Annotated in this window: 62 protein-coding genes and 1 pseudogene (2 of these 63 only partly in view); 22 read left to right on the top strand and 41 right to left on the bottom strand. The window is 54.2% G+C overall.

Annotated elements, in window-relative coordinates:
* The 4 genes from H7C19_RS23550 to H7C19_RS23565 all read right to left on the bottom strand — a co-directional run.
* Window positions 1-155 carry the start of a DUF1048 domain-containing protein gene (locus tag H7C19_RS23550; RefSeq protein WP_185671525.1) on the bottom strand. 193 nt of this gene lie to the left of the window's left edge, so only the first 155 of its 348 coding nucleotides appear in the window; the start codon lies at window positions 153-155; its stop codon lies off the left edge, out of view.
* Window positions 152-460, bottom strand: a complete 309-nt coding sequence (locus H7C19_RS23555; RefSeq protein WP_281384942.1) for a PadR family transcriptional regulator — start codon at window positions 458-460, stop codon at window positions 152-154. The genes H7C19_RS23550 and H7C19_RS23555 overlap by 4 nt, the downstream gene beginning before the upstream one ends.
* A gap of 255 nt (window positions 461-715) precedes the next feature.
* Window positions 716-1,123: a GNAT family N-acetyltransferase gene (locus H7C19_RS23560; RefSeq protein ID WP_221469436.1), complete on the bottom strand. Its 408-nt coding sequence runs from the start codon at window positions 1,121-1,123 to the stop codon at window positions 716-718.
* A gap of 172 nt (window positions 1,124-1,295) precedes the next feature.
* On the bottom strand, window positions 1,296-1,766 hold the full coding sequence (locus tag H7C19_RS23565) for a winged helix-turn-helix transcriptional regulator (RefSeq protein ID WP_185671528.1): 471 nt from the start codon (window positions 1,764-1,766) through the stop codon (window positions 1,296-1,298).
* A gap of 97 nt (window positions 1,767-1,863) precedes the next feature.
* On the opposite strand from H7C19_RS23565, the gene H7C19_RS23570 reads away from it, so the two are divergent.
* The 3 genes from H7C19_RS23570 (at window position 1,864) to H7C19_RS23580 (ending at window position 4,719) form a co-directional block, all read left to right on the top strand.
* Window positions 1,864-2,718: an NmrA family NAD(P)-binding protein gene (locus tag H7C19_RS23570; RefSeq protein WP_185671529.1), complete on the top strand. Its 855-nt coding sequence runs from the start codon at window positions 1,864-1,866 to the stop codon at window positions 2,716-2,718.
* Window positions 2,719-2,730: 12 nt separating this feature from the next.
* Window positions 2,731-3,315, top strand: a complete 585-nt coding sequence (locus H7C19_RS23575) for a dihydrofolate reductase family protein (protein ID WP_185671530.1) — start codon at window positions 2,731-2,733, stop codon at window positions 3,313-3,315.
* A gap of 231 nt (window positions 3,316-3,546) precedes the next feature.
* Entirely contained in the window at window positions 3,547-4,719 is a 1,173-nt protein-coding gene (locus H7C19_RS23580) for an MFS transporter (protein WP_185671531.1), read from the top strand.
* 20 nt (window positions 4,720-4,739) lie between these two features.
* Here H7C19_RS23580 and H7C19_RS23585 read toward each other — a convergent pair whose 3' ends face one another.
* Both H7C19_RS23585 and H7C19_RS23590 read right to left on the bottom strand, forming a co-directional pair.
* Window positions 4,740-5,072, bottom strand: a complete 333-nt coding sequence (locus H7C19_RS23585; RefSeq protein WP_185671532.1) for a winged helix-turn-helix transcriptional regulator — start codon at window positions 5,070-5,072, stop codon at window positions 4,740-4,742.
* 120 nt (window positions 5,073-5,192) lie between these two features.
* Entirely contained in the window at window positions 5,193-5,774 is a 582-nt protein-coding gene (locus H7C19_RS23590; RefSeq protein WP_185671533.1) for a TetR/AcrR family transcriptional regulator, read from the bottom strand.
* A 371-nt stretch (window positions 5,775-6,145) separates the two neighbouring features.
* Here H7C19_RS23590 and H7C19_RS23595 point away from each other — a divergent pair, with 371 nt between their 5' ends.
* The 5 genes from H7C19_RS23595 to H7C19_RS23615 all read left to right on the top strand — a co-directional run bounded on the left by H7C19_RS23595 (window position 6,146) and on the right by H7C19_RS23615 (window position 9,886).
* Window positions 6,146-6,841, top strand: coding sequence for a response regulator transcription factor (locus H7C19_RS23595; RefSeq protein ID WP_185671534.1), 696 nt, complete (start codon window positions 6,146-6,148; stop codon window positions 6,839-6,841).
* Between the two features lie 84 nt (window positions 6,842-6,925).
* Window positions 6,926-7,849, top strand: coding sequence for an ABC transporter ATP-binding protein (locus H7C19_RS23600; protein ID WP_185671535.1), 924 nt, complete (start codon window positions 6,926-6,928; stop codon window positions 7,847-7,849).
* A complete protein-coding gene (locus H7C19_RS23605) occupies window positions 7,842-8,609 on the top strand; it encodes an ABC transporter permease (RefSeq protein ID WP_185671536.1) in 768 nt (255 codons plus the stop codon). Before H7C19_RS23600 ends, H7C19_RS23605 begins: the two co-directional genes overlap by 8 nt.
* Window positions 8,610-8,630: 21 nt before the next feature.
* Window positions 8,631-9,530: a sensor histidine kinase gene (locus H7C19_RS23610; protein WP_313731991.1), complete on the top strand. Its 900-nt coding sequence runs from the start codon at window positions 8,631-8,633 to the stop codon at window positions 9,528-9,530.
* Window positions 9,531-9,586: 56 nt separating this feature from the next.
* A complete protein-coding gene (locus tag H7C19_RS23615) occupies window positions 9,587-9,886 on the top strand; it encodes a phosphatase PAP2 family protein (protein WP_313731992.1) in 300 nt (99 codons plus the stop codon).
* Window positions 9,887-9,940: 54 nt separating this feature from the next.
* On the opposite strand, the gene H7C19_RS35890 is transcribed toward H7C19_RS23615, so the two are convergent.
* The 3 genes from H7C19_RS35890 to H7C19_RS23630 all read right to left on the bottom strand — a co-directional run bounded on the left by H7C19_RS35890 (window position 9,941) and on the right by H7C19_RS23630 (window position 11,603).
* Window positions 9,941-10,216, bottom strand: coding sequence for a hypothetical protein (locus H7C19_RS35890; protein WP_446681762.1), 276 nt, complete (start codon window positions 10,214-10,216; stop codon window positions 9,941-9,943).
* Window positions 10,217-10,396: 180 nt separating this feature from the next.
* Window positions 10,397-10,978, bottom strand: a complete 582-nt coding sequence (locus H7C19_RS23625; protein WP_185671538.1) for a DNA-3-methyladenine glycosylase family protein — start codon at window positions 10,976-10,978, stop codon at window positions 10,397-10,399.
* 67 nt (window positions 10,979-11,045) lie between these two features.
* Window positions 11,046-11,603: a TetR/AcrR family transcriptional regulator gene (locus H7C19_RS23630; protein WP_313731993.1), complete on the bottom strand. Its 558-nt coding sequence runs from the start codon at window positions 11,601-11,603 to the stop codon at window positions 11,046-11,048.
* Between the two features lie 285 nt (window positions 11,604-11,888).
* Between H7C19_RS23630 and H7C19_RS23635 the strand changes: the two genes are divergently transcribed.
* Together H7C19_RS23635 and H7C19_RS23640 are read left to right on the top strand one after the other, a co-directional pair.
* Window positions 11,889-12,362, top strand: coding sequence for a DinB family protein (locus tag H7C19_RS23635; protein ID WP_165921128.1), 474 nt, complete (start codon window positions 11,889-11,891; stop codon window positions 12,360-12,362).
* Window positions 12,363-12,665: 303 nt separating this feature from the next.
* Window positions 12,666-13,226: an alpha/beta hydrolase gene (locus tag H7C19_RS23640; RefSeq protein ID WP_246469706.1), complete on the top strand. Its 561-nt coding sequence runs from the start codon at window positions 12,666-12,668 to the stop codon at window positions 13,224-13,226.
* A 167-nt stretch (window positions 13,227-13,393) separates the two neighbouring features.
* Here the strand turns inward: H7C19_RS23640 and H7C19_RS23645 are convergent, their stop codons facing one another.
* From H7C19_RS23645 to H7C19_RS23685, 9 genes are all read right to left on the bottom strand, one after another.
* Window positions 13,394-13,699, bottom strand: coding sequence for a hypothetical protein (locus H7C19_RS23645; protein WP_185671539.1), 306 nt, complete (start codon window positions 13,697-13,699; stop codon window positions 13,394-13,396).
* A gap of 651 nt (window positions 13,700-14,350) precedes the next feature.
* A complete protein-coding gene (locus H7C19_RS23650; RefSeq protein ID WP_185671540.1) occupies window positions 14,351-16,372 on the bottom strand; it encodes an AAA family ATPase in 2,022 nt (673 codons plus the stop codon).
* A gap of 419 nt (window positions 16,373-16,791) precedes the next feature.
* A complete protein-coding gene (locus tag H7C19_RS23655; protein WP_185671541.1) occupies window positions 16,792-17,391 on the bottom strand; it encodes a GTPase in 600 nt (199 codons plus the stop codon).
* A gap of 1 nt (window position 17,392) precedes the next feature.
* Window positions 17,393-18,436, bottom strand: a complete 1,044-nt coding sequence (locus H7C19_RS23660; protein ID WP_185671542.1) for a GTPase domain-containing protein — start codon at window positions 18,434-18,436, stop codon at window positions 17,393-17,395.
* A 74-nt stretch (window positions 18,437-18,510) separates the two neighbouring features.
* On the bottom strand, window positions 18,511-19,317 hold the full coding sequence (gene speD, locus H7C19_RS23665) for an adenosylmethionine decarboxylase (protein WP_185671543.1): 807 nt from the start codon (window positions 19,315-19,317) through the stop codon (window positions 18,511-18,513).
* A gap of 154 nt (window positions 19,318-19,471) precedes the next feature.
* Complete coding sequence (locus tag H7C19_RS23670) at window positions 19,472-20,470, bottom strand: globin-coupled sensor protein (protein WP_185671544.1); 999 nt, start codon at window positions 20,468-20,470, stop codon at window positions 19,472-19,474.
* A gap of 266 nt (window positions 20,471-20,736) precedes the next feature.
* On the bottom strand, window positions 20,737-21,021 hold the full coding sequence (locus tag H7C19_RS23675; RefSeq protein ID WP_185671545.1) for a late competence development ComFB family protein: 285 nt from the start codon (window positions 21,019-21,021) through the stop codon (window positions 20,737-20,739).
* 80 nt (window positions 21,022-21,101) lie between these two features.
* Entirely contained in the window at window positions 21,102-21,602 is a 501-nt protein-coding gene (locus tag H7C19_RS23680; RefSeq protein ID WP_185671546.1) for a GNAT family N-acetyltransferase, read from the bottom strand.
* A gap of 4 nt (window positions 21,603-21,606) precedes the next feature.
* Window positions 21,607-22,134 (bottom strand): hypothetical protein, encoded by a 528-nt coding sequence (locus H7C19_RS23685; protein ID WP_185671547.1) that lies wholly within the window; start codon window positions 22,132-22,134, stop codon window positions 21,607-21,609.
* Between the two features lie 86 nt (window positions 22,135-22,220).
* Here H7C19_RS23685 and H7C19_RS23690 point away from each other — a divergent pair, with 86 nt between their 5' ends.
* Window positions 22,221-22,502 carry a hypothetical protein gene (locus tag H7C19_RS23690; protein WP_185671548.1) on the top strand — a complete coding sequence of 94 codons (282 nt, stop codon included), beginning with the start codon at window positions 22,221-22,223 and terminating at the stop codon, window positions 22,500-22,502.
* A gap of 295 nt (window positions 22,503-22,797) precedes the next feature.
* Entirely contained in the window at window positions 22,798-24,132 is a 1,335-nt protein-coding gene (locus tag H7C19_RS23695; RefSeq protein WP_185671549.1) for an FAD-dependent oxidoreductase, read from the top strand.
* Window positions 24,133-24,506: 374 nt separating this feature from the next.
* Here the strand turns inward: H7C19_RS23695 and H7C19_RS23700 are convergent, their stop codons facing one another.
* Complete coding sequence (locus H7C19_RS23700) at window positions 24,507-24,725, bottom strand: hypothetical protein (protein WP_185671550.1); 219 nt, start codon at window positions 24,723-24,725, stop codon at window positions 24,507-24,509.
* 185 nt (window positions 24,726-24,910) lie between these two features.
* A complete protein-coding gene (locus H7C19_RS23705; protein WP_185671551.1) occupies window positions 24,911-25,228 on the bottom strand; it encodes a hypothetical protein in 318 nt (105 codons plus the stop codon).
* Window positions 25,229-25,334: 106 nt separating this feature from the next.
* Between H7C19_RS23705 and H7C19_RS23710 the strand changes: the two genes are divergently transcribed.
* The gene (locus tag H7C19_RS23710; protein WP_185671552.1) at window positions 25,335-25,715 is read left to right on the top strand and encodes a BlaI/MecI/CopY family transcriptional regulator; all 381 of its coding nucleotides are present in this window, start codon (window positions 25,335-25,337) and stop codon (window positions 25,713-25,715) included.
* 3 nt (window positions 25,716-25,718) lie between these two features.
* Window positions 25,719-27,485, top strand: coding sequence for a M56 family metallopeptidase (locus H7C19_RS23715; protein ID WP_185671553.1), 1,767 nt, complete (start codon window positions 25,719-25,721; stop codon window positions 27,483-27,485).
* Between the two features lie 109 nt (window positions 27,486-27,594).
* On the opposite strand, the pseudogene H7C19_RS23720 reads toward H7C19_RS23715, so the two are convergent.
* A pseudogene (locus tag H7C19_RS23720) lies at window positions 27,595-28,218 on the bottom strand (flavodoxin family protein); the annotation flags it as partial.
* Between the two features lie 33 nt (window positions 28,219-28,251).
* On the opposite strand from H7C19_RS23720, the gene H7C19_RS34960 reads away from it, so the two are divergent.
* Window positions 28,252-28,584 carry a hypothetical protein gene (locus tag H7C19_RS34960; protein ID WP_246469707.1) on the top strand — a complete coding sequence of 111 codons (333 nt, stop codon included), beginning with the start codon at window positions 28,252-28,254 and terminating at the stop codon, window positions 28,582-28,584.
* 26 nt (window positions 28,585-28,610) lie between these two features.
* Window positions 28,611-29,042: an Lrp/AsnC family transcriptional regulator gene (locus H7C19_RS23725; protein WP_185671555.1), complete on the top strand. Its 432-nt coding sequence runs from the start codon at window positions 28,611-28,613 to the stop codon at window positions 29,040-29,042.
* 17 nt (window positions 29,043-29,059) lie between these two features.
* Here the strand turns inward: H7C19_RS23725 and H7C19_RS23730 are convergent, their stop codons facing one another.
* Together H7C19_RS23730 and H7C19_RS23735 are read right to left on the bottom strand one after the other, a co-directional pair.
* Window positions 29,060-31,309, bottom strand: coding sequence for a cohesin domain-containing protein (locus H7C19_RS23730; protein WP_185671556.1), 2,250 nt, complete (start codon window positions 31,307-31,309; stop codon window positions 29,060-29,062).
* A 114-nt stretch (window positions 31,310-31,423) separates the two neighbouring features.
* On the bottom strand, window positions 31,424-31,909 hold the full coding sequence (locus tag H7C19_RS23735; RefSeq protein WP_313731994.1) for a DinB family protein: 486 nt from the start codon (window positions 31,907-31,909) through the stop codon (window positions 31,424-31,426).
* A gap of 124 nt (window positions 31,910-32,033) precedes the next feature.
* Here H7C19_RS23735 and H7C19_RS23740 point away from each other — a divergent pair, with 124 nt between their 5' ends.
* From H7C19_RS23740 to H7C19_RS23755, 4 genes are all read left to right on the top strand, one after another.
* Complete coding sequence (locus tag H7C19_RS23740; protein WP_185671558.1) at window positions 32,034-32,984, top strand: helix-turn-helix transcriptional regulator; 951 nt, start codon at window positions 32,034-32,036, stop codon at window positions 32,982-32,984.
* Between the two features lie 125 nt (window positions 32,985-33,109).
* Entirely contained in the window at window positions 33,110-33,805 is a 696-nt protein-coding gene (locus H7C19_RS23745) for a response regulator transcription factor (RefSeq protein WP_185671559.1), read from the top strand.
* Between the two features lie 244 nt (window positions 33,806-34,049).
* The gene (locus tag H7C19_RS23750; RefSeq protein WP_221469438.1) at window positions 34,050-34,922 is read left to right on the top strand and encodes a sensor histidine kinase; all 873 of its coding nucleotides are present in this window, start codon (window positions 34,050-34,052) and stop codon (window positions 34,920-34,922) included.
* 62 nt (window positions 34,923-34,984) lie between these two features.
* Window positions 34,985-36,562 carry a DUF1349 domain-containing protein gene (locus H7C19_RS23755; RefSeq protein ID WP_185671561.1) on the top strand — a complete coding sequence of 526 codons (1,578 nt, stop codon included), beginning with the start codon at window positions 34,985-34,987 and terminating at the stop codon, window positions 36,560-36,562.
* 359 nt (window positions 36,563-36,921) lie between these two features.
* Here H7C19_RS23755 and H7C19_RS23760 read toward each other — a convergent pair whose 3' ends face one another.
* Both H7C19_RS23760 and H7C19_RS23765 read right to left on the bottom strand, forming a co-directional pair.
* Complete coding sequence (locus H7C19_RS23760; RefSeq protein WP_185671562.1) at window positions 36,922-37,539, bottom strand: NADPH-dependent F420 reductase; 618 nt, start codon at window positions 37,537-37,539, stop codon at window positions 36,922-36,924.
* Window positions 37,540-37,597: 58 nt separating this feature from the next.
* Entirely contained in the window at window positions 37,598-37,993 is a 396-nt protein-coding gene (locus tag H7C19_RS23765) for a MerR family transcriptional regulator (RefSeq protein WP_185671563.1), read from the bottom strand.
* A gap of 319 nt (window positions 37,994-38,312) precedes the next feature.
* Here H7C19_RS23765 and H7C19_RS23770 point away from each other — a divergent pair, with 319 nt between their 5' ends.
* Complete coding sequence (locus H7C19_RS23770; protein WP_185671564.1) at window positions 38,313-40,070, top strand: RNA polymerase sigma factor; 1,758 nt, start codon at window positions 38,313-38,315, stop codon at window positions 40,068-40,070.
* A 434-nt stretch (window positions 40,071-40,504) separates the two neighbouring features.
* Here H7C19_RS23770 and H7C19_RS23775 read toward each other — a convergent pair whose 3' ends face one another.
* The 7 genes from H7C19_RS23775 to H7C19_RS23805 form a co-directional block, all read right to left on the bottom strand.
* Entirely contained in the window at window positions 40,505-40,879 is a 375-nt protein-coding gene (locus H7C19_RS23775; RefSeq protein ID WP_221469439.1) for a hypothetical protein, read from the bottom strand.
* Window positions 40,880-41,087: 208 nt separating this feature from the next.
* Entirely contained in the window at window positions 41,088-41,537 is a 450-nt protein-coding gene (locus H7C19_RS23780; RefSeq protein ID WP_185671565.1) for a GyrI-like domain-containing protein, read from the bottom strand.
* Between the two features lie 344 nt (window positions 41,538-41,881).
* Window positions 41,882-43,762, bottom strand: a complete 1,881-nt coding sequence (gene htpG / locus H7C19_RS23785; RefSeq protein WP_185671566.1) for a molecular chaperone HtpG — start codon at window positions 43,760-43,762, stop codon at window positions 41,882-41,884.
* 222 nt (window positions 43,763-43,984) lie between these two features.
* The gene (locus H7C19_RS23790) at window positions 43,985-44,845 is read right to left on the bottom strand and encodes a DUF8832 domain-containing protein (protein WP_185671567.1); all 861 of its coding nucleotides are present in this window, start codon (window positions 44,843-44,845) and stop codon (window positions 43,985-43,987) included.
* Between the two features lie 37 nt (window positions 44,846-44,882).
* Window positions 44,883-45,083, bottom strand: coding sequence for a cation transporter (locus H7C19_RS23795; protein ID WP_185671568.1), 201 nt, complete (start codon window positions 45,081-45,083; stop codon window positions 44,883-44,885).
* 156 nt (window positions 45,084-45,239) lie between these two features.
* On the bottom strand, window positions 45,240-45,572 hold the full coding sequence (locus tag H7C19_RS23800; protein ID WP_185671569.1) for a metal-sensitive transcriptional regulator: 333 nt from the start codon (window positions 45,570-45,572) through the stop codon (window positions 45,240-45,242).
* 83 nt (window positions 45,573-45,655) lie between these two features.
* Complete coding sequence (locus H7C19_RS23805; protein ID WP_185671570.1) at window positions 45,656-46,279, bottom strand: NAD(P)-dependent oxidoreductase; 624 nt, start codon at window positions 46,277-46,279, stop codon at window positions 45,656-45,658.
* Between the two features lie 170 nt (window positions 46,280-46,449).
* Here H7C19_RS23805 and H7C19_RS23810 point away from each other — a divergent pair, with 170 nt between their 5' ends.
* Window positions 46,450-47,604: an acyl-CoA dehydrogenase family protein gene (locus tag H7C19_RS23810; protein ID WP_185671571.1), complete on the top strand. Its 1,155-nt coding sequence runs from the start codon at window positions 46,450-46,452 to the stop codon at window positions 47,602-47,604.
* Here the strand turns inward: H7C19_RS23810 and H7C19_RS23815 are convergent, their stop codons facing one another.
* From H7C19_RS23815 to H7C19_RS23855, 9 genes are all read right to left on the bottom strand, one after another.
* Window positions 47,605-48,318 (bottom strand): PIG-L family deacetylase, encoded by a 714-nt coding sequence (locus tag H7C19_RS23815; RefSeq protein ID WP_185671572.1) that lies wholly within the window; start codon window positions 48,316-48,318, stop codon window positions 47,605-47,607.
* Window positions 48,315-48,626, bottom strand: coding sequence for a DUF1806 family protein (locus H7C19_RS23820; RefSeq protein WP_185671573.1), 312 nt, complete (start codon window positions 48,624-48,626; stop codon window positions 48,315-48,317). The genes H7C19_RS23815 and H7C19_RS23820 overlap by 4 nt, the downstream gene beginning before the upstream one ends.
* 80 nt (window positions 48,627-48,706) lie before the next feature.
* Window positions 48,707-49,249, bottom strand: a complete 543-nt coding sequence (locus H7C19_RS23825; RefSeq protein WP_185671574.1) for a histidine phosphatase family protein — start codon at window positions 49,247-49,249, stop codon at window positions 48,707-48,709.
* A 31-nt stretch (window positions 49,250-49,280) separates the two neighbouring features.
* Window positions 49,281-49,676, bottom strand: a complete 396-nt coding sequence (locus H7C19_RS23830; RefSeq protein WP_185671575.1) for a VOC family protein — start codon at window positions 49,674-49,676, stop codon at window positions 49,281-49,283.
* A 160-nt stretch (window positions 49,677-49,836) separates the two neighbouring features.
* Window positions 49,837-50,496 carry a bacillithiol biosynthesis deacetylase BshB2 gene (bshB2, locus tag H7C19_RS23835; protein ID WP_185671576.1) on the bottom strand — a complete coding sequence of 220 codons (660 nt, stop codon included), beginning with the start codon at window positions 50,494-50,496 and terminating at the stop codon, window positions 49,837-49,839.
* A 23-nt stretch (window positions 50,497-50,519) separates the two neighbouring features.
* Entirely contained in the window at window positions 50,520-50,864 is a 345-nt protein-coding gene (locus H7C19_RS23840) for a YojF family protein (RefSeq protein WP_185671687.1), read from the bottom strand.
* Between the two features lie 302 nt (window positions 50,865-51,166).
* Entirely contained in the window at window positions 51,167-52,441 is a 1,275-nt protein-coding gene (locus H7C19_RS23845; protein ID WP_185671577.1) for a Gfo/Idh/MocA family protein, read from the bottom strand.
* Between the two features lie 122 nt (window positions 52,442-52,563).
* Window positions 52,564-54,228: a response regulator gene (locus tag H7C19_RS23850; protein ID WP_185671578.1), complete on the bottom strand. Its 1,665-nt coding sequence runs from the start codon at window positions 54,226-54,228 to the stop codon at window positions 52,564-52,566.
* A 12-nt stretch (window positions 54,229-54,240) separates the two neighbouring features.
* Window positions 54,241-55,950, bottom strand: partial view of a sensor histidine kinase gene (locus tag H7C19_RS23855; protein ID WP_185671579.1) — the 3' portion only. 45 nt of this gene lie beyond the right edge of the window; 1,710 of the gene's 1,755 nt are visible here — the last part of the coding sequence; its start codon lies off the right edge, out of view; it ends in the stop codon at window positions 54,241-54,243.

The following is a 55,950-nucleotide window of genomic DNA, read 5'->3' on the forward strand; positions in this document are numbered from 1 at the left end:
AGGTTGCGACCGGAGAAATTGGAGTGAGGCCAAAGATTGGCATTAATTTTTTCCCATGCCGCTTGATAATCGGCCGGCAGCTTTTTGGCTCGCGATTCAAAAGCTTTCAATTCTTTCGTCATGTCACTGCCGGTGATTTTTTCCCAAAAGTTCATTGTTTTCTCTCCTTTAACTCGTTCATTTTTGATGAAACGAACTCCCACTTTTCCCAGAATCTCCGCAGCTCCTCGCGCCCCGCGTCGTTGATCGCGAAAAACTTTCGCGGCGGTCCCATGTCGGAGGGCTTCTTGGTGATATCCACCAACTTGTTTTTCTCGAGCCGGATCAGGATGGTGTACACCGTTCCCTCCACAACATCCGTGAAGCCGAGGGCGTTCAGCCGCCGCGTGATTTCGTAGCCGTAGGTTTCTTGGCGGCTTATAATATCAAGGACACAGCCCTCAAGAACCCCTTTGAGCATTTCCGTTAGGTTTTCCAGCACAATCGCCCCTCGCTATTCTGTATGACAGGTATGCAGTATTACTTACTACTGCTATAAAGTATCACGCAGTAGTTGGTTTGTCAATAGCATTTGCTCTGACCTAGCATCGCAGCATCAACCTTCAGCTCGATTCTTCGCTTTACCACTATTTGCGATACGTTTCGCCGAGTTGTCTGTAATGGCAAGTTTTTGGGCCATCCTTTGCGGGGATGGCCCTTACTTGATTGCAGTATGTTACGTCGGGTGCATAAAAATGGTCTCCATTACTCCCCAAGGCGCTTCTTTCTCATCTATCTTCACGAAACCATATTTTTCGTACAGATTAACATGGTCACTGACAAGGTATACTTTATCAAAACCCAGTTCCTTGGCGTATGCCAAGGCCGATAAAATCAACTTTTCGCTTATTCGATTGCCTCTATACTGCTCTCCCACAAACATGAACCCGATATAAGGCGTATAGGAAATATCAGGTATACAGTCGGTTTTTGCTAAAGTGCAATAACCAGTAATGTGATTACCATCAAGTGCTGCAAATACTCTTTCCCAGTCTGAAAAAAAGCGTTTTCTCATTTGTTTCGCTAAAGCGGCTCCTGCTTTCCATGAACAACTCTCTGCATACTCAGCAACGTCTTGCCACAACTTATCGCTATCAATAAGCGATTCTATTTGCATAGATACTCCCTATCTTAAAGGCAGCCATTTAGTTCAGGATTTATACTTTAAAAAATGAGGGTAATCCATCTGCTGAAGATAGTACCTTTTTCACTATACGATCATCTCATCAGTGGTAAAAGGTGCTGGTGTAACGTTTCTACATCCAGCCCTTCGCAGAAATTTTGTCAACAACACTGTCAGGGCCATTGAAAACTGAACCCCCATTGAGTACCGTTGTGCGAATGAGTGGAATAATCTCCTCTCGATGAGCTCGCACGGCTTCCAGCCATTTCAGAGGAGAGGTTGTATCCCCACTTTTAGAACCCCACTCAGCCATATCGAGGAGAATTGGGATGACATCAAGCCCATCTGTGGTCAACTCATACATATCTTTTCGTCTATCTGTAGGATGATCTCGCTTTTTCAGTAATCCCTTTTGCTGTAATTGCATTAATCGAGTGGCAAGAATATTCCGAGCAATCCCTTCGCCTGACTCTAGAAATTCACCATATGTCTTCTTACCAGAATAAATAATGTCTCGGATAATGAGCAGTGACCAAGCGTCCCCAATCATTTCCAACGAAAAATTAATAGGACATTGAGACCGTCTCTCTTGAACTTGCTTCATATTAAGCCTCCTTGACTTGCTACTCATCCAATATTATACTCTTTTCAGTTGCATTTTGAAACTAAAATCTCAAGTGAATCGAAAGGAATGGAATACCATGAAAATTTACACCGTAATAGGAGCGACGAGCGATGTTGGGAAAATAGTGGCTCAGCAGCTTGAGGACATGGGACATACTGTAAGAAAAGTATCACGTTCTCTTGGTATTTCGATTGATGATGATGATGAGCTTCTCAAAGCCGTTTCCGGTACAGACGGTGTTTACGTCATGATCCCGATTGACATGCAAGCTCCTGACCTTCACAAGCGTGAAAACGAAATCGGAGAGAAGTTGGCCAAAGCCATTCAAACTGCAGATGTTAAACGAGTGGTATTACTGAGTTCCTTAATTGGTCTTGTCGATCCTGACAGTGTGAAAACCAGCGCTTGGGGTGCATACATGATGGAAGAGCATTTAAACAAACTTGACATTAAGGAGTTCATATCTTTTCGCTGCGCCTTTTTTATGGAAAATTTCCTTAAAGGGCTTGGCTTTCGCGAACAAGCGGAAAATGGCTCTTTTGTAACCGCATTTCGGGCTGATGTTGCTATGCCAATGATCTCCTGCAGGGATATCGCAGATAAGGTGGTAGAGGCACTTACCGCTGATACTTTTCCTGAGGTTCACGTTCGTGAATTGCAGGGTGCGCGTGATTATACGATGACCGAAGCTACCCAAATCCTTGCTGCAGCTCTTGGAAAACCAGAGGTTAGATATAAACAAGTTCCCATTGAGGAAGCGTACAAGGCCATGATTACTGCTGGCGTTTCCTCAAGTTTTGCGGATGCTGTCATGGAAACCGCGAGCAGCTTCAACAAAGGGAATTCCATGACCTTGGAAATAAGATCACCCGAGAATACGACTAAAACCACATTGGAACAATGGGCAAAGGAACAATTTGAAGAAAGGTAAGGAGGGAAAGCAATGAGAAAACTTCTTTTACAAATGCAGATGTCAATTGATGGATACGTTGTCGACATGGATGGTAGTATGGACTGGATGGTATGGAGTTATGGTAACGATTGGGCTTGGGATACCAAACTAAGACAATATCACACTAATCTCATGGCATCTATCGATTGCGTTCTGCTCAGTAGGAAAATGGCAGTCCAAGGATTTAACGATCATTGGGCTACGCTGGCTCAAAGATCAGACAATCCCCAATCTCACTTTGCAAAGAGTCTAACAAATGCTCATAAAGTTGTTTTTACAAAAACACTTACTAGGTCGATATGGAATAATAATACACTTGCAAAAGGCGAACTCGTCGACGAGATACTTGCGCTCAAGCAGGTACCTGGTAAAAATATCATTGCGTTCGGCGGTGCGGGTTTTGCATCATCGCTCATCAAATCTGGTCTCGTCGATGAGTTTCATCTTATCGTCAACCCAGTTGTCTTAGGTGAGGGCTTGTCACCATTCAAGGAAATAAACAGCTCTTTGAACCTTAATCTTGTCGAGGCAATTCCTTATTCCCGAGGTATCGTCGTGTTAAAGTACTCAAAGTGAAAAAAAAGCAAATATGTACTCAAGATTCCTCTCCTGATATCTTCAGAGGGGAATTTTTCTTATTCCACCTTTTCGAGGCATTGGGTAAAGGCAGTAGGTACATCAAAGTGTACTATAACAATAATAATTGCCTACTTCACGATGATTAGCCGGGATCTTATCCTAAGTTTAGACCGGCATCGCGCGCTGCTTGGCATCGTTTCTTATTTTCGGCAACATTGGGAGGGTAACATGAACAATAGATTGATTTATGCATTGGCCTTCGGCGGCTTTCTTCTGGGAACGGTGGAATCCATCGTCGCCGGCATTATCGAGATGATCTCCGACGATCTCCACGTATCGCTCTCTTCGGTGGGATGGCTGGTTACTTCCTTCGCACTCGGTTTCGGCATCGGCAGCCCTATTCTCATCGCTCTTATGGCAAAACTGGACCGTAAGAGAGCGATGCTTATCGCGCTGGCGCTATTTGCTGCAGGCAACATTCTAGTCTTCCCTGTCCACAACTTTCCGCTGCTGCTAGCGCTCCGTCTATTTACCGGCTGCGGCGCCGGCGCCTTCATCGCCATCGCCTTTGCCGTTGCGATGAAATTGGTTGATGCAGACAAAGGGGCGAGCGCCATTGGCATTATTGCGACGGGGATCACTTCTTCGCTTGTCATCGGCATTCCTATAGGCACGCTGTTAAGCAAAGCGGCGGGTTGGCGATTCCTGTTTCTGGCAGTCGGATTGCTCGCTCTCATTCTCGGGTTGATCCTTGCGAGGTACATGCCGAGAATCGTCGGGTCACAGAAAGTTCCGCTTACCCGGCAATTCGGGGTGCTGAAAAATAAGGCGGTCATAACAGCCGTGCTGGTGTCGTTCTTCCTGGTATTCGATTACGGAATGCTGCTGACCTATCTGACGCCGTTTATCCAATCAGCCAGCCGTATGTCGACAGAGACCATCAGCCTTATTCTGCTGGTGGCCGGACTGTTCTCGATGGCCAGTTCCAGGCTGAGCGGGTTTTTCTCGGACAAGTGGGGGAGCAAATTGACCATCTACACTGGTCTTCTGGTGCAGGTAGCTATCCTCGTCGTATCGCCAGTGCTGGGACACTCCCTGTTCGGGATGATTGCGGTCGTTCTAATCTGGATGGCCTCCCTTTGGAGTACCACTCCGGCATTGCAATTCTATCTGGTTTCCTTGTCCCCCCAAGCACCGGATATCGCCCAAAGTGTCAATCTGTCCTTCTTTCAATTCGGCCTGATGCTAGGCCCGTTGCTAGGGGGAGTGATTATCCGCTCGTCATCGGCGTCGAACCTGGGCTGGTCTTCCGGGATTGTGGCGCTCATTGCTCTGGTATTCGCCTTCCTATCCTTCAAGGCCAGTGATAAGGTCGGCAGCAAAACGTATACAACGACGTAGTTCTGGTGGGACTGACTTGTTCAGCTTAGCTTTCCCCACTCGGCCATCAATTCAATGATCGGAATGAGCGACCGCCCTCTGGAAGTTAACGAGTACTCGACGCGTGGAGGCACTTCGGGATAGACAAAACGGAGGATCAGGGCATGATCCTCCATTTCCCGAAGCTGCTTGGTTAGCGATCCTTGGGAAATGTCGTTCAAGAAAGACTTGATCTCACTGAACCTTCGCGTCTCCCGGTTCAGAAACCACAGGATCGCCAGCTTCCAGCGGCCGGTCAGCACGTTCTGCGTCACAATCAGAGGCCACACTTCCTCTTGCTTCTTCGGAAAGAGGCACTCACACATTTTGGCCATTACACTCACCCCTTTGGACGCTCATAACATGCATGACAGCACAAGCGTCTTGTTTGCAAATTATTGAATGGTTTTTTGTCAGTCATCAAAGTTAAGCCAGCTCGCGGCTCGCATTTCTAATCAATTTCGATGCGATTCGATCAGGGTAATCGCAGCTTGAACAATATCGGCCGGTGGTGCATCGGGACCGATCAGTCGCGCGGTCATGCAGAATCCTTCCATGAGCACGAAAAGCTGTCGTGACAGAGCTTCGGGTGATCGCAGATTCGCTTGCCTGCACATGTCCTCCAACCGCAGCACGACGGATTGCTTGTGACGGCTTGCAGCTTGGTTGACCATGTGGTCGGGAAAAGGATATTCCACCGCGACGGCTTGATAGAGACAGAAACTCGACTGCGGCGACTTCGAATGCTGGCTCGTGATTGCTTGGAGAAGCGCAAGCATCTGTTGCTCCGGTTTGGCCGCTCCTTGGATCGTCTTCTCGAACCATGTCCAATACATCTCACTGGAACGCTCCAGAATCGCAACGATCAAATGATCTTTGGACGAAAAGTGCTTGTACAACGTCATCTTCGTAACTCCGGATTCGGCGGCAATTCGGTCGACGCCGATTGCATGGAAACCATTCGCGAAGAACAACTGGCTCGCGGTCACCATCAATTGCTCCCGAGCGACAGACTTCCGGTCATTTGCAACGCTCATTTCACTTCACCTCTATAGTTGAAAGTATACAGATCGGTATGTATACTGTCAATGAAAACCAATAGTATATAGACTTGTATGTATACGATTTGCGCCTAAGTTGACGACCCTTCTGAACGTTACTTATGATATGGTTTTCCGTATCACTTAAACGGCGAAAATTTATGGGATCCGACTCGGAGCCCTTTATGATTGGTGTATATTAATCAATATTTGCAAGTCGGGAGTCGCCGGATGGTTCCACTTCGGGCTTTAGAAGAAAATTAAGAATTACTTCAGAATAACTTTCCTATCATCATAAGAAATTTTTTTATAGTATAAACTAGACGACATTGCTACCTAAACCCATATCGGCCCCCAGAGGTGAGCAAATGGAAAAGCCCGTCCACATTATGGTCGTGGAAGACGATGATGACATCAACCGCTTGTTATGCAGCGTCTTGCGCAAGAGCGGCTATGTCCCTCAGCCCGCTTATTCCGGGACGGAGGCCCTCCTCTATTTGGAAAAGCAGAAGTGGAACATGATTTTGCTCGATTTAATGCTCCCCGGGTTATCGGGTGAAGAGCTGCTTAACCGGATAGGCAAATATGGATCTATCCCGGTTCTGATCCTGTCGGCCAAAGAGGAACGGCAGACCAAAATCGACATGCTGCGGACAGGCGCGGACGATTATATCACGAAGCCTTTCGACATCGAGGAAGTGTCTGCACGCATCGATTCCCATTTGCGAAGATACAGGCGTGTCCCCACTCCCGCGGAGAATCAGCTGCTCAAGCATAAAAACGCAATCCTGGACCTCGATGCGAAGAAGGTAACGGTCGGCGGATCGCCGCTTTCTTTGACAGCAAGAGAATACGACATATTAGCGCTGCTGATGACGTCACCGAAAAAGCTTTTTACAAAAGCGAACGTGTTCGAGAGCGTATGGGACGAGGCGTTTATCGGCGGCGAAGAGAACACGATCAATGTTCATGTGAGTAATCTGCGAAGCAAGCTGTCCAAAGCCGATCCCGGCGAGGAGTACATCGAAACGATCTGGGGCATGGGATACCGTCTGAAAGCTTAAGTTTTTCTTACGAATTGCCTTCACCTTCTCTTAAGTTCCCGCCTTTACACTGAAGCCGTTCCAAGAGAGGAGGCTTTTGCAAAGATGATCGATTATGTTCTTCGAACCAGCCAGCTTACCAAGCAATACAAGGATCAATACGCATTGGATAAAGTCGACCTTGCCATTCCCAAAGGCTCCATTTACGGTTTTATCGGCCAAAATGGCGCAGGCAAATCGACGCTCATGCGCATTGTGTCCGGACTCTCCTTTCCGACCTCCGGCTCGATCGAGCTGTTCGGAAAAAACGCCGAAAAAGAAATCGTTCAATCCAGGAAGCGAATGGGAGCAATCATCGAAAGCCCGGCGCTATTCCCGCACATGACGGCCTATGAAAACATGGAAGTACACCGGCTCCAAAAAGGAGTTCCGGGAAAAGCGAACATAGGAAAAATCCTCGAATTGGTCGGGCTTCGGGAAACAGGCAGGAAGAAGGCGGGAAATTTCTCCATGGGCATGAAACAGCGTCTCGGCCTCGCCATCGCCCTGCTGGGAGATCCGGAATTTCTCATTCTTGACGAGCCTACGAACGGATTGGATCCGATGGGCGTTGTGGAAATGAGGGAATTGTTAAAGAGAATCAACCGTGAAACCGGGCTGACCATCCTCATCTCCAGCCACATTCTAAGCGAGCTTCATCAGTTGGCCACCCATTACGGGATCATTCATCGCGGAAAGCTTCTGGAGCAGTTGACAGTGAAAGAGTTAAACGAGAGGTGTCAGCATTATCTGCACATCAAGGTGAACGATCCCGACCGGGCCGCGGCGGTGATCGAACGAAAGCTGGACACAACCGAGTTCGAAGTGATGTCAGGCGGCGTCATCCGATTATTCAGGTATTTGGAGCATCCGGGCAAAGTCTCTTCCGAGCTGGCTGCCGCAGGTCTTGAAATCGAACAGTTCATGCCGATGGGCGAAGATTTGGAAAGCTATTTCGCGGGCCGAATCGGAGGTGCGGGGCATGAATAACTTGATTTTGTCGGAATGGTACAAGTTGCGTAAGAACAGATCGTTCCGCAGCTTATGTCTGCTTCTGATCGTTGCGGCGGTTGCCTACCCGCTGTTTCAGTATTACGTACCGCCAAGGAATGGACCCAAGATCACATTTACCGGGATCGAGTTGTTTGTTGATGCCGTCGGCATTAATGTGTATTTCCTCAAAATCACCCTTGGCGTTCTGGCCGGTTTCTTCATCTCAAGCGAATATTCCTCCGGCGCGATGAAGAGGACCGCATCAGCCGGAAGCAGCCGAATGCGGATTTATGGCGCGAAGCTGGCGGTGTACTCGTTCGGCGCCGTCATTATTGCCTTGTTGTTTCCCGTCATCAGTGTCATCGTCGGAAGTTCACTGACCGGATTCGGCCAGTTGACCGATGTCAACGCTACCGAATATTTGTTCCGGACGCTCGGTTTTACCGTCTTGTTCGCGGCCGCCTTTGCTTCGATCGCCGCTTTATTGGCAATCGCGATGAGGGACAGCGGCAAATCGATCGGGATTTCGCTCGTATTTTTCTTATTCGTCGATCTGATTACCAAACTGGCAACCCCCTACTTTCCCATAATAAAGACCATTTACGACTATTCGGTGTTCAACCTGTTCATGACGTCGATCCAATATAGGCTGGATAGCAACGACGATCTTCTTTTATCCCTCACCGTCCCGGTCCTGACATTCGCAGCTTTTGCGCTTCTGGGCATGTATGCGTTTCGCAGGAAAGAAATCAAATGACAAAAGGCGGGTGGGAAGCACGTGTTCATCGTGACGATCGTTTCGATCGGATTGGCGGCCGCTCTTTTCATCCGCCTTTTCTGCATGAAGCGGGAAATACGCAGAATCGCCTCTCAACTGCGGCAGTATAACAACTTCGAAACGGAAAAGAAAATCGATTTGTCGTTTATCGAGAAGGACATCGAAGCGCTGGCCGTTGAAATCAACCGGCAATCGGATTTGATCGTGCAGGCGAACGCCGAGAAAAGACGAACGGAAGACGAGCTGAGACAAGCGGTCGCCAACATCTCGCATGACTTGCGCACGCCGCTAACATCCGTTTTCGGTTATATACAGCTGCTGGAATCTGGCGGATTAACCCCGCAGGAACAGAGAGAATCTATCGCGGTCATCAAAAACCGGATCAAACGGCTGCAGGCGCTGCTGAACGACTTTTTCGAGTTGTCCGTCATCGAATCCGTCGATTACCGCATGAGGCTGGAACGCCTCGACATGAGCCGCTTGCTCCCGGAAATCCTGATCGGTTACTACGACCGGTTTAACGAACGGCAGCTGAGTCCGAACATTCAAATTGTGGAGGAGGAAACGATCATTATCGCGGACGAACGGGCCGTCAGAAGAGTCGTGGAGAATCTGATTCTCAATTCGATCCGGCATGCAAAAGGCGACACGGTCATCCGGCTCGAGAAGCGCGGCATCGCAACCATTTTGACCATCTGCAACGAAGCCCGGCACTTGGCAGGCATCAATCTCGATTTGCTGTTCAACCGGTTTTACATGGCGGATCAGACCAGAGCGGGGATTGGCAGCGGTCTCGGTTTGTCGATAGCCAGAAGCCTCATGCTGAGAATGAACGGAAAACTTACGGCCGAGCTGATCGACGATCACTTGCACATGAAGTGCGAGTGGAAGTCCGGATAATCCTACAGCAGCATGCGTTTCTTCAACCTGTAACAAACAAGAGAGGTGCGTAGTTCGTGCGGCATGAACAGAAACTCCTTATTTTGACGGCCGGCTACGGAGTCGGTCATACGAAAGTCGCTCAAGCTAGGTTTTCGCGCATATATTTGGGACTTCATTATCCGTCGGACTGTATCGCCGGAGGCTTGATCGGTACATGCAGCGCTCTGTTCATTGTTGTCTTGACGTGGTGTTTGACGGGGAAGCATGTACAAGCAGCGGGGGATCTGTTTCACCATAAAGGGCTCATGCTTTTGTGGCTTGGATTTGTATCGTTCGTTGTATTTATGATCATGCGATTTTCTAACACGAAATAAAACCGCCGTATGCAGGAGTACGATGCCTCCCTGACGCAGTGTTTTTAGATTTGGTTACAAAATGCCTTCCTTCAACGCGCGGTAAATGATCTGGTGGTCGAACAGGCTGTTCGACCAAGCGAACGAGCTGCGCTTAAATGGAAATCGAAAGTATCGTCGCTCGAACGGAAGCCCGACCAGATCATTCCCGTCATATCGACTGGCATACCCGCCTCGTCGCGCAAGAGCGTATCGGACGGCACTCAGGTCGATGGGTACTTTCGGAAGCTTGAAGCCGAATTGGCCGACGACGAGGAAGACTCTTTTTGCCTCGACCCACAGGTCGATCATCTTGCTGGAAGCGGACTGAAGCCCGTATGCCTCAATCCTTCAATACCCAACACCATAATGAATTTTTCGCCGTCACTTATGGTACGGTTCAGCTTAACGGGTCTATCGGCGAAATATACGAAAGGAGCTGTCGCGGCGCAAGATTGCCAATGTTTTATATCTGACTTCGGTTTCTGATCATTAATCGTTCGTAAACGATTCCGTTTGAACCAAACCGATATTGACTGCCTCCCAGAGGTATAGGGATACGATAGTAGAATAAGGCTTCCATTCGACATGTTTACGTTTCAATTGAGATTTGCTGTCGTTCTCTTCGGATGAATAAAGCCATTCCGCAGCACGGTTAAGTCCACTGTCCCCAAAAGACAAGACATCCTGTCTTCCTAAATAGAAAATGAGAAACATCTTTGCGGTCCACCGACCAATACCCTTTATTGAGACCAATAAACGAATGACTTCCTCGTCGTCCATGTTTTGAAACGCATGAAAATCGAGAGAGCCTTCTTTCACACATTCGGCGGTGTTCCGGATATAGGCGAGCTTGTTCTTAGATAATCCCGCAGAACGCAGACTCTCCTCCGTTGCGGCTAGGATGGTATCTGGCGTTATCGTCCCGCATATCTGTTCAACTCTGCGGAAGATTGTCTCTGCGGCTTTGACCGAAAGCTGTTGGCCGATTAACGATCTTGCCAGATAGTTGAATCCATCCTGCTGATTTGGTATGCAGATGTTTCCGATCCGATTTATCAGCTTGTCCAGCAAAGGATCGTTGCTGCATAATTCACGTACACAATGGCTGTATGGGTTAATATCGAAGAGATATCGCAATTTAATCATCCTTTCTTGTTACAGTCCAACTGAACAAGTGGGAATCAACGAGCGTATGAGCCGCTCTTGAGAATATATCGGGGTTAAAATCGGACTTTTTCATGTAAGAAAGCATAATAGCCCCATTACATAACATACGTAATAATTCTGCCATTTCAAATGGACGAGCAGCACCAGCCTCTTCTGCTAATCTTGCGATGCGGTTCCAGTTTTCTTCCGTACCTTTGACCGCCCTTATATGATTCTGATGGGAGGAGTCCGGAAATTCGACTGTTGTATTTACAAAGGGACAACCACGATATCCGGGTGTTTTCATCTTCTCTACAAATCGATCAATGAGAGCATGCAACTGCATTGCGCTTGAATTCGGATGTTGAAGCTGCACTTCCTCCAAATCTTTCGCATTCAGATCTTCGTGATATTCCAAATAAGCCGCAACCAAATCGTCTTTAGATGCAAAATTCCGATAGAAGCTCGATTTGACAACGCCCGATTCCAGTATAATACGGTCAATTCCGACGGCTCGGATACCCTCTCTGTAAAACAAATCCGATGCCACTTGAAGAATTCGATTTTTCGCTGTCGCTCTTGGCATGAAATCACCCGTCAATTAATTAATTGAATAATGAACAAATTTGATATTAAAAGGTACAGAACAGTACCTTTTAATAATAGCCACTACACTGAGAATTGTCAATTTTTACGAGGAATATACGGCGATTATGAATTTGACAAGATTTTCAAATAGCTGTATGATCATCGAAAAGGTACAGATCAGTACCGTTTATATTCCGGTGCATTACACAGTCTGTCTTTTTTAAATTTATAAATGGAGGGAATTCAAATGACGACAACAGAGAAACTAGTAAGTACATGGGATGCCTGCTTTGACAAGGAAAGCGGCTGGTTTCCCCCGCTTGAACGCGCACTGCAAGGGTTAACAGCTGTACAGGCATGCTGGAGAATGGATGGGAAAGAGATGAATACGATCAAGGAATTGGTCAACCACATCTTATTCTACAAGTCACAGTTGCTGTCTAGCCTGACAGGTTCGACAGACGCTCCATCAACAGACACAAGTTTTGATGCGGGCACCCGTGTGATTAGAGAGGAAGAGTGGCAGGAAACAGTTGAAAAATTGAAACATATTCACACAAGCATTCGTGAGAAGCTTTCAGCATTGAGCGATCAAGATTTGCTGAGCGAATTAGATGGGGTCACGATTGACCAATCGGTATCGAATCTTGTTCTCCACGACATCTACCATACCGGTCAAATCATCTTCATCCGCAGAATGCAAGGTTCATGGTCAGTTTGACCTTCATCGAATCATGAAACAAATTAGCAGCGTCCAACTTAAACTTTTCTTAAAGTTCGAATCGGCGCTGCTTTTTTTCGATTTACATCGAATTATCCCATAAGCAATCTGAACCTACTTCCTACGGGGGGCATGATCGATATGCAAGAGAATCTGCAAGAAAAGACCGGCTTTGTATTCATTAATGGAGCAGGCTTGGAATGCCGAATTTGAAGTAGTGTCGTAGAGGGACTTGAACATCCTTGTTTACTTGCTGAGTTTCCTCTGAGGCAAAGTTCGGTTGAATCGAGGAGTCGGCTTTCGTTGGAGGATTATGTAACTCACATCAAAAAACAAATAAGTGAATGGGGGTCTCGGAGGTTCGTTATCGTGGCGCATTCACTTGGAGGAGTTCTTGCTCTCAAGCTTGCATCCGAACTGAGCGAAAGCTTAGCAGGCTGTATCGCCGTAGGAGCTGCAATTCCAAAGAATGGCGGTTCATTTTTATCCATCATGCCGTTTCCCAAAAGGATCCTCTTGTCTGCTATTCTACGAACAATGAGTACGAAACCGCCGAAATCCGCCATCCGCGCGGGGTTATGCAACGATATCTCACCGGACCAAGCCACAGAGATCGTTCAAGGATTCATTCCTGAGGCCGTACGCGTCTATACGGATCGAGCCAACGTGCTAATACCGGATATACCCAAGCTATATGTGAAGCTGACCATGGATAAAGAGATCAGTCCGTCCTTACAAAATCAAATGATCTTAAACTTTACCCCGCAATCGGTACGAACGCTGGACACTGGACATTTACCGATGATTAGCGATCCGGACGGGTTGATGGTTATCTTAGAAGAGTTCATGGAGAATATGAGGTAATTATGGATATTTCCAAGCCTTTCGCGAGAGAGCAAAATGAAAAAAATCTTCAACTTCCCGCCTTAAAACTGCTTGTGATACGGTTCCCCGCGCTATCTGTGACGGCAAGTTTTTGAAATAAAACAAGGGTACTCATTAGAGTGCCCCCTGGCTAAAACCCACTGTTTTCAACTTTGTTGACCGATCGCTTCGAGACCGATAAACGTAGGAATTGCGACGCGAATTTTTATGATGAAATATCGTCGAAATTCTGCACCTTGCGATAGACCGAACAGTCGTGGAAGGGGGACCTCACCCTTGCCCCGGTCATATTGCACTTCCAACGTTCGTCCCTGTCCCGCCGCCTCTTCTAGCATTTGCAGATAGGTTTGGTGCACACCGTCCGGTCGCGGATAAATGACCGATAAGGCTACGCTATGTCGATTAAGCTGATCCAGTTGCTTCTCGTTCGCGTATCGCTTCATCTTGTCCATAGCCCGGGTTAAATCATCTGAATAGGGGTACCCGGCCTCCTTAGCAAATATCGAGGCACGGATCAACGCCCTCTGTTCCTCGATATCGAAGAAAAGCGGGGAATCAGTAAAACGGATTAGGATGCTATAGCCGCCGTTTGGGCCCGAATCCGCAATGATCGGTACCCTGCTGGCGCACAGAGAATCGATAACATGTTATCCGATTTCGTCATAGTCTAAGCCTTCTCTCCACGAAGCGTACGATTCTATTCTGAACTGATATTGAGTATAATCCTATTTCCTGACAAAAACAGTCAGTTATTCTAATCTGTCTTGAGTAGCGACTTGTCTGCGAAATAATCAGAAGCGATTTTCGCCGTCACTTATGATACGGTTCACCGTATCACAAATAGAGCGAAATCAAGGCACTCGGCGCCTTTTGAACAACTACTTATTCTAAACAAAAGCAATATGATTCTTAACTATTATTTATCCGAGTCTGAAAGAAATTCACATAGTTCCCGTTACTTGATCGATAAAATCTTGCTAATTACCGCTCCGCCATCCACTTATTAGTTCAACTTCTAATACACTCTTCTATTCTTCGAAAGGATAAAAAGAGGGCGATTGTAGTGATTTTTATTGATCACTACAATCGCCTTGTTTAGTGCTTTAAACAGTCTGCTCAATATAATCAAATATTCTCATTATCTGAGCCTCAAGTTTATGGTCCACATATCCCTTTTCGGCGCAGATTTTTGAATACTCTTTTGCAACCAAATACTTTACATCATGTGCCGATAAGAACTCTTCAATGTCGGTCTTCTTATCATAAAAGTCCATATGGTTAGGCTTAATAACTGAATGGTACGCTGAAAGGGTAGACACCGAACAATTTTCATTGAAAGTAAACTGATTAAATAACGTACGAATCTGTTCAGTACCCTTAGTATTAATTACCGCTGTTATAGCTTGGTAATAAGTTTCCGGATCTAAACAATCTTCCATTACGGTTCTACTATAGTATTCTTGCCGAGCTGGATCTATCAATTTAACTTCCTTATTGTCAGCGCTAACTTGAAGTCTTCTTAATTGGACAATGTTGTCCTTGTCCCCGCCAACAAAGTTCAATCTTAAATTATCGGTATCAATAAGACATAATACTCTTCCTGTGTTATTTAGTGGATTAAACTCTTTCTTATCAGAAGAGATCGGATTTGACAATAGGTTATATATCTTAACAACGTTTCCAATACCGCCAACAGGTAAAATCCTAAACTTATCTTTTTGAGTTAAAATACTCTCAAGATAAAGTTTATCATCACTACCCTCACAGATTATCCAATTCCCCTGATTGAACGACTTCATAGAACTTAAGATACTCGACGCTAGATCAAACATACTTTTTAATTCAACATCATTTGGGAATCTTTTTCTCTCTTCGAGATAATTGAAGAAATTAAACTGTGTAATCGAAATGTTCCCATCATCCTCTTGAATATGTTGCAGATATCCTTTATTTATTGTTGGAAGTGCACCATACCAATGAGTGGTGATTATTACTTGATTCCCATTTATTCCAGATAACTTCTCCAACCTTTGAAATTGCGAATAACAATTAGAAATACTCATCGAAACTTCCGGCTCGTCTATCGCTAAAATAATATTTCGGTCTCTACTTCCTTGATTTGATAAGAAGGCATAAGCAATATCAATAAGTGCCCTTCTCTGCTCACCGGAACTAAGTTGGGTTATCTCTTTATTGTTGTATTTTAATGATTTCTTTAAAAAGTACGCTTCTAGGATCTTTTCCCTAATGTCAGAGGTCTTAAGATTCTTTTTAATAAATAAATCTGCTCCATAATTGTAATCTTTATCAATCTGCTGAATGGAGATATTTATTCCTCTCATAAACTCGTTTAAGTGATCATTCAGAAATGTAATAAAGCTTCTTTCCTTGCTATTAATATTAAATTTATCAGTTAGAGCGGTATCAATTTCTTCTAAAACGTCCTTGTTCATAAGGGTTTGCATTTGCTTTGCTTCTATTTTTAGTATTTCATCTACACTCTGTTCCACTGGCAAGTATACATAAGAATAAAATTCAACAATTAACTTTCTTATCTTGTCGAATTTCTTAAACAATTCTCTCTCTTCGGTGGTCTCGCCATCTCTTAATTTCTTTTTGATATCATCATTGAACGCACTAAAGTAAGTGTCTTTGGAAGTAAACTGAACTCCAAACATAAGAAAGAAAAATTCGTCTCTTGAATATTTGGTCAATAGTTCATCTCGGAGATTAATAAATTGGGATATATGGGGCCATTTATGAACTAAAGTATTAAAATCAGAAGAAACATTCCAAAAATAGGAGCTTAATTTTTCAACGGTTTCTAATAGCTCCGTATTTTCTTTAAGTTCCTCAGTGTCATAGTAGTTACTATTTTGGATTCGATCTAAGAATTTATCTTTTCTAATTAAAAAAATAGGAGCGATATAAACCTCATCTTTAGTTGCACCTCTAGTGAGGTTCCAGGGCCTGCTGTTAAAAAATGTGTCAAGGGCTTCTAATATTGCACTCTTCCCTACTCCATTGTTCCCAATATAAACTGAATACTTTTCTTCAATTGTCTTACTAATTGGAATGAAAATAGATTTGTCATACGACTTGTAACCCTTTAGCAAAGCTCCCAACAACATGTTATCTCCTGCTCTCATGGATAGTGAACAATTCGACAAACACAAATAATTGGATTAGTACAATTTTCCTATTACTCTATCATTAATCATGTATAGTAGTAAACAAATCCCTCAAAATTTTCGCCCTACTTGTGATACGGTTCACCGCGAATAATCTTAAACTATCCTCCCGTTAGGTGTTTATCCTACCCGTTAGGAATGTCGTTGGCTATTTACAGCTTTTCCATCAAAGAAAAAATGGCGTGTCAAATTGAATGTCAATTTGAACGCCGTTTGTTATGCCATATACAGCTTTTTGCTTCAAAACGGAACCTGTTGGCCGCAGAGCCAAGGCTTTTCCGTTTTGCCATCGATCCCTTCGTAGTCGGCACTACGCTATTCGTCGTCCTTGAACGCCGTCGCAAGTCTGGTCGCTACGCGATGCCGACGAACCGCTTCACCTGCTCCAACCCGAACCGCTCCCGGTTGCTGAACAGGACGGCCTGCCCATCGAACCGGCGGGACAGCTCTGCGCCGACCTCCGACCGCTCCGCCTCGTCCAAGCTCTCGGCGAAGCCGCGCGCGACGAGCGTCCTGGAGGCGAGGGCTTGCTGCTTCAAGGCCTGCCAGAGCCGATCGTCGGCCTCGTGAATCTTGCCTCCCAACACGAGCACCAGCCGATCGAACGCCTCGAACGGGAATGCCTGCAAAAACGCGTCGACCGGATGCGCGAGCGTGTCGTACCCCGGCGCGTCGACGAAGGCGTATTCCCGGCAGCGCAGGATGAGGGGCGCATCCGGCCTCCGGCTCCAATCCGCCGCATCCGTCCGTGGGCCGATGACGGGCCTCGGCTCGCAGCCACGGTCCGTGAGGAGGTCGAGCAGCGTCGACTTCCCCGCGCCCGGTTGGCCGAGCAGGGCGACCTTCCGACAACCGCGGAAGGAGAAAGACATCAGTTCCGCCCGCAGCCGCGCGAAGTTCGCCGTCAGTATCGCATCCGCGCGTTTCTCCGCTCTTTTCGGGTCCTGCCCCACCTTACGGCTGCTCCGCAATGCCCAGCTCGGCGGCCAGGATCCGCTCCGCCAGCTCATGGCAATCGTTCAGATAGGACTTCCCCGCCGCCAGCGTCAAGCCGAAGCCCGCCGCCGCCGCGACCGCCTGGCCGATGAACGGTACGAAGCGCCCGATCTGAACCGAGGCGCCCTTGCCCGCGAACCGCTTGAGCAGCAGCGCGATCCCTTCCTTGGTCGAGTAATCGAGCACCCGCTTGCCCAGCGGCAGCAGCGAAGGAATCAGCTTGTTCACCTTCTCGTCGGTCAATCCGTAGGCGCTCCGGACGTCCGCGAACAGCTTGAACATGATCGAGATGTCGACGCCCACGTTCACGCCGGGGATCGGGTTCAGGCCGTTCGCCGCGGCGAGTCCCGCATACTTGTAGACGGCCTTCTCGCAAGCCGCCCGCTTCGCCTCGAGATGCGCCATGCTGAAGGCTTTGGCCGATCGCGCGTACTTCTCCCGCTTGGCCGGGTCGAGCGCCGCGTAGATGGCGTCCACCAACTCCGCCAGTCCCCCGCGCGTCCGGCAGCTCACGAAGTGGACGGGCTCCTCCGAGCCGACCTGCCGGTGCACGTCCGCCGCGATCTCGGCCTCCAGCTCTTCCTGCGTCTTGCCGTCCTCCCACAGATCGTCTCGTTTGTTCCGCACGAACAGGCAGATCCGGCCTTTCTCGCGCAGCTCCTTGAAGAACTTCGAATCCGCCTCGTGGAACTTGCCCGAGAACACGCAGAGGAACAGATCCAGCTCCTCCGGCTTGAACTGCTCCATCCATTGGTTCGGCGGGAACCGCGTCGTGCCGTATCCGGGCAGGTCGACCAGCAGCAGCTCGTCATGGGCGATGACTTGCGCCTCCGTCGTCATATCCGTGGACGCTCCCGTCTTGACGACGGGCTGTCCGACGATCTGATTGATGAGCGACGACTTGCCCGCGCCCGGCTGGCCGAACAGGGCGATCTTCAATTTGTCCCGCTGCTCGTTCTCGATATCTTGACGCAGCTGGGCCGCTTCCTCGCGCAGGCTCATAATCCGTACCCCTTTCCGCTCTACTAGCGGTATACGTATGGGAAGGCCGGGACGATGCAGCGGATGCGCCCGGCTTACCGAATATTTTTCCCGTAGAAGATCTCGTCCATCTCCACCTTCAGCCGATCCGTGATGTCTTCCTGCTCGCGGATGCTCAGCTTGTCCTTCGTATAGCCGAAGAGGTAGTTGTTCAGATCGAACTCCCGCAGCTTGCACTTGGTATGGAAAATGTGCTCCTGGTACACGTTAACGTCGATCATGTCGTAGGCGTCGATGACGGCGTCGGGAATGTAATTCTGGATCGAATTGATGTCGTGATCGATGAATAGCTTGTAGCCGTTGATGTCCCGCGTGAAGCCTCGAACCCGGTAGTCGATCGTCATGATATCGGTATCGAACGAGTGGATGAGATAATTGAGCGCCTTCAGCGGCGAGATCTCCCCGCAGGTCGAGACGTCGATGTCCGCCCGGAACGTGCTGATGCCTTCTTTGGGATGGTACTCCGGGTAAGTGTGCACGGTAATATGGCTCTTGTCGAGCTGGAGGACGACGTTGTCCGGAAAAGGACCCGGCGACTCGTCGTACGACTCCGTCGGCACTTCGACGATCGGCCCCTCCGAGACGAGCAAGGTGACGCTAGCCCCCTGCGGCACGTAATCCTGCTTCGCGGTATTCAAGACGTGCGCGCCGATGATGTCGGCTACCGCATTCAATATTTTGGTCAAGCGGTCCGAGTTGTACTGCTCGTCGATATAAGCGATGTAGGCCTCTCGTTCTTCCTTCGTCTTGGTGAAGCAGATATCGTACATATTAAAGCTCAGAGATTTGGTCAGGTTGTTGAACCCGTGTAGCGTCACGCGCTGTTCCGGCGTCAAGGCCATGAGAATCCCTCCATTCTTCCCTCATATTACCCTACCTCGCCGGGAACGATTCCGAATCGCGGTATGGCGAGTCGGCCCCCAGCGTCAAAAAAAGCCCAACCGCACGTCGGCGGTCAGGCTCGAAAGGAATATAGGGCGGTTAGGCGCCGGGACGTTATTGAATCCGCTCCAGATCGTGCGTGACCGACTCGATCATGTTCACGAACGAGGTCAGCTCCTGCGAGCTGGCCGCCTGCTCGCGCGCCAGTCGCGAGGTTAGCTCCGAATCCTGCATCACTTCGCCGAGCACGGACGAGATCTCGTTCAAGCGGGCTTTGATCACTTTGAGCGAGTCCTTCGAATGCGTCGCCAGCTTGCGAATCTCGTTGGCTACAACGCCGAAGCCGCTGCCGAACTCGCCCGCGTGCGCCGCTTCGATCGCGGCGTTCAGGCCGAGCAGGTGGGACTGGTCCGACACCTCTTGGAGCAGCGTCCCCACGCTCGCGATCTCGCCGATCTTGGCCCGCAGCAGATCGACCTTGTCGTGCGCCTGCTCCTGCAGCTCGGCCGTCTGATTCGCCGTCTCCGAGACCGACTGGCTGCTCCCGCTGAGCTGCACCATCATCGCCGCGAGCTCCTGCACGGCCTTGCTCACCTTGGCCAGCGTCTCTTGGCGCTCTTCGGACAGGCGCTCGATCTTCCGCTTCTCGTCGCGCTCGTAAGCTTCGAGCACCAACTGCGAGTCCAGGTTGAACATCTTGGACAGCGCGAGCACGATGCTCATCCATTCGTCCGGCGCGACGCGCTTGAAGTTCTGGACGGCGATGTCCAGATAACGCATGTATGTACCCAGGTACCAGTTCGTCGTCAGTCCGATGCGGGAGTGCATGCTCCCGACGTGCAGCCGCTTCTCGATAAAGTCCATATCGATCTTGCCTTCGACCATCGTCATGAAGTACCAGCGCTGCGTCTCCTTCAGTCGCTCGATCGTGCTATGCTCCCCGATGATGCGCGAAAGCTCCGGCTGCTCGGTGATATGCGCGTACAGCTGGTCGACGACGATGTCGGTGACCGCTTCGAAGTGCGCGGCCTGCCGCTTCAGGTAGGACAGATCTTCCTCGGTTAGGCCGATGTATTGCAGTTGTTTGAGTCTTGCTTCGTCTACTCGAATCATTTGCGGATCCCCCACGAAGTGATAGATGCTTTCTTCCACTTTACACCAAGAACCGCCTTAAATCGACATCAAAAATAACCGGGACTAAACGGCCTTGCCGTCTACCGGTCGCGGAGAAGCGCTTCGTCGCCATCCAGGGCGGCTTGCGATCGTCTAATTGCAGGGGAGATCGAGTAAGGGGCGGAGGGAGCCGATGATGCGAAATCACAAATAACCTCCCGGCGGCCGGGAGGCTCGAATTCTTTTCGAATAACCGGGAGAGGCGCTTAGTGGTTGGGATTGTCCTCGACCACTTGCAAGGCCCGCGTCAGCTCTTGGATCACATCCGATTGCAGCTGCGTATTCATGAACAACGCCTTGATATAGGCTTCTCCGGCTTGCGTGGACGTATAGTGGGGTTGGAGATGATTCAACGTCAGCACGACGATATCCAGCCTGCACTTCTCGCAATCGCACTTCAGCGTGCGGTTCGTCAGAATGTGCTCCTTGAACGTATTGATGACGATAGGCTCCATGACGTTCAGTACGGATGCCGCGCGGGACAGTTCCATAGAATTCTCCTTCGGGTCGTTGGCGAAATTTACCTCAAGGATAGCATAGACGCTCGCGGGAAGTCAGCAGGTCTAACGGTCTACTCCCTTGGTCCGATCCCGCTCGCGAGCGCCGGTTCGTCTTCGCGAAGAGACATCACCCGCTCGTCTCCCCAGATCTGGCCGGTCCTGCGGAAGCCGAATCGCGCGTACAGCCGTTCTGCCGCCGCGTTGTCGAGATGGACGGTGAGCCGGATCTCCCGGCACGCGGGAGCGCGCTCGCGGATGAACGCGATCATCCGGTCCATCGCGGCCGTCCCGTACCCTCGCCTCTGGTGCGCGGCATCGATAAGGAAGCCGTTGATCCAGTAGCTGTCCGAGGTGCCCGGCTCGAAGGCGTGCATCACGAAGCCGACCATCGTCTCGCCCGCATAGACGGCAAAAGGAAGATACTCCACGCGCTCGCCGTCCGGCTTGATATAGACCTTCGCGAGCGACACGGCCACGCTGGGCACGAACGCCTGCTGGTCCTCGGATCCCTTCAACGCGATCGCTTCCAGCCAGTTGTCCCGGGTAACCGGTCTCAACGCGATATCCGCCATGTGCCTATACCTCCCCGATATCTTCTTGCAGACGCTCAAGCGTCCGCAGCGCATGATCGACCAGGTCGGACAGATCCTCCATCTGGTCCTCGTTAATCTTCCGGTCGAATGGGAGCTCGGCCGCGACGCGGTAGCGGGGACGAGGCTGTCCATAGTCGAAGCTGAGCCTTAGCCTAGGCGACAGCGCCGCTCCCCAGACCTCCTGTACGATGCTCGCGATGCTCGAACATGCCGGCTCGATGTCGTCGGTCTCCAGATGGAAGCTGACGCGCAGCGCGCACGCGGGCGGCTCGCCCGGCATCTCCAGAATCTCCGCCGCGAGATCCCGGAGCGTCGCCTCTAGGCCGATCCGCGCCATGATCGCCGGGCGCTCGGCGAGATGGAACCGGATGGCGAAGGTTCGCGACAGGACGGACATCTCGAGCCGGTCGGTCCGGTCCGCGACGCGTACGCGGCCGTCCAGATTGTCCAAGTCGTAGATCAGATTCTCAAGGGCGACCTTGAGGTTGTCGTATACGGTGGGGTCGAACATGCTTGCAGCTCACCTTTCCTTAGATCGTGCTATCATCATACCGGGTTTGGGGTAAAGAACGCTATAGCGAAAGGAGTGGTTGACCGATGACCGAAAAATACAGCCAGCCCGACAACCTGCCGATGCACGCCCTGAAACCGCCGGACGTAACGCCGCCGAGCACGCCGGAGGTCACGCCGCCCACCTCCCCTGAGATTCAGCCCGTGCAGCCGCGTCCGGAGATCGCGCCGCCGCCTTCGCCCGGGATCCGGCCCGAGCAGCCGCGTCCGGAGATCGTGCCGGACCCGATCCCGGAGATCAAGCCCGAGGAGGTTCCGGAGATCCATCCCGAGATTCCGCCGGAAGCGCCGCCCGGACAGCCGCTTTGATCGGGAAGCCCCTCGCACGGCAGGCCATGCGGCGCCATGTGCCTGCTTTTTGCTGTTTCCGCCGGGGCAGACCGTCTCGAGGCGGCCGTTGTTGACCCTTTTTCCATTCCCTCAAAACATATTGTGATTTTTTTCACGAAATCTATTGCCTTTTCCTTCCCTTCCGCATATGATAAGAGCAACACAAGATTGTGAATTAAATCACAACTTAAACTGCGCGGCCATCTCCGCTCCCGCTTCCTTTGGCGCAGTATAATGTGAAATGATTCACAACATGGATAGGGAGGGTTCTCTCATGAAAGTCGTAGTCATCGGATGCACGCACGCCGGCACCGCCGCCATCACGCAGATGGCCAAGCTCTACCACGACGCGGAGATCACCGTTTATGAACGCAATGACAATATCTCGTTCCTGTCGTGCGGCATCGCGCTGCATGTCGGCGGCGTGGTGCAGGACGCCGGGCAGCTGTTCTACGCCAATCCGCAGACGCTCGCCGATCTGGGCGTCGTCACCCGGATGCGGCATGAAGTTCTCTCGGTCGATACGGTCTACAAGACGGTGACCGTGCGCGATTTGGCGACCGGCGAGACGCGCGAGGATACGTACGACAAGCTCGTGATCACGACGGGTTCGTGGCCGATCATCCCGCAGATGGCGGGCATGGATCTCGAGAACGTGCTGCTGTGCAAGAACTATGCCCATGCGCAGACGATCATTCAGAAGGCCGCGCACGCCAAGCGCATCGCCGTCGTCGGCGCCGGCTACATCGGCGTGGAGCTCGTCGAGGCATTCGAGCAGCTCGGCAAGCAGGTCACCCTGATCGACAGCACGCCCCGGGTACTGTTCAAGTACTTGGACGAGGCGTACACGGCGCTCGTCGAAGAAGCGCTGCGCGCTCGCGGCGTCGAGCTGGCGCTGGGCCAAGGGGTGACGGCCTTCGAGGGCGAAGCGGGCAAGGTGACGAAGGTCGTCACGACCGCCGGCGAGCACGAGGCCGATCTGGTCATCCTGTGCATCGGCTTCCGTCCGAACACGGATCTCTTGAAGGGCCAGGTGCTCATGCTCCCGAACGGCGCGATCGTCGTCGACGAATATATGCGCACGAGCTGCCCGGACGTCTATGCCGCCGGCGACAGCTGCGCCATCCGGTACAATCCGACCGGCAAGCCCGCCTACATCCCCCTCGCCACCAACGCCGTGCGGATGGGCACGCTGGTCGCGCGCAACCTGATCGAGCCGACGACGAAGTATTTGGGGACGCAGGGCACGTCGGGCCTCAAGCTGTTCGACCTGAACATCGCTTCGACCGGCATGACCGAGCAAGCCGCGCTGGATGCGGGCTTGAATGTGAAAAGTATCACAATAGAGGACAACTTCCGTCCCGAGTTCATGCCGACCTATGATAAGGCGCTGCTCAAAGTCGTCTATGAAGCGGACGGCGGCCGAATCCTCGGCGCGCAGGTGCTGTCGAAGGCCGACCTCACGCAGTCGATCAATACGCTGTCGGTCTGTATCCAGAACCGCATGACGATGGAGGAGCTGGGGTTCGTCGACTTCTTCTTCCAGCCGCACTACAACAAGCCTTGGAATCTGCTGAATCAAGCAGGCCTGCAAGCTTATCAAGCCTAAGCAAAAGCCAGCTCCCGATTCGCCAGGGGCTGGCTTGCAGCGCGCTTTATGTCGCATAAGCGTGGAAAATTGATTCGCCGCATCGCCCTGATTCGCCTGCATGTGGCCGATTTGCCCAAAGAGGGAGTTTTTGACTTCCCTCTTTCGCTCGTATGATGCTGATACGCCCTAAGAATGTGCATAAAGACTACCTAAATCGGCGGTTGGCGGGCGAGTTGCACGAAAGAGAGTAAATAANNGGGGAAATGTGCGAAAGAGAGCAATTAGTTTACCTACATTGGCGGTTGGCGTGATGTGGGCGAAAGAGGGCGTTTTAACTTCCCTCATTCGCCCGCACCACGCGCACGTCCGTACGCGATCCAACCGCCCTACCTTTACACGCCCGTGCGTCTCTTTTGGTTGTTCGGCTTTTTGTTGATCTGGTTTTGCATCTTTTTCGTATCGGTGCTGTAGTGGTCTTGATTCCCCTTGCCGCCAGCCTGCGCTTGTTTCTTTTGCGCGAGCTTCAGCTTCATCGCTTCGGCCAGGCTGATCTTCTTCGGCTCGCCGGCCGCCTCCGTCTCCGCGCGCTGCGGATGCAACTCTTCCGTCATCTTGATCACCTCATACAGAATTACCCCATCTTGGTGCCGCACGCCCCTACTTATACTTTCTGATCCGTTGAAAAAGACCGGCGCGGGGCCGTCCGTACGGAACCCTACACCAGTCATATCAGATGTGCGATTGAAATGTCAAATGACCCGATTCGATCCGATAGCCGACGAAGCGGCCGTGCTCGTCAATAAGGCCTTCTACGGGTGAACAACCAACCGCCAGCCAGGAATACGAGGCTCAGGATCAACGTGATACCGAAGCCTTGAAGCAAGGAGTCGTTGAAGAGCAGCTTGCCGAATCCCTCCGCCACATGCGGCCGGAATACGGGGAGCGCGGTGCCCAACGGAATCGCCGCGATCAGCACGACCCATAGGAGCCAGCCCACTGCATGCCGAAGCCCGGAGAACAGCAGGGTAAGTAGGCTGAACAGCAGCATGTAGACGCCGAATTGATAGAGGAACATCCCGGCGAACCCGAACCGATCCCAATGGAAAATCTCCAAAATGTTGAACGTGTCAACCCAACTTCAAAAATAGCGTTGACTTCTTGTGATTACAAATGTAATCTAGATTCAGGATTACAAATGTGATCAAGAGAGGTGCCGCCTCATGACATCCGAGATCCCTCGCATCTCCGATGCAGAATGGGAAGTGATGAAGGTGCTCTGGTCTTCGCCTGTTCCCCTTGCGGCCAGCGAGGTCGTCCAGACGTTGGAGCACAGCAAAGCTTGGAACCCGAAGACGGTGAGGACGCTCATCAACCGTCTGGTCGAGAAGCAGGCGCTGGGCTTCGATCCGGACGGCCGAACGTATCGCTACTATCCGCTGGCGAAGGAGGAGGATTGCGTCCGCTCCGAGACTTCGTCCTTGCTCAAGCGGATCTACGGCGGCGCGATGAAACCGATGCTCGTCAACTTCTTGAAAGACGAACGGCTGTCAAAGGAGGATATCGCGGAATTGCAAGCCATCCTGGAGCAAAGGAAGGAGTAGCCGATGCGCTTCCCATGGCCTTCGCTGTTTCACGCGGTCTGGACGACTTCCCTCATGGCATGCGTGCTGATCGGCTTGATTCTGGCGATCAGGCTGCTGCTCCGGGATCGCATGCAGCCTCGGTGGACATACCTGCTTTGGACGCTCGTGCTTCTTCGGCTAGTGCTGCCTTGGACCCCCGAGAGCGCCTTCAGCGTCTTCAATCTATGGACCCCCGCGCATCCCGAGGCGTCTCCCGAACCGCGGGACACGATGGATCGGGCGACTGGACAGTCGCCGGCCGTCGTCTTTCGGCTCTCGGAGGATTCTCCACTTGCCTTCGAATCTCCCAGCGTACAGCCGAACCGTCCCGCCCTGCAGGAGGCTCCATTTCGCAGCCCCCTTGTCGATGCGCTCTCTTGGGCGTGGTTGCTCGGCGCGCTTAGTGCAGCCGGTATTATGATCGGAGCTCATCTGCGATTTGTCAGACGTCTAAGGGACGAGCCCCTTATCTCCGATTCCCGCGTGAATTCGCTCTTCCGGCAGTGCCAAGCGAAGATGAACGTTCGGCGCAAAGTGACGCTGACCGAGACCGGCCTTGTCTCGAGTCCGGCGCTTACCGGCCTTTTCCGCCCCCGACTGCTGATGCCTCCAGATGTATTGAGGATATTGGACGATCGCGAGCTCCAGTTTGTTTTCCTCCATGAGCTCTCGCATCTGCGAAGGCGCGATCTCTTCATGAACGCGGCGATGCATGCCTTGCTGGCCTTGCACTGGTTCAATCCCCTGGTCTGGTACGCCTATCGCCGGATGCGGGAAGACCAAGAGCTCGCATGCGATGCGCTGACGCTGACATCTCTTCGGCCTGCGGATTCGCACGCTTACGGGATGACGATCTTGAAACTGCTGGCAGCCTTGTCAGGCCAGTCTCGGTTCATGCATGCTGCCGGAATCGCGGGAAGCCGGCAAGCCTATCGAAGGAGGATGATCCTGATTCGAACGCACCGGCCGAACACCTATAAACGCACTTTGTTAGGACTGTCCGTCCTGCTGCTGGTCGGCGGCTGCGGACTGACAAATGCCAAGGAGAACGCAGTTTGGGGTAGCGGAAAGGGGAACGTGCCGTCCGACGTCGCACAGGTAGCGGTCTCCGACGGGAGCACGCAAGAGGAGCTTGCTTCCGAGAAGGGCGTAAAGCTATATGCGAGCCGTTCGGAGGAAGGCGAGGTGACGGGGATTGCCCTACGGACCGGCGAGATCGCCAAAACGTTTGCCTGGCCCAATCTGATCGATCAAGGGTACAAGCCCAGCCTCTATGTCGCGGATGTAGACGGCGACGAACGCGAGGAGATTGTCGTCATCCTAAAGACGACAAACAGCCAGGGCATCTACCATCGGGAAGAGATTCACGTATTGAATCGGGAGGATTTGACCGAGGCAGCCATCGCGGACCCTGTTGGCGCGGTCGATCGGTTCGTCACGACTACCATTGCGCTCCAGGACGGGCAAGTTGAAGTTCGAGCCAATTGGGATGACAGTCGCATCAAGAAAACATACGCCGAGTCGTATTCGATGGCCTGGAACTCATTCAGCGTCGGATTCGGCAATATCGTGAACTACACCGTAACCGGCAATGTGATCCGCGCAGGCGTATCCGGTTCGCTGGGCAGCTTCGCCAATGGGACGACATCCTATGACTTCCACCCGCTGACGGCGATCGCAACCTATGGCCCGAATCTCCAAGTGAAGAACGTCGAACTATTAAACGACGGCGGCTGGACCGAGACGTAGCATCTTGTTGCTTGATTGCGAGTAAAAATGAGGCGATTCCCTTGGTCTAATCGACCTAGAGAATCGCCTCTTGCCGTTGGTTCGCTCAGCCATAGAACGCCGAATGCGGCTAATCGCCCTGCGGCCAGGCGCTCCCGCTCCGCGGCGTGTCGAGGCGGTAGTCGGTGTAGCGTCGCGCGAAGAACTCGCGGCCCAGCCGTTCGGCATCCGCCGCGGGGAAGCCGGGGTCCCGCGCGACCTCGCCCCGGCGATTGCCGACGCCGCGCACGAACCCGACGAACTCGGAATGCGTGTAGCGGGCGTACTCCTGCACCTGATGCACGATGCCGAGCGAAGCGCCCGGGTACGTCTCTTCGGAGGCGAGGGCGAGGCCGATCCGCTTGCCGGTCATCCCGCGGATGACTTGCTCCGAGTCCGGATAGGAAGCCGCATAATAGCAAAAGGTGCGATCGAACCAAGCCTTCGTCTGCGCGGATAGACCGTACCAATAGACGGGAGAGCAGAACACGACCCCTTGGGCGGGCAGAAAGTCTTCCAGGAACAACGTCCGAAAGCGGTCCTCGATGCCGCACTCGCCATTCGGCAGACGGCAGGTGCGGCAGTCGCGAAGAAATCCGGCAATATAGTCGTCCAGGAAGCGCAGCTTCACCTGCGCGCCCCCTTCCGCCGCTCCCCGCCTCACGGCATCCGCCAGCGACGCGGAGTTGCCGTCCCGGCGCGGGCTGCCCACAAGGACGAGAAGTTGCGGCTGTTGTTGGTGTTCGTGATGGTTCTGCTGCTGTGGGTGTTCGTGATGGTTCTGCTGCTGTTGGTGTTCGTGATGGTTCTGCTGCTGTTGGTGTTCGTGATGATTCTGCTGCTGTTGGTGTTCGTGATGGTTCTGCTGCTGTGGGTGTTGGTGATGATTCTGCTGCTGTTGGTGTTCGTGATGGTTCTGCTGCTGTTGCAGACGCTGCTGTTGCTGTTGTTCGGTCATGCGGTTCATCCCCCATCTTCTGCGATGGGACTAATTTTACGCGAACGCGGCCTCCCCATACATCGCATATGGAAGGAAAAAGGCGTGTCTGAAATGCATTTGCAAGTTATATTTAGCATATGACTTTGAAAATCAAGGAGCGATGCAGAATGGATCCGATCGATCAGAAAATATTGCTGCTGCTGCAAGAGCAAGGACGAATCTCGATGGCCGAACTCGGCCGTTCGGTCGCCCTCTCCCAACCCGCGGCTACGGAGAGAGTCCGCCGGCTCGAGGACAGCGGCGCCATCGCGAGATACCGCGCCGAGGTCTCCCCGGCCGCGGTCGGGAAGCCGATCGTCGCTTTCCTGCTGTTCCGCGCCCATGCTTGCGATGCGTTCGCCGCCTTCTGCCGCGCCTCTCCCCACGTCGCGGAATGCCACCGGATCAGCGGGGAGTACAACTACCTGCTCAAAGTCGCATCCGCCTCCATGGCGGCGCTCGAAGCCTTCGAGAACGAATGCGACAAATACGGGAGCTCGACCACGCTCATCGTCCTCTCGACGACGGTGGCGCACAAGCCGATCCTGCCCGAGGGCTGAATCGACGGTTCGTCCGCTTATCTGCCGCTATGAACGATGCTCGCGATCGCCGCTACGTCCCACGCATCGATCCTGCCGTTGTGATTCATATCCGCGTATTTCACGTGCTCCCACTTCGGACTGCTCGAACGGATACCCAGCGCCGCTACGGCGATCCAGAGATCGTTCGCCGTGATCTTCCCGTCTCCGTCCACGTCGCCGTCCCGCTGCGGCACGATCGCCGCCCGGAACGACGCGACGGCTTTGTCTAGCACGATGGCGGCCTGATCCACCTGCGACTGGGTGGCCGAAGCGTCATCCGCCGCAGCCTGCGCTAGACGGATCGCCGATTGCAAGGCGGCCTTGGCGCCGCGGGGCGCCTGTCCGACCTTGGTGCCCTCCCGCGTGGCATCATACAGCGCCTGGGCGACTGAAATCTTGCCGAACAGCGCCGAACGGTCGACGGCATGCAGCTTGGCGCTATACGACACGGGCGGCGCGATCCGCTGCCCCTGGCTGGTCGTCGCCCACGCGTCCAACGTGATCGCGGCAGCCGCTCCGTCGGGAACGTCGCTCTTCACGCGATAGCGCAGGCGCAGTACCGGACCGCTGACGTAAGCGGGATCGTAGCTGGACAACGACAGATTCAGCAGTCCCTCCGTACTCTGGTCTTGTTGGGTGACGTTCACCCCCGCCTGCAGCGTCCGCGCCGATTCGAAGACGAGCTTGGCGGCGTCGTACTGAACGCGGAGACCTTGCTCGTAGACCTCCAGCGTATTGCCCGTCAGCCCGTAATCGACCTCCAACGCGCCGTCGGCGTTGACATCGTCAGGACCGGTCAATGCAGCTTGCACCTGCTTCAGGTTGATATTGCGGATCGTCATCGTCGCCGTCTGCGTCTGTCCGTTCGCGTCAGTCGCTTCCAGCGTCACGAGCGTATCCTCGCCGGCCGGGAAGTCGGCGAGCAGGAAGTTCGTATCCCAGACGAGCCTGCAGTCGAAGCGATCGAAGCAGAATTGCTTGTCATGCGACAACTCGGCGGTCTTGCCATTATACGTCGCCGTTACCTTCCGAATCGGATCCACAGACGTAACCAGGAAGTACATGTTCACGTCCTGGTCCAGCTGGAAGACCTGATCCAGCGTCCTTGGATACCCATAGATGTAATAATCGAACGTGATCGGATCCCGGAGCACAATCGCGTCCCGGAACGCCTGAACCGCCGCGGCGAGCGCGACGGAAGCCAGATTCACTTGGGGCTGCGTCGCTTGGAGATCGTCCGCGATCGCCTGCGCTTGATCGATGGCCGTCTGCAGGATGGCCTTCTGGCCCGCCGGCACTTGTCCCGCATGATTGCCTTCGGCCGTCGCGTCATGCAACTGCTGCGCGGCAGCGATGAGGTTCAGCAGCGCCGACTTGCCCACGTTGCGGAACACGGCGTTGAACGATACCTGTGGCGAGAGCAAAGTCCCGCCGCTGGTCGTCGCCCAGGCGTCGAGCGCCATCGCGGCGGCGGTCCCGTCGGGGACCTCGTCCTTGGCGCGGAAGCGAAGGCGAAGCACCGGCCCTTGTACATAGTCGGGATTGTAGCTCGACAACGTCAGGTTCAGCAGACCTTCCGTACCGTTGTCTTGCTGGGTGATATCCGTCCCCGCCTGGAGCGTCTCCGCGGATTGGAATTCGAACTTCGAAGCGTCATACGCGAGCCTGAGGCTCTGCTCATAGATGTTCAGCGATTGATGGACGACGCCATAGTCGAGCGCGAAGGGTTCCCCGGCTTGAAGCGTCTCCGGGCCCGTGAGCGCCACCTGCAGCTGCTTGAGATTGATATTGCGGACGGTCATCGTCGCCGTCTGCGTCCGTCCGTTCGCATCGGTCGCTTCGAGCGTTACGAGCGTGTCCTCGCTGGCGGGAAAGTCGTCGATGCGGAGGTCCGTGTCCCAGACCGGACGGCAGTCGAAGCGATCGAAGCAGAATTGCTTGCCGTTGGAAAGTTGGGCAACCTTGCCGTTGTAAGAGGCCGTTACTTGCCGGATGGGATCCGTGGAAGTGACTAGGAAGTACAAGTTCACGTCCTGGTCCATCTGGAAGACCTGGTCCAGCGTTCTGGGATAGCCGTAGATGTAGTAATCGAAGCTGATCGGAGATGTAGAGGTCTCCGCCGCCGCCGAGGGAGACGAAGGGACTGAAGGCGTCGAGGGACCGGATTCCTCCGCGTATACCGCGAGAGGCGACAGCAGCAGCAAACTCGCGACGAGGCTTAGGAGCCTAACGACTGTTCCGCGCAAACCGTTTTACCTCCTTTATGTTGGATACGTTTTGTATCTACCCCCTTAATATAGCACAGGAAATGGAAAAGAAGCGGAATTTCTCCCGCTTCTTTTTGGACTTGCCGTTCGAATCTATTCCGCGCTGTACAGATCGAACATGTTGATCGCGTAGCCCAACTGCTTCATGTAATTGAACAGCTGCGCGCGGTGATGCTGGACGTGGGTGACGATCTCGATCAACCACTTGGCTTGCACGGCGTCATGCTCCAGATAGAAGGGCTTCGTCGACTTCCGCAGGAAGTCCTCGTCGGAGAGCCCGGTCATATACCGCTCCACTTCGCGCATGCCGGACATCATCCGGTCGCCCAGCTTGTCCGGGTCGGTATCGGCCGCAATCTCGGCCTCCAGTCGGCGGATCTCCGGCTCGCTCTTCTCCTGCAGGATCAACAGGTCCACGGACGGGATCGACGCCAGGTGATGCACCAGCTCTTGCAGCGAGCGCATGTTGTCCCGCGGTCTGTAGTCCGCATCCGCCGGGGAGATCCTTCCGATGAGGCGGACGGACGTCTTCACGAGCAGCGTCAGTTCTTCGAACAGCAATCCTCTCAATTCGTTCACGGCTTGCACACGCAACACTCCATTTCATCGCGAATAGAATAGGTTCTTCTGGGCTTCGAACTCATCGTAACCTATAATAGTGACAAAGCTTGTCATAATCGCGCCAAAAAGGAGGCCTTCGCCGATGTCCAAGTCGAAGCGGCTCTTGGAACTGATGATGACCGTCAACCGCAAACGCAAATTCACGGTAAAGGAGCTCGCCCGCGAATTCGGCGTGTCCTCGCGGACGATCCTGCGAGACCTGCAGGAGCTCGGCGAGATCGGCGTCCCCCTGTACTCGGAGGTAGGCCCGCACGGCGGTTATCAGGTGCTGAACGAACGCGTCCTGCCGCCGATCGCCTTCACGGAGGAGGAAGCCGTCGCTTTATTCTTCGCGAGCCATGCTCTGCGCCACTATGCCGACCTGCCTTTCGAGACGGAATCCTCGGCAGCCCTCAGCAAGTTCTACCACTACATGCCCGGAGACGTGCGGGATCGCATCGACCGGATGAAGAACCGCGTAGACTTCATCGCGCCGACGAGACTGCAGAAGTCTCCGCACCTGTCCGTCCTGCTGGACGGGGCCGTGCGGCAGCGCGTCGTCCGCATCGCCTACGAATCCGGCGGGAGCACCTCCGACCGGCTCATTCAGCCGGTCGGCATCTTCGCGAACAGCGGTCTCTGGTACTGTCCCGCCTACTGCTTCCTTCGAAGCGGCTATCGCTTGTTCCGATGCGACCGCATCCACGCGGCGGAGTTCGACCCCAGCGCCGTCCCGCTTAATCTCGGCGACGTGGATCTGGGCAACTGGGAAGACCACCGGGATGAGCCGCTGAAGTACGTCTACCTCCGCGCGGAGCTCACCCGGGAAGGCGTCCAGCGCTGCGAGGCGGAGCTGTGGCATTCGCCCAAGGCGCACGTCCGGGAGGACGGCAGCGGCTGGCTGGCCGGACACGTCCCCGAGCGGGACATCGGCTTCTTCGCCAAACTGTTCGTCGGGTGGGGACTGGACGTGACGGTACATGAACCGCCGGCTGTCGTGGAGCGCATGAAGCGGCAGCTGGATGAGATCAAGGCCCGCTATCCGGATACCTAGTCTTCGTTGCGGCCTCTGGCGCTGCTAAGGCTACGGTCGCCGTGTTGCCTTAACCGTGTTGCCTTAAATTTAACCGTCATTTTACTTTTCATGGTATATAATGACATGGTAAAGGCGGTGGTAGCATGAAAATTTTAGTTGTCGAGGATGAAATGTCCATGCAAAAAGCGCTATGTAATGGACTGAGAAAATATGGCTACGCTGTTGATCCCGCCAACGATGGAGAGCTGGCTTTGGAGCTCATCGAAATAAATCCATATGATGCGGTGGTGCTTGACTTAAATTTACCTAAGATTGACGGTATTGAAGTTCTCAAGGAAATTCGAAAAACAAAATGGGAGCTAAAGGTGCTGATTTTATCGGCAAGAGCTGAGGTCGAGGACAAAATTACCGGACTCGACATCGGAGCGAATGATTATATATCAAAGCCGTTTCATTTCAAAGAGCTTGAAGCACGCATTCGTGCACTGCTCCGTAGGCAGTTTATTCAAAAGGAAACGGTTCCTTCACATGGCGATGTAAAAATCGACACTGCCTTCAAGTGCGTCTTTGTGAATGAGCAGAAGGTTGAGTTAACTAGAAAGGAATATGCCATTCTGGAATACTTATTCATGAATAAAGACAGGATTGTGAGTTCAGAAGAGCTGATTGAGCATATTTGGAACAGCGAAGCGGACCTGTTTTCTAACTCGATCAAAGTACATATCAATTCTCTGAAAAAGAAGCTTGCAGAATATATCGGCAACAAGGAACTGATTAAAAACACGAGAGGGGTTGGGTATTCTCTCAGAAAAGAGTATGCTGATGAAATTATTAAATAAGATACCCTTACGGATAAGGCTTACGATTCTGACCGCGCTTGTTCTTTCGGTCGTCTGCATAATCCTGACGCTTTCTTCCGTTTTTACAGCACATCATATTTATTCCGTACACATGATGGATCAAGATCTCAATGTTAATTCGCAGTTGGAATCATCCGTAAATAAATCGCCAGATCTAAATTTAAGTATGCTACCCCGTGCGGATGGAACGAACGAACATTTCGCTAGGGTCAGCATTATCTACATGCTTATCATGATTATAGTTGGAACGGGTACCTCCTATTTCATAGCTGGTAAAGCATTGAAGCCGGTGGCCAAGCTGAGCAAAAGCATAGAAAATATCGACGAAAGTAAAATGTTTCAGCGGCTTGAAGATTTTGATACGAATGATGAAGTTGCCAGGCTAGCCGTCTCCTTTAACCATATGGTATCGAGATTGGAAAAAGCGTTTAATCATCAAAAACAGTTTGCCGCTAATGCCGCTCATGAGCTCAGAACGCCGCTTGCCGGTATCATCACGAATATTGAGGTCCTGCAGTTGGACGAAAATCCCACTATCCAGGAATATAAACAGGTACTGGAAGATACCTTTGCAAATGCCCAGAGGCTGAGTGCTTTAGTCTATGATCTGTTGAAGATGAACAGCGCGTCCAGTTCTGATCATTTTGAAATCTTTGATATAAAAGAAATGTTTGATGAAATTATATTGGCTTTAGCGGAAAGCAGTAACGTTAAAAACGTCCGCATAGAAAACAACATCACGGACATTATGTTTTTGGGAGAGAAGGCGCTTCTGCAAAGGGCCTTCTTTAATCTTGTTCAGAACGCAGTGAAATACAATGGAATGAACGGTGAAGTTCTGATTTCGGCAGCCCTGAAGGATGATTTTGCGATTGTTTATATCGAGGATACCGGAATGGGCATTCCGGAGGATGAACTGGAAAATATCTTTGAACCGTTTTATCGCGTGGATTCCTCCCGTTCAAGGGAATTGGGAGGCAGCGGGCTTGGGCTTTCTATCGTAAAAACCATCATTGAAAAACACAATGGGAAAATTCTTATTGAAAGCGAAATTGGCGTTTTTTCAAAAGTGATAGTCGAACTGCCGAAAAATTAACCGTCATTTAACCTTGAGTAAGATATCTTAATTTTACTATCAAACTCAAGGGAGGTTCTAACATGACTTCAACTAACACAAAAAATACAGAGACTGACGGTTTCGCGCGAATATTGCGTGCGGAGTGGATTAAATTCCGGGCAGCCCGCGGCTTGATGATCGGCATGGTGGTCGCGTTGATGCTAACCACGCTGTTCGGTCTGCTCATCGCAAATACAAGTTCGAGAGGGGGCGGCTCTCCCCGGAATCTGTTGGGGCCGGATGGAGAAGCGGTGACCGATAAATTCTACTTCGTGCACCAGCCGCTGACGGGAGACGGCAGCATTACCGTACGCGTGACCTCGCTGACCGGCATGATCACTTACCCCCCGCCCAACCACGACCAAATTGTCCCCGGCGTCGTGCCGTGGGCGAAGGCCGGGATTATCATCAAGGACAGTACCAGACAGGGATCGGCTTATGCGGCGATGATGGTCACCGGCAGCCACGGCGTTCGGATGCAGTACAACTTCATCCATGACACAGCCGGTCACCTGGACGGCGTGTCAACGGAATCCCCGCGCTGGCTGAGGCTGACCCGCTCCGATGACACGATCACCGGCTACGAGTCGACGGACGGCACGCAGTGGACCAAGGTTGGCATGGCTCGTCTGGCCGGACTGCCAGCTAAGGTGGAGATCGGGCTCTTCGTCAACTCTCCGGGCAATGTGACTTTGTCTGAAGGAAAAAGGCGCTTCACCAATTCCACCGCTGTATTTGATCGTCTCGAGCTGCAGGGTGTGGATCCCGGCGTTGCATGGAGCCATGACGATATTGGCATCGTGTCGACAACTGGGCCCGAGAGCGGCCGTCCAGGTTTACCGGCAAGCGGGGTCAAGGAGTCCGGCGGCACATTCACCGTGACCGGATCCGGCGACATCGCACCGCTCGGTGCTGAGGGGAGCTGGCCCATTGAGCGCTCTCTGATCGGAGTGTTAGCAGGGATGATAGCAGTGATCGTTGTGGCGACCCGTTTTGTCACCGCCGAATACGGGCGGGACATGATCCGCGACACTCAGCTCGCGACTCCCCGGCGGGACCGGGTGCTGGCTGCGAAGTCTATCGTGATCGGGACGGTTACATTTGTTGCCGGGCTGGCTGCGGCCATCGTCGTGATCCCGATTAGCAGGCAAATCCTGCTTTCAAACGGCATTCACATTCTCCCGGTAACTCTATTCACCGAGTTGCGCGTCATATTCGGAACCGCGGCGCTCCTTGCCGTCGCTGCCGTTTTCGCTCTCGCGCTTGCTGCTTTGTTCCAGCGTAGCGTCGTGGCGGTGACTGCCAGCATCGCGGCAATCGTCCTCACCTACATCCTTGCCAACTTCTTGCCCCTGGGCATGTCGCAGTGGTTGCTGCGTCTCACCCCAGCCGCTGGGTTCGCGATTCAGCAGAGCATCCCGGAGTACCCGCAGGTGATCGGACTCTACGTGCCGCAGGCCGGTTACTACCCGCTCGCACCGTGGGCTGGCTTCGCCGTGCTCTGCGGCTATGCTGCACTAGCTCTCGGTTTGGCTGTCTTCCGGCTGCAGCCATCGACGAAACTGGCAGAGACAGGATGCGAAATGAACGATACTGCGCCCCGAAGCAGACATCATTGACTAACGTTGAGAAAACGGCAGCCATTTGACCGGCTGCCGTTCTTCGCGTTTCATTGAGCTTTCGTGTCCTGTTAGTCTAATCCTCCACACCTCTTTTTAGTGATTTTGGAATGACAAATTGGGAAGAGGTCGGACGACAAAAACCTGTCCGATTTTGTCCGCAGAAAAGAATTATGTTGCCCATTTCAACACTTTTGCATTGATCGGCATTGTTATTATTACAGTTATTATTGTAGCCATTGAGAAGATGTAACTCGCCCACGTTATGAAGCCGCTCAAATAGTGGCGTTTCGCCGCAACAAAAACGGACCGCCGCAACCGGACGATCGCGGCGGTCCGTTTTGCCACACGGCCCCTGTTTAAGACGACTGCGCTTCTTCCCTTCGCAGCACCCGGATCGCGTAGTCGCGGCCGAACCGCGGCGAGAGCGCGGTCCAGAACGAAAAGAGCGCCTTCTCGATCTCGGCCATCGCTTCCGCACCACCCGTGTCCACCATATCGAATCCGGCTTCTGCGCCCAGCAGGAAGACGGTTTGCTTGGCTTCTTCGTCCTCGCCGTTTATGAAGAGCGTGGCGTTCGCCACGCCGAACCGCGGGTTCGCGAGCGCCTCCCACGTCGACGTATGGAACGCCCGCACGACGCGTGCGCCGTTCGCGAACCTCCGCACTTCCGCGTCCGCCGAACGCCCGTCGAACAAAATCGTCGCATTGACGACGATTTTCCGCCGCAGGTCTCCCGCCTCCTCCAGCACGCGCTCGATTTCCGTGCCGGGAACGGCCAATACGACGACTTCGCCGAAAGCGGTCGCTTTCTTGACGGACGCCGCCGCGGCGTTCGGGCCGATCGACTCGAGCAGCGCACGCATCCGTTCGCTTTGCGGATCCCGCGAACCGAATGTCACCAGGTGACCTTTCGCCGCCCATGCTTTCCCCAACGTTCCGCCGATGTGTCCCGACCCGATTATAGCAATGTTCATGCTCGCATCTCCTCTGCAAGGGTTCTTGGAGGCTCGAACGCCGGAACTATCGAAAAGTTTACGGCGTCCCGTCCAACAGTTCGTTGTACAGTCGAATGTTGTTTTTCGTCCGATCGATCAGCTCGTCGAGTTCGCGACGCTGCGTCTCCATCCGGACCAAGTTGTCCGTCAGCAGGACGATTCGATCCCGGAGAACGGCTTCGTCTCCGTCGTGCATCGACGAGCGTTCGGTCACACAGCGTTTCGTGCTCGTGAACGTCTTGATTTCTTCCAAAGACAATCCCAGCCGTTTCAAACATTTCAGTCCGGACAGCAATCGGAGATCGTCGTCGCTAAACACGCGCGCGCCGCCCGGCCGTTTGCGCTGCGGCTTGAGCAGCCCGATTTTCTCGTAATACCTGAGCGTATCGTGTCCGAACCCCGTCATCTCTACGACTTGACCGATCGTGTACAACGAGCGCACCTCCCTTCATTCCGCATTCTACATGCTGGAGGCGACTCCAGGTCAACCCCACGAAGCGATAAATTTTTTCGGTTCGTTGCCTCGCGTCACTTCGTAGTGAAACAGGCCGCCAATCGGCAGCCTGCTTTTGTGCTATCGTCTCTCGTTAGTTGAACGGAAAAAAGTATCTTTATATACTAAAAGTGAGACCCTTAAATCTTAAGTAATCTTCAGCTTGTTTAATTCTTGTTCCATTATATTCAACAAAAAGTTCATAACGTCTCTTTAACCATTCAAATGACCTATCCGCGATGTTTGTAATTGTACATGTATGAGTGATCCGGTAGGACGTCCAAATTTTTTTGAAAATATCCCAACCTTTATTTCGCCTGGCACACTATTTGATTGTCAGGAATTACAGATGCAACTGCGGAGGCGAAAGATGGATTCGATCGGGCGGAACGGAAAAGAAGCGGCCGAAGCGATTCGGAGCTATGTCAAACCGATTTTCGGTTTTGCGTTGAACCGGGTTAAGCAGCGGGCGGAGGCGGAGGATCTGGCTCAGGAGATTATGCTGCAGTTGTTGAAATCCTTCTCAGGGAAGCGGGACATTCGGAGCCTGGAGGCCTATGTTTGGACGGTTGCCCGATACACTTGGGTGAATTGGTTGAAAAAGCGTGCGCACGCTCCCCAAGCGATCGAAATCAACGGCATGTCCGAACTGTCAGTCGACCCTTCCCGGGAGCCGCTTGACCGGCTGCTGGTCACCGAAGCTTACCGCGAGCTGCGCCGGGAAGTCGCATTTCTGTCCGACATCCATCGCCGGATCGTGGTCATGCATTACTATGACGAGCTTAAACACGGCGATATCGCGATTGCTCTGAACATTCCTGTCAACACGGTGAAGTGGCATCTGAGCGAGGCCAAAAAGGAGTTAAGGAAAGGGATGAAACGTATGCGCGCAACAGGAACTTTGAGTGTCAATCCGGTCAGCATGGGGGAAATGGGCCATTCCGGTTCGGCCGGCAGACTGGGCGAAACCAACGATTTTCTTGGACGCGCCTTGGCGCAAAATATCGTTTACGCGGCTTATCACAAGGCGCTTACCGTCCATCAAATCGCGGAGGAGCTCGGAATGCCGCCGTCTTTGCTGGAAGGCGAAGTCCAGCACCTGGCCGATTACAATTTTCTCGTCCAAACCTCTCCCGGCAAATATCAAAGCAATACCATCGTCTGGGACCTCTTCGAGCTGGCCATAGCCGGTCATCGATTCTGGCAGGAGTGCGCCGCCGAAGTCGCCGATGTTCATTTCGACGCGTTAATGGAAGTTCGCCGGAAAGTCGAGGATAGCGGAGTGTACGTTCCGGACGGCGACTATAACTTTCTGCTCTGGACCTTGCTGCCCAAAAACGTTGGGGAGCAATCCTGGCGGGGCCTGCCGGCGGGCGACAACTTCGATGCGGTCGCGCCGATGCGAAAGGACGGAGGGCAGTATATCGCCTATGCGGCGTTGAACCGGAGCCGCAATGCCGATCCGGGTTTTGATCTGAGTAGTTACGTCACCTTCGGTCCGTCGCTCCGCTACGTCGAAGACACTCCCTTATACTTGTGGCAATTCAATACGTACTGGAGCGACCGCCAGGTGGATTGGCGTTTCCTGGAATACCGAAATGTCGAGATTTGCCATGCGTTCCAACAAGGGGAACTGCCCGACAACGAAGAGAACAGCGAGCAATATTCGTTCCTACTGGAGAAGGGGTACATCCGCAAGACGGAGGAGGGATACAAGTTCAATGCGGTTTGGATCGACTCTCCGCAAACGCTGGATCGGTTGAACAAGGCAATGCCGGATTTGTCCGCCCTGTATGCGCCCGCTGTCGGCAAGCTCTACGATAAAATGCTCAAGCTGTTCCTGCAAAATCAGCCGAAGCATTTAGAGCCGCAGATTGCCTACATGGTGAGAGGCAATACCGGCGGCGGCCGGTTGGTCGCTTATATTTTGAAGCATTTAACCGACAACGGAAAGCTGAAAGCGCCGTTGCCGCACCAGAGGAAGACGATTACAACCTGGATGGGGCCGGTCAAGTAAGTCGGGTTCGGAAATGGATACGAAGAATGGCCGTTCCCGGGTGGTGGTGGCCATTTTCACGCAATACTCTGTCCAACGAAGTGATTAAAAACATCGCTATTGCACCCAGGCCCCCTCCTGAACGTATGAAAATGATCAAAAACCACCCATGACCTCACGTGCGTCATGGGTGGTTTTTGATCACAATCGCATCTGCCGGATTTCTCCTCCCCTCACACGAAGGACCACCAGGGAAACTTACCTGACGATTTTTATCCTCTCTTTGACCGCAGCCCAACCGTGAGAGGTCAGATGCTCCACATACTCAGCAAGTGGAAGAGCTTAGTATACAGTAGGTATATGTATAATTCACTTTCCTTTTTTCCAGATCTATTCAGCAAAACTGCCCGTTAGTTGAGAAAAGCCAGTGCGGTAGACCTTTCGGTATTGAACTATCACGTCAATCTTTCGGAGATAGTTTTACTTATTTCTTCAGGGTTTTTAACATCAATGATTAACTTTGATATTTTAAATTTACCAACAAGAAAATTATTCAAGTCAAAATGAAGGGTATCAACCTCATTATTAAAAAAGTAGAGATGATAACCTCCATTGAATCTAAATAATCCATTTCTTGTTCCTCCAAAAGAAAAACCATAAAGCTTGAAAGCATTTGGTATGGGTCTACCTGTTGTTATCCCCTTAATCGAAGAGTATGGAATTTGCAACCCGTTATCTAATTTTAAAAAGGGCGGATTTCCAAGATCGATATTTAAATGGGTTTCCATTAATTGAATTGTACGTTCCATTCGTTTAGTCCACCATTTCATAACGCTTTAGTATTTTTAAAATATATTTTCATATTATACCATATATAATCTTATTTATAGAATTTATTGAGCTAATTTACCCAAGAACTGAACATGCAAGCGAATATTTCGCCGGTTGCATGATGGAATATTACATTATCCTGCCCGTTAGTTGAGAAAAACAAAAACAGTTGCCGCAGCAACTGTTTCTTCGCTATCGCCCTTTAGTTCAAGCCAATAATGGAATACACACTTCAGCTTCGTCAGGCCATGCAGGATTCTCAAAATGGTATATCTCTAATGCAAGTGCTCTTTTATTACTTTGTTTGTTGTTTGCTTTTAAATAGTCATGGATGTCTTGATAGGGGTCGCCTTTTGATTTTACTTTCGCATAACGATGGGGTGGTATCGTAAACCCTAACATTCCTTCTGGCACGTCGGAAAGGCTCGCCACTTCCATACAAATCAAGTAAGTAAACAGAACCTCCGAAGTAAAGCTCGGACTGACGTAACGTTCAGGATGTATAACATTTCGAATTTCATCTTTTCGTCTGTGAAACTCTTGTTTCATATCCTCCACTCTTTCAGGAAGATGACCTTTAAATGGCGAAGTGACGCACAAGCCAACAAGATTAATTTCAGGTAAAACAAGCATCTGGACTTGGTTATCTGCTACCATACAATATCCTCCCTCCTTATTTGTTCACAATAGTAACGAGCAAAATTTGAATTTCCATACGTATGTATCATTATTTATTCGAAGCAACTATGCAATAACCTACCGGTAAGCAGAGAACGCCGCCGCCGATGCTGCACAAGATGCCGGATACACCGTTCCCGGTGGCGCGCAAGACGCCGACGGGCTGACCGATGAGCGATAAGGCCTTCTGACGGCATGCCTTTCCTCGCCTCCCCCTGCAGCGTATGTGGGGCAGGCGGATGTTGACGACGACCCCGTACAAAAAAACAGCCCGGCTTGGGTTTTCCCAGGCCGGACTGTTCCTTTCACGCGATTGCCGCGTATTAAGCCATGATCTTGCAGATGTCGTTCGTGAACGCGACCGGATCCTGAATCGGCAGCCCCTCGATCAGCAGCGCTTGGTTGTACAGCAGGTTGGTGTAGAGGTTCAGCTTCTCCTCGTCCTTGCCGAAGGCGGCCTTCAGCGACTGGAACACCTCGTGGTTGACGTTGATCTCCAGCACCTTCTCCGCCTGCACGTCTTGGCCGCTCGGCATCGCCTTCAGGATCTTCTCCATCTCGATCGTGACCTCGCCCTCCGTGGACAGGCAGACGGGATGAGTCTTGAGCCGCTTGGACGCCTTGACCTTCTTCACCTTGCCGGCCAAAAGGCCGTTCATCCGGTCGAACAGCTCCTGGTTGTCCGCTTCTTCGGCCGGCGTCTCCTTGTCCTGCTCGTCGGCCTCGATGCCGAGGTCGCCGCTCGAGACGGAACGGAACTCCTTCTCCTTGTAGGTCATGATCATCTTGATCGCGAACTCGTCGATATCGTCGGTCAGGTAGAGGATCTCATAGCCCTTGTCGGCCACCAGCTCCGTCTGCGGGAGCTTCTCGATCCGGTCGATCGACTCGCCGGAGGCGTAGTAGATGTACTTCTGGTCTTCCGGCATTCTCGAGACGTACTCGTCCAGCGAGACCAGCTTCTTCTCCAGGGAGGAGGAGAACAGCAGCAGATCCTGCAGCGTGTCCTTGTTCATGCCGTAGTCGTTGTAGACGCCGAACTTCAGCTGTCGGCCGAACGACTTGTAGAACGCTTCGTATTTCTCCCGATCGTTCTTGAGGAGGCTCAGCAATTCGCTCTTGATCTTGCTCGCGATATGCTTGGCGATCAGGCTGAGCTGCTTGTCGTGCTGGAGCATCTCCCGCGAGATGTTCAGGGAGAGGTTCTCCGAATCGACCATCCCTTTGACGAAGCCGAAGTAGTCGGGCAGCAGATCCGCGCACTTGTTCATGATCAGCACACCGTTGCTGTACAGCTCGAGCCCCTTCTCGTACTCCTTCGTGTAGTAGTCGAACGGCGTGCTCTCCGGGATGAAGAGGATCGCGTTGTAGACGACGGAGCCGTCCGCGCTGATATGGATATGCTTCACCGGCTTGTCGAAGCCGTACCGCTTCTCGTTGTAGAAGTTCTCGTAGTCCTCCGGCTTCAGCTCGCTCTTGTTCTTGCGCCAGATCGGGACCATGCTGTTGACGGTCTGCTCTTCGGCGTATTCCTCGAACTCGCCTTCGCTGCCTTCCTTCGGCCGACGGCCCGTCACGTTCATCTTGATCGGGTAGCGGATGAAGTCGGAATACTTCTTGATGATCGCCTTGAGTCTATAGTCGTCCAAGTACTCGTCGTATTGGTCGTCCTCGGTGTTCTCTTTGATCTTCAGGATGATGTCGGTACCGACCGTCTCCTTGCTAGCCGGCTCGATGGTGTACCCGTCCGCGCCCGTGGACTCCCACTTGTAGGCCTGGTCGCTGCCCAGCGCGCGGCTCACGACGGTGACCGTATCCGCCACCATGAACGCCGAATAGAAGCCGACGCCGAACTGGCCGATGATGTTATGCCCGTCTTGGGCCTCGTTCTCCTTCTTGAACGCCAGCGATCCGCTCTTGGCGATGACGCCCAGATGCTCCTCCAGATCTTCGCGCGACATGCCGATCCCCGTATCGGAGAGCGTCAGCGTGCGATTCTCCTTGTCCGGCGCAACCTGAATATAATATTGCGACTTGTCGAATACCAGTTGATCGTCGGTCAGCGCCCGGTAGTAGATCTTGTCGATCGCGTCGCTGGCATTGGAGATGAGCTCTCTGAGGAAGATCTCCTTCTGCGTGTAGATGGAGTTGATCATCATCTCGAGCAATCTCTTCGATTCCGCTTTGAACTGCTGCTTAGCCATGAACGAACGGGTCTCCTTTCGATTTGCGGGGAAAATAACTGCGAAGTACGGATCCTAACGCGCTTCCGCACGCCTGTATCCATTTTAGCACTCTTCCTTGGCGAGTGCTAAGTCATTTCTTATATATCACAACCGAAATTTCGCTGTCAATACGAAAAGAGGAACAGCCTCGGCTGCTCCTCTGTCACGCAAGTAGATATCGCGTTCGCCCGTCCCGCATCATCAAGGTACGCGGACGACGAACGGTACCGTGAATACCGTGTCTTTGTGCTTGAACTGTCCCCAGATCTTATAGATGCCGCTCTTCGGGAAGGTCGTCATGAACTCGGCCTTGGGACCGGATGCCTTCTCCTCCATCGGATGCACATGCAGATACTGCTCCGCGTCCTCCGTGAGGATGACGACGTGACCGACGGCGCCGAGATACGGCTGAAGATCCGTGATCGGCTCCTGCGTCTTATCGTCGGTGATGGTGTAAGTCAGCATCAGCTCTTCCTTCGCCGCCAGCTTGTCGAAGGCAAGCGTGATCCGCTTGCCGTCCACGACTTGAGTCAGCTCCGCGTCCGGCTCGATCGGCACCGTCGCCGCCGGGTCTCCTTCGACATGCACCCATGTCATCTTGTTCATGGCGCTGCCGCCGGTCGGTACGAAGTCGGCGATGAGCTTGTAGTCTCCGCCGGCCGGGAAGACGTTCGTCACTTCGAACGCGCCTTTGCCCTTGTAGGCCGGATGAATGTGATGGAAATACGAGAGATCCTTGCTCACGATAATCATATGCTGCTTCTCTTCATGGTTCAGATCGAACTGCTCGATCGGCTGGCCGTCATGCGCAAGCTCGACCCGAATGAGCGTATCTTGCTTGGCCTGCGCCGGCTGACCGCCGGCGATCGTCCACTTCGCCGTCACGTCGGCGGCGGCGATCGCAGCTGCCCCGTCATGACCGCCATGCGCATGGCTGGCGCTAGGCTGGGCTTGGTCTCCGTGCCCCGAATGGTTCATATTCATATTGTCGTGGTCTCCCTTCGTACCGCAAGCGGTTAAGATCGCGGCGGTCAAGATGAGGACGGCTCCTGCACGTTTCATGGGGCAACCTCCAACTTTCTTTTCTTGGGACCTGCCGTTAAGCGATATCGTAGCCTTGGTCTTCAATCGCCGTTTGGATCGCTTCCAGCGTAAGCTTGCTCTCGTCGTAGGCGATAGCGACCGTACCGCCGGACAGATCGACTTTGCCGCTGGCGCCCAGCGTGCGCAGGGCGCCTTCGATGGAATTGACGCAGTGCCCGCAAGACATGCCTTCTACTTTTAACGTAACGTTGGTCATGGTTATCTCTCCTTGAATGGTGGGTTGGGTTGTTCGAACCTTGATTGAAGTATACCCCCGTACCCTATATTGTGTCAACCTTTATTTTACGATACCCCTCGACCCTATAATCCATTCCAAAAAAGAAGGATTCGCATGGAATCCTGGGTTGTCGCGTTATTTCATCAATTTGTTGATGGTCGTCAGCAGCTCGTCGATCACTTCGTTCTCGCCATCCTGAATCCGCTCGATGACGCAGCTCTTCATATGATGCTCCAAGAGCAGCTTGCCTACGCCGTTCAGGGCCGATTGAACGGATGAGATCTGGTTGAGCACGTCGTCGCAGTAGGTGTCCTTCTCGATCAGGCCTTTAATACCGCGGATCTGCCCTTCGATGCGGTTCAATCGGCTGATGAGATTGCTCTTCGTCTTGTCCGAATGGTGACTCTTGCGTTCGTCCGTTCCGCAGGATTCGTGCCCCGCGGCGTGGACTTGCACTTGCTCCTCCATAGGATTTCCCTCCTTAAGGCTCGATATCTGTTAAATGCATTGTACCATAGTCCCCCTACCTATTCCAAGCGGTAGCGACCCGATTAGTAAGCGATCCCGACACGCGCTCTCAGGTAGGTATCGCTCGCCGTTTGAAGGTACGCGAACTCCGCTGTATCCCCTACCGAGATCTCGGAGCCGCCTTCCGGCAGCATATCCCGTTCGACGCGATACGATCCGGTCCGCTCACCGTCGGGGAGATAGGTCGGACAGACGATCGTCCAATCGAGATCGGACTGCCGAAGCCCATCGTAGACGCGATGATGCTCTTCCGCCGCACGGGTCAGCTTGCGCTTGGACTCGGCGGACTGATACCGGAGAACGCCGGGTTCCGTTCTGCTCTGCAGGATGCCCGCCGTGCCGATGGTGACTAGGCGTCGGATACCGTGCTTGCCCATAGACGCCGCGATGAGCGGCATCGCTTCGGACAGCGTCGTCGTCCCGTCCGTATTCAAGGCGCTGATTACGACATCGGGCTTGTCTTGCAGGGCACTCGCGATATCTTCTTCGTTAAGCGCATCGCCCCGGATCACGGTCAGACGATCCTTGAGGATGCCCAGCTTGTCGGGCGATCGGACGAATGCGGTCACCCGATGTCCGTCTTGGCAGGCGCGGGATGCGATCTGAAAGCCCACGCGTCCCGTGGCGCCGAATAGGAAGATCTTCATGAGACTAGTCTCCTTTGCTTGCGCGTTCTGATGGCTTACGGCTGCCGGGAGGCCTCTTCGCCTTGCGCCTCCATCTCCTTTTACTCTCTTCCGCTCTTCCGAAGCTTGCATGCCCTATGCGCGTCTTGCGTGCAATGGGTTATAATCATAGCAAAGGAGTTGGGATACGGATGCGCGCCATCGATCAATACATTCGCAACGAAGCCGAAAAGGCACGGGCCGAGCAAGCCGACGCGCTTGCCGCCCGATTCGCGGAGAGGGCCGCCCGGCACGACCGGGAAGGCTCCTTCCCCTTCGAGAACTTCGACGACCTGCGGGAAGCCGGGTTCATGAAGCTGACCGTCCCCCGAACCTTCGGCGGGGACGAGATCTCGCTGTACGAGCTAGTCCTGCTGCAAGAACGGCTGGCCTACGGGGACGGATCGACCGCACTGGGCTTCGGCTGGCATATCGGTCAGCTGCTGCACCTGCGCACTGCCCGGAAATGGCCGGAGGCCCTCTTCGCCGGGCTGTGCCGCGCCATCGTGCAGGAAGGGGTCATGATCAATACGTTCGCCAGCGAGGCGAAGTCCGGCAGTCCCAGCCGCGGCGGCAAGCCCGAGACGACGGCGATAGCCGCGGACGGCGGCTGGCGGATCACCGGACGCAAGACGTTCAGCACGTTATCGCCGGTGCTGGACCGCTTCGTCGTATCGGCCTACCTCCCGGAGGAAGACGCGACGGCCGAATTCCTCGTGCGTCAGTCGGACCGGGTCTCCATCGAGGAGACGTGGGACACGATCGGCATGCGCGGAACCGGCAGCCACGACGTCGTATTGGACGGCGCCTGGACGGCGAGCGACATGCGCCTCTCCGGCAAGGGCGAGGATGATGGCGGCGGCTGGCTGCTGCACATCCCGGCTTGTTACCTCGGCGTTGCCCTAGCCGCGCGCGACTTCGCGCTGGATTATGCCCGCAGCTACCGCCCCAACCATCTCGGCGAGCCGATCGCGGCGCTGCCCGCGGTCCGGCAGACATTCGGCGAGATCGAAGTCGAGCTGCGCACCGCGCGCACGCTGCTCTATACGGCGGCGAGCCGCTGGGACCGCGAGACGGAATCCCGTCCTTCACTGAAGCCCGAGCTGGGGCTGGCCAAGTACGTCGCCACCAACGGCGCGATCCGGATCGTCGATCTGGCGATGCGCATCGTCGGCGGCGCCAGTCTGTCCCGCCGGCTCCCGCTCGAGCGGTATTACCGGGACGTGCGGGCCGGCCTGCACAATCCGCCGATGGACAACACCGTCCTACAGATGCTGGCTGCCGCCGCGCTGGAGGAGCAAGCCTAGCTAGAACGAATCCCGGAACTCCCGGGCCGGCAAGATCGGATCGGCTTGGAGGAAGTACTCATGCCGGCCGAACCGGCTCAGCGCCTCGCGGTCGGGCAGCCACACCCACTCGTCCATCTCGGTCTGGCAGCGATGCGCCCGGAATGCGGCGAGCTTCGCCTCCAAATACGCGGATACGTCGATCTTGACGACCGCATTGCGGGTATGCCCGTACCGTTCCGGCCGCGACATCGCGTCGCCGAACGTGATGAAGTACAGCGATCCTCTGCGTTCGGCGCGCCGATAGGCCGCCGTCGTCGCTTTGCCGATCGCGCAATGGTCGGGATGCCCGCCCATAACCTCGTGGAACGTCAGCACGACGTCCGGGTCGATCTCCTCGATAAGCGAGGCGATGCGGCCCGCAAGGCCGTCCTCGTCCATAAACTCGACCGTCTTGTCGCGAATGCCGAACAGGATCAACTGCCGGATGCCCAGCACCTCGCACGCTTCTCTCAGTTCCTGCTCGCGGGCGGCCGCCATCGTCTCGCGGTTCAGATAAGGCGGGTTGCCCATCCGGCGTCCCATCTCGCCCCGCGTGGCGCTGACCAGCGTGATGTCATACCCTTCGGCGGCGTGCTTCGCCAAGGTCCCCCCGCAGATGAACGATTCATCGTCGGGATGGGCAAATACCGCCAGCAGCTTGCGCTTCGCGCGATCTTGATGCGGCTCGCTCATTCCGGGAACGGCTCCTTCCCCAGATGAAGGGCGACGTTCATCCGCCCCCGATCGTCGTAGCCTGCCAACAGCAGCCGGCCCGCTTCATCGACCTCGTAATGCGTGAGCGCCTCCATCCGCAGCCATCCCTGGCCGTCGAACCGGAGAGCGACGCGGTACGAGCCTTCGCCCGCCACATGCGCCTCCCCGATCCGCAGCTTGAAGTTGCGGACGAACACGAACGACGTCGCCTCGCTATGCACATACACTTCCGACCCGACGAACTTTCGAAGCTCCGTCTCCGTCGGCAACCTGTCGATTGGAATCATGGCCTCGTATCCTTTGCCTTGAGAATGACCTGCAGTTCCCATTATTGTATCACAGGGGGGACGATCGCGGCCGTCCCGGCTCATTCCGTCCAGATCCGCCGGATGCTCGGCGTATCGTCCGCGAAGACCAGCCGGTACACGTCCGGATTGGACAACGCGGCCCATTCCTCGAACCCGATCCGGTCGTCGAAATGCTTGAGGAGGAGCGAGATCAGGTTGCCATGGGAGACGATGACCGCATCTCGGTACGCGCCCCTCAGCACTTCGTCGACGACGCCGACCGCGCGGCCGGTCGCCTCTCGGCTGGATTCCCCGCCTTCATAGCGCAGGTCGAGATCCGCAAACGTCTCGCGCAGCCGGTCACGCCATGCCGGGTGGTTCTCGGCAGACAAGACCCGCTCCGTCAATCGGGCGTCCAAGACGACTTCGATGCCAAGCCGTTCGGCCAAGGGTTGAACGGTACGATAGGCTCGTTCATAAGGACTGGAGATCAGACAGTCGATCTCCCGGTCTGCCAGGAACGAGGCCAGCCGAAGGGCTTGCCGATTCCCCTCGTCGGTGAGCGGGGCGTCGGGCGCCTGGCCTTCGGCCTGGCAATGCCGCACGAGATACACGTTTTTCACGAAGATCATCTCCCTGGTCCGAATTGCTCCGCTAGAACCCGTTATGCTGGACCAGATCCAGCCGGTTGCCGTACAGGTCCTCGAAGACGACTTCTACGCCCCAAGGGACGTCCCGGGGTTCGCCGAAGAAATGCACGCCCCGGGACTTCATCGCTTCGTAGTCGCGCCGGCAATCATCCGTGTGCACAACCAGGAAGACGTGATTCGCCGCTTGGCTCCCCACTCTCTCCAGCTTGTCGCTTGAGTCGGCCTGGACGAATACGATCGCGGTCTCGCTGCCCGCGGCAGGCGCGACGACGACCCATCTCATCCCGTTGCCGAACGCGTTGTCCGCCAGCAGCGCGAATCCCAATTGCTCCGTATAGAACCGAATCGCTTCCTCGTAGTCTTTGACCAAGAGGGTGACATGCGCGATCTTCTTGTTCAAGTCTAGCCCAACTCCTTCCTGTAATTTGGACTTCGGCGCGTTTCTCTATCGTTTCGATCCGGAATAAATAAATAGAACCTGGCGCGGCGCGCCCAGGTTCTATTTTACACGATCTTCTGCGGTTCAACCATTTTACCGGAACTGTCAAACGCTGCGGCCGTCAGGATCCGAACGGATAGGTCCAGAAACGCTCGGTGCCGAACCGCTCGCGTATTTCTTCGCTCGTGTACTCGTGGTCGCCCAGCAGCTCCGCGGCTTGGAATTGGGAGCGATGCGCCCGGATGGAGGCCATCTTCGGCTGCAGGAACTCGCGGACGTCCTGAATGACGTCGGGCTGCCCGATGTCCTCCTCCAGGTTCTTGGCGAAGGCCAAGCAGTGAACCGCCGGCCGCTCGTCGGCGGGCAGTCGCCCCACCGTGCGAATCACGGCGGCCCCGCAGGCATCGTGATCGGGGTGCACGCTGTAGCCGGGATAGAACGTGAAGATCAGCGACGGGCGGATCTCTTGGATGAGATCGTCAATCCGTCCGTCCAGCAGCCGATGATCCTCGAATTCGATCGTCTTGTCATGGAACCCCAGCAGCCGGAGATCGTCGATCCCGATCGCCTGGCAGGATTCCTCCAGCTCCTTCCGGCGAATCGCGGGCAGCGTAACCCGGTTGGCGAACGGGGGAATTCCCATATTCCGCCCCATCTCTCCCAAGGTGAGACACGCATAGGTCACCCGGTAGCCGTTCTGTATATACTTGGCCAGCGTGCCCGACAATCCGAAGGCCTCATCGTCCGGATGCGGCAGTACTACGAGAATGTGCCGTTCCATCGAATCCCTCATCTCCTCTATGCTTAGAAAGGCTCGCGGCCGAGCTGCAAGGATACGATCAGCTTGCCTTGACCGTCATGCCCTGCCAGAATCAACCGCTCCGTCTCCTGCTCTTCGTAATGCGTCAAGCCTTCCGAATAGACCCAGCCCTGCACCATCTTCAAGCCGACGCGATACGGCGCCTGGTCCGAGACCGATCCATGGGAATAGCGGATGACCGCGTTGGTGATGAAGGTCGCAGCCGGATGCTTCGTACTGTCAATAAAAGCGGCATAAGCCCCCGTGGTCATCTCCAGATGAATATACAAATCCTGATCCTTCAGCCTATCAAGCCGCTGCTGCACGTCCGCTTGATCGATCAGCCGCATGCTGGTTCCCCCCTTGTCCAACGTCCGTTCACGCATGAACGCTTCCTCATCATATCATATCTGCTACGCGTCCGCCGAGCAGGCTCCATCAGACCTTCGCGGGCTTCGGAGACCTCATCCTGCACGAATGACCACGACGACGGCCTTCATCGTCGTCGACGGGAAAGTCAGGCCGTGCAGAGCGATGATAAAAGGGCGGTCCCAAAAGGTTTGTTCACCTTTGGGACCGCCCTTTCCTGTGTCGTGCGCTTCGTTCGCTCGCGTTCGCTCGGAAGCTCCACCAGCCAAACGCGAATGTAGGTTTAACTCTCCGCCCCCAAAGCCTCAAGCATCTCCGATAGCCTCACCGCTTGCCCGCCGTTCAGCCGAGACTGCTCCGCCGCGAAGGCCATCAAGTGGCTCTGCAGGGACGCGCTCGCCGAGGTCAGGCCGGCGGCCGGGCTGCGATCGAATTGGCGCACATGCTGCACGAACGAGCGAACCATATGCTCGTCGCCTCCGCCGTGACCGTCGCCCGCCGCGCCGGAAATGAATTCGACCTGCTCCCCGGTCTTGAACCGGTACAGCGTGAACGCCCCCTCCTCCATATCGCCGCGGATCTCGCCGTGCGTGCCCATGATCTGCACCCTCCGCGAACCGCCCTCCGTGAAGCCCGACATCGTGAACGTGGCGTTCGCCCCGCTGGCGAAAGCCAGATTCACGATCTGATGGTCGACCACGTCGTTGTCGCACCGGTACACGCAGCGCCCGAACGGCCCCTCCCGCAGCGCCTGCGCGATCCCTCCCGGGGACAAGTCGCTCGTGATATACCGCGCCCACGGATGATCCGGCGGCTGATTGTACAGCTTGAGCGCCGAGAACGGGCAATCCCGCTCCGCCGCGCACCCGTCGATGCAGCGATCCGTCGCGCCTTCGGGCGCATGCTCCGCCTTGAAGTGGAGCAGCGAGCCGAAGGAGCTCACGCTGCCGCAGGGCTCCCCCATCAGCCAGGAGAGGATGTCGAGATCGTGGCACGACTTGGCCAGAATCATCGGGCTCGACTCCGCGCTCTTGCGCCAGTTGCCCCGTACGTAGCTATGGGTCATATGCCGATACCCAACGTTCTCCGTCAGTTGGATCGTCGCGATCGCGCCGAGCTCGCCCGCTTCAATGATCCGCTTGATCCCCGCCCAGAACGGCGAGTACCGCAGCACATGGCTGACGATGAGCAGCCGCCCATGCGCCTGCGAAGCTTGCTCGAGCCGGACGCACTCCGCCGGATCGGGCGACATCGGCTTCTCCAGCAGGACGTGATAGCCTAGCGCGAGCGCCTTCATCGCCGGCGCGAAGTGCATCCGGTCGAGCGTGCCGACGATCATGACGTCGGCGATGCGCCCCTGCTCGAGAGCCTGCTCCCAAGAAGCATAGGCGAAATCCGCCTCAATGCCGTGTCGTTCGGCAAACTGCCTTCTTCTTCCTTCATCGGGCTCCGCCACGGCGACGATGCGCAGATCGTTCGGATACTTCTCCGCGTAAGGTCCATAGATGTACCTTCCCCTGCTGCCGGCGCCGAGCAGCACCGCTGTGATTGGCTTCAATCCGGCTCTCTCCCCTCTCGCGTTTCGTTGTCACTCCTGATTGTACGGGCGCCGCCGAACCGTCGAAAGAGATCGTTGCTGACATTCCGTATACATCTGTTTACTTCGGCCCCGCGCGCAGGCTAAGATTGAACGCGCTGCATCCGGTATTCCTGCGGCGTCGCGTCGTTCCGTTTCTTGAAAAAGCGGATGAACGCCAGCGCGGAGCTATAGCCGAGCGCGGAGGCGACGTCGCCCACCTTCATCGCGCTGTCGACCAGCATCTCTTTGGCCTTCAAGTTGCGGTAGTCGTTGATATAGTCCGACAGCCCGGTTCCGGTTATCTGCTTGTAGAGCCTGGAGAAATAAGACGGATTGAGCCCGACGTGGTCCGCGATCGCATTCAGCGAGATGTCCGTCGCGATATGCGTCTCGATGAAGCGATGTGCCTGCTGTACGACCTCCGCGGGAAGTTCGGCGCCCTGCGCGGCGTTCCAGTCGAAGATGCAGTCCGCCGTCTGCAGGAAGTAATCCCGCAAAGAAACCCACAGATCCGGTTCGCTATACCGGATGAGCGGCGTTAGATCGTGAACCGCGTAGAGATGCTTGCGAAGCTCCGGACTCTTGTTGATGAACGCGAGGAATACGGCCGAGAGCGCGTGGAACAGCTCGATCTTGCGTTCGTAAGACGTCCCATCCCCGGCCCACAGGTCGGTCAGCGACAGGTACAGCTTGCAGAACTCCTGGCGGTGGCCGTTCTCGAGGCATTTGCCGAGCAGCTGGATGCGATTATGGTGGAAGTAGTCATTGCGAGCCTCAGCTTCCGCCGAGCCTCCGCCCGTCTCCAGCCGCACGTCGGCATCGGTCAGGATGACCTCGTTCGACAGCCCCATCCCGTATGCGAACCGCAGCTTGAGCGCATGGAACCGGCTGGAGACGCCGCTCCAGGCGACGGGCTCGCTCCCCATCGCGAAGGAAACCGGCAGATGGAGCAGATCCTTGCAGGTCCGCTGAATCATCTCCAGCATGCAGCTCGCGTACGTGTGCGTCTTTCGCCAGATGAAGTCGTCCGGCGTCTCGGCTTCCGCGCCGGGCTGCACGAACCAGAGGAGCTTGTTCTGCTCGTAGACATAGGAGTAGCAGCGGACAAAAGGAGTCAGATATTCCTCGGCGACATTCTGCATGGCGTAGAGGAGCAGCGCCTTGTCCGGGGCCGTCAGCATCTCCTTCCAAGCATCGATCCGTCCCAGCAGCAGGAGGACGGGCAGGTCCGCGCGAAGCGGCATGTCGATCTCCCGGAAATGCCGCTCCAGCTGGCCGTCCGAGATCGGATGGCCCTGCAGAACCCCGCCCAGGTATTCCTTCCGCAGCGAGGGCAGCGCCTTGCGCATCCGCTCGTTCGCCCGCCGAATCATCAGCTGCTGGTCGTACTCCTCCTCGAACTTCCGGATCGCCCGCTCGACGGAGCCGACGATCTTCTCGTCGCTCTCGACCTTCAGGATATATTCGAAGCTGCCGAACTTGACCGCGCTCTGTGCGTAATGAAAGTCGTTGTGTCCGGTCAGGAAGATGACTTTGCACGCGGGCCATTGCGCCTTGATCTCCTGCAGCAGCTCGATCCCCTGAAGCCCCGGCATCTGAATGTCCGAGATGACGATGTCGACGCGGCTCGTCTGCAGCACTGTCAGCGCTTCTTCCCCGGAGTAGGCCTTCAACAGTTCGAGAGGCAGATGGCCGTTCGCTTCGAACAGCTCCACTAGACCTTCCACGATGATCGGAAGATCGTCTACGATCAGCAGTTTGTACATGGGCGTCCCTCCTCAGGCTGTCTGTTCGTCCGCTGCCGTTTGACCGAATAAGATCCGTACCTTCAGACCGCCTAGCTCCGAGCGCGACATCGTAATCCCGTATCCGGGACCGTAACGGAGCTGAAGCCTGCGATGAACGTTGACGAGCCCCGTCGTCTCCTCGAACGGCTCTCCGGTCATCCGCAGCCGCTTGTTCATCCGTTCGATCGTTTCGTCCGTGACGCCGTTGCCGTTGTCCTCCACATAGTAGGCCAGGCCGTCTTCCCGCCATTCGCTATGCACCCATAGCTCGCCTCTGCCCAGCCTGTTGCCGAGCGCATGCTTGTAGGCGTTCTCGATGATCGGCTGCAGCACGAGCCGCGGCACGACCAGATCCGGCGCCTCCCCGTCGAAGCTTGCCTCGATCCGGTCTCCGTAGCAGATCGACTGCATCTCCATATAGGTGCGGGAGTGCTTCACCTCCAGTTCAAGCGGAATATCGTCCGCGTCGTTGCGCGTGATGAAGTGGAAGTACTCGCCGATGTACAAGCAGAACCGGTACGCGGTCTCCCGGTGCCGATCCGACTTGATGAGCCGGCAGAGGACGAAGAAGCAGTTGTAGAGAAAATGCGGGTTGATCTGCGCTTGCAGCCGCTTCAGCTCCGAGCGTTGATTGCGGATCTGCTGCTCGTAATTCTCCTCGATCAGCGTCTTGAGCGACTGGATCGTATCGTTGAACGCTTGGTAGAGATACCCGAACTCGTCATGTCCCCGATCGATCGGGATGAGATCGAGCCGGTTCTGCTGCACGCGCCGGAACGAATGAACGAGCCGCATCAGCGGTCGATAGATGAGACGGAACAGGGAATAGGAGAAGAAGAGCACGGCCGCGACCGCGAGCGCGCAGGCCCACCAGAACCAGACCCGGTACTTCTGAATCGGCCCGAGCATGCGGGCTTCGGGAATGCTGCTGACCGTATAGGAATTCCAGAGCGGCGAGTATTTGTAGACCGTCAGATAGCGCTGTCCTCGGTAGCGCAGCGTAGCGTAGCCTTCCTTCTGCCCTTCGGCCTGCTTCTCCCGGATGAAGGCGCCGACCGTCTCCAAGTACGCCGGGTCGTCGTCGCTCTGGATATGCCAATCGCGATCCAAGTTCACCATCGCGCTCTTGCCGCCGAGCGAGCTGCCGATCTGCGCCAGCGCTTCCCGGATCTTCGCGGTCGACAGCTCGGCCGAGACCGCGAACAGAGGCGCCCGCTGCGAATTCGCCGGATACTGCATGCTGATGAACAGCCGGTCGCGCCAGTAGATGAAGGGCTCCTCATACCGCTTGCGGTTAGGCTGGATCGCGATATATTCGTCCCAGTCGATCGAGGTCTCGTACTGTACGCTCAGCAGCGTCCGGTTCATCAGCGGGATGTACGCCTTGGCCTCCTTGATGAACGGACTCGAGTCCTTCATCAAGGCCAGCCGTTTCTGAATGTTCAGGATGCTCTGCGCCCGATCGTAATAGGACAAGTCGTTGCCCGCCGCGGAGAGCTCCAGCAGGTCGTCGTCCGTTACGTACTTCGGCAGGTACCGGACGATCCGGTTCGCTTCCTGGTCCAGCGCGTCCAGATAGTAACGCGTCGAGTTCAGGACCGACTGCGAGATCTCCGTCCGGATGCTGTCCGAGCCCTTCTCGTTGATCAGCCAGGTGATGGCCATCAATGGCAAGAGGACCGCCAGGAAGGCGGCCATGAT

Source organism: Cohnella nanjingensis, from assembly GCF_014212125.1.
Classification (GTDB): domain Bacteria; phylum Bacillota; class Bacilli; order Paenibacillales; family Paenibacillaceae; genus Cohnella; species Cohnella nanjingensis.

Bases quoted from the DNA above. Each gene is read 5' to 3' on its own strand.
- H7C19_RS23790 (WP_185671567.1), bottom strand. From the start codon at position 44,845: ATGAAACGTGCAGGAGCCGTCCTCATCTTGACCGCCGCGATCTTAACC.
- H7C19_RS23800 (WP_185671569.1), bottom strand. From the start codon at position 45,572: ATGGAGGAGCAAGTGCAAGTCCACGCCGCGGGGCACGAATCCTGCGGA.
- H7C19_RS23810 (WP_185671571.1), top strand. From the start codon at position 46,450: ATGCGCGCCATCGATCAATACATTCGCAACGAAGCCGAAAAGGCACGG.
- H7C19_RS23690 (WP_185671548.1), top strand. From the start codon at position 22,221: ATGACCGAAAAATACAGCCAGCCCGACAACCTGCCGATGCACGCCCTG.
- H7C19_RS23700 (WP_185671550.1), bottom strand. From the start codon at position 24,725: ATGACGGAAGAGTTGCATCCGCAGCGCGCGGAGACGGAGGCGGCCGGC.
- H7C19_RS23850 (WP_185671578.1), bottom strand. From the start codon at position 54,228: ATGTACAAACTGCTGATCGTAGACGATCTTCCGATCATCGTGGAAGGT.
- H7C19_RS23710 (WP_185671552.1), top strand. From the start codon at position 25,335: ATGACATCCGAGATCCCTCGCATCTCCGATGCAGAATGGGAAGTGATG.
- H7C19_RS23840 (WP_185671687.1), bottom strand. From the start codon at position 50,864: ATGCGGCTGATCGATCAAGCGGACGTGCAGCAGCGGCTTGATAGGCTG.
- H7C19_RS23660 (WP_185671542.1), bottom strand. From the start codon at position 18,436: ATGAGCCTGCGCGAGGAAGCGGCCCAGCTGCGTCAAGATATCGAGAAC.
- H7C19_RS23600 (WP_185671535.1), top strand. From the start codon at position 6,926: ATGATCGATTATGTTCTTCGAACCAGCCAGCTTACCAAGCAATACAAG.
- H7C19_RS23780 (WP_185671565.1), bottom strand. From the start codon at position 41,537: ATGGTAGCAGATAACCAAGTCCAGATGCTTGTTTTACCTGAAATTAAT.
- H7C19_RS23670 (WP_185671544.1), bottom strand. From the start codon at position 20,470: ATGATTCGAGTAGACGAAGCAAGACTCAAACAACTGCAATACATCGGC.
- H7C19_RS23715 (WP_185671553.1), top strand. From the start codon at position 25,719: ATGCGCTTCCCATGGCCTTCGCTGTTTCACGCGGTCTGGACGACTTCC.
- H7C19_RS23585 (WP_185671532.1), bottom strand. From the start codon at position 5,072: ATGGCCAAAATGTGTGAGTGCCTCTTTCCGAAGAAGCAAGAGGAAGTG.
- H7C19_RS23755 (WP_185671561.1), top strand. From the start codon at position 34,985: ATGACTTCAACTAACACAAAAAATACAGAGACTGACGGTTTCGCGCGA.
- H7C19_RS23595 (WP_185671534.1), top strand. From the start codon at position 6,146: ATGGAAAAGCCCGTCCACATTATGGTCGTGGAAGACGATGATGACATC.
- H7C19_RS23605 (WP_185671536.1), top strand. From the start codon at position 7,842: ATGAATAACTTGATTTTGTCGGAATGGTACAAGTTGCGTAAGAACAGA.
- H7C19_RS23675 (WP_185671545.1), bottom strand. From the start codon at position 21,021: ATGGAACTGTCCCGCGCGGCATCCGTACTGAACGTCATGGAGCCTATC.
- htpG (WP_185671566.1), bottom strand. From the start codon at position 43,762: ATGGCTAAGCAGCAGTTCAAAGCGGAATCGAAGAGATTGCTCGAGATG.
- H7C19_RS23685 (WP_185671547.1), bottom strand. From the start codon at position 22,134: ATGTTCGACCCCACCGTATACGACAACCTCAAGGTCGCCCTTGAGAAT.
- H7C19_RS35890 (WP_446681762.1), bottom strand. From the start codon at position 10,216: ATGATCGACCTGTGGGTCGAGGCAAAAAGAGTCTTCCTCGTCGTCGGC.
- H7C19_RS23635 (WP_165921128.1), top strand. From the start codon at position 11,889: ATGACGACAACAGAGAAACTAGTAAGTACATGGGATGCCTGCTTTGAC.
- H7C19_RS23805 (WP_185671570.1), bottom strand. From the start codon at position 46,279: ATGAAGATCTTCCTATTCGGCGCCACGGGACGCGTGGGCTTTCAGATC.
- H7C19_RS23725 (WP_185671555.1), top strand. From the start codon at position 28,611: ATGGATCCGATCGATCAGAAAATATTGCTGCTGCTGCAAGAGCAAGGA.
- H7C19_RS23760 (WP_185671562.1), bottom strand. From the start codon at position 37,539: ATGAACATTGCTATAATCGGGTCGGGACACATCGGCGGAACGTTGGGG.
- H7C19_RS34960 (WP_246469707.1), top strand. From the start codon at position 28,252: ATGGTTCTGCTGCTGTGGGTGTTCGTGATGGTTCTGCTGCTGTTGGTG.
- H7C19_RS23740 (WP_185671558.1), top strand. From the start codon at position 32,034: ATGTCCAAGTCGAAGCGGCTCTTGGAACTGATGATGACCGTCAACCGC.
- H7C19_RS23695 (WP_185671549.1), top strand. From the start codon at position 22,798: ATGAAAGTCGTAGTCATCGGATGCACGCACGCCGGCACCGCCGCCATC.
- H7C19_RS23555 (WP_281384942.1), bottom strand. From the start codon at position 460: ATGCTCAAAGGGGTTCTTGAGGGCTGTGTCCTTGATATTATAAGCCGC.
- bshB2 (WP_185671576.1), bottom strand. From the start codon at position 50,496: ATGGAACGGCACATTCTCGTAGTACTGCCGCATCCGGACGATGAGGCC.
- H7C19_RS23565 (WP_185671528.1), bottom strand. From the start codon at position 1,766: ATGAAGCAAGTTCAAGAGAGACGGTCTCAATGTCCTATTAATTTTTCG.
- H7C19_RS23795 (WP_185671568.1), bottom strand. From the start codon at position 45,083: ATGACCAACGTTACGTTAAAAGTAGAAGGCATGTCTTGCGGGCACTGC.
- H7C19_RS23575 (WP_185671530.1), top strand. From the start codon at position 2,731: ATGAGAAAACTTCTTTTACAAATGCAGATGTCAATTGATGGATACGTT.
- H7C19_RS23815 (WP_185671572.1), bottom strand. From the start codon at position 48,318: ATGAGCGAGCCGCATCAAGATCGCGCGAAGCGCAAGCTGCTGGCGGTA.
- H7C19_RS23750 (WP_221469438.1), top strand. From the start codon at position 34,050: ATGCTTATCATGATTATAGTTGGAACGGGTACCTCCTATTTCATAGCT.
- H7C19_RS23775 (WP_221469439.1), bottom strand. From the start codon at position 40,879: ATGAAATGGTGGACTAAACGAATGGAACGTACAATTCAATTAATGGAA.
- H7C19_RS23590 (WP_185671533.1), bottom strand. From the start codon at position 5,774: ATGAGCGTTGCAAATGACCGGAAGTCTGTCGCTCGGGAGCAATTGATG.
- H7C19_RS23770 (WP_185671564.1), top strand. From the start codon at position 38,313: ATGAGTGATCCGGTAGGACGTCCAAATTTTTTTGAAAATATCCCAACC.
- H7C19_RS23580 (WP_185671531.1), top strand. From the start codon at position 3,547: ATGAACAATAGATTGATTTATGCATTGGCCTTCGGCGGCTTTCTTCTG.
- H7C19_RS23680 (WP_185671546.1), bottom strand. From the start codon at position 21,602: ATGGCGGATATCGCGTTGAGACCGGTTACCCGGGACAACTGGCTGGAA.
- H7C19_RS23645 (WP_185671539.1), bottom strand. From the start codon at position 13,699: ATGGACAAGATGAAGCGATACGCGAACGAGAAGCAACTGGATCAGCTT.
- speD (WP_185671543.1), bottom strand. From the start codon at position 19,317: ATGGCCTTGACGCCGGAACAGCGCGTGACGCTACACGGGTTCAACAAC.
- H7C19_RS23820 (WP_185671573.1), bottom strand. From the start codon at position 48,626: ATGATTCCAATCGACAGGTTGCCGACGGAGACGGAGCTTCGAAAGTTC.
- H7C19_RS23745 (WP_185671559.1), top strand. From the start codon at position 33,110: ATGAAAATTTTAGTTGTCGAGGATGAAATGTCCATGCAAAAAGCGCTA.
- H7C19_RS23570 (WP_185671529.1), top strand. From the start codon at position 1,864: ATGAAAATTTACACCGTAATAGGAGCGACGAGCGATGTTGGGAAAATA.